The sequence below is a fragment of the Porphyrobacter sp. AAP82 genome, assembly GCF_000331285.1.
In the GTDB taxonomy this organism is placed as follows: Bacteria; Pseudomonadota; Alphaproteobacteria; order Sphingomonadales; family Sphingomonadaceae; genus Erythrobacter.
Genome location: NZ_ANFX01000019.1, coordinates 53968 through 108517 on the forward strand (window position 1 = coordinate 53968; position 54550 = coordinate 108517).

Annotated in this window: 56 protein-coding genes and 1 tRNA gene (2 of these 57 running past the window's edge); 33 read left to right on the forward strand and 24 right to left on the reverse strand. The window is 68.2% G+C overall.

The window, feature by feature from the left end:
* Nucleotides 1-280: the beginning of an SDR family NAD(P)-dependent oxidoreductase gene (locus tag D620_RS0105860; protein WP_017664864.1), read on the reverse strand. It extends 500 nt beyond the left edge of the window; only the first 280 of its 780 coding nucleotides appear in the window; the start codon lies at nt 278-280; its stop codon lies off the left edge, out of view.
* Nucleotides 280-927: a glutathione S-transferase family protein gene (locus D620_RS0105865; RefSeq protein WP_017664865.1), complete on the reverse strand. Its 648-nt coding sequence runs from the start codon at nt 925-927 to the stop codon at nt 280-282. Before D620_RS0105865 ends, D620_RS0105860 begins: the two co-directional genes overlap by 1 nt.
* A gap of 151 nt (nt 928-1078) precedes the next feature.
* Between D620_RS0105865 and D620_RS0105870 the strand changes: the two genes are divergently transcribed.
* Nucleotides 1079-1585, forward strand: a complete 507-nt coding sequence (locus D620_RS0105870) for a PH domain-containing protein (RefSeq protein WP_017664866.1) — start codon at nt 1079-1081, stop codon at nt 1583-1585.
* Nucleotides 1586-1595: 10 nt separating this feature from the next.
* On the forward strand, nt 1596-3152 hold the full coding sequence (locus D620_RS14780; RefSeq protein ID WP_017664867.1) for a PH domain-containing protein: 1557 nt from the start codon (nt 1596-1598) through the stop codon (nt 3150-3152).
* On the opposite strand, the gene D620_RS0105880 is transcribed toward D620_RS14780, so the two are convergent.
* A complete protein-coding gene (locus D620_RS0105880) occupies nt 3098-3469 on the reverse strand; it encodes a GNAT family N-acetyltransferase (protein ID WP_155800044.1) in 372 nt (123 codons plus the stop codon). The two genes, D620_RS14780 and D620_RS0105880, sit on opposite strands and share 55 nt — an antisense overlap.
* Here D620_RS0105880 and D620_RS0105885 point away from each other — a divergent pair.
* Nucleotides 3468-4499: a threonine aldolase family protein gene (locus tag D620_RS0105885; protein WP_017664869.1), complete on the forward strand. Its 1032-nt coding sequence runs from the start codon at nt 3468-3470 to the stop codon at nt 4497-4499. The two genes, D620_RS0105880 and D620_RS0105885, sit on opposite strands and share 2 nt — an antisense overlap.
* Nucleotides 4500-4519: 20 nt before the next feature.
* Nucleotides 4520-5407 carry an EamA family transporter gene (locus tag D620_RS0105890; protein WP_017664870.1) on the forward strand — a complete coding sequence of 296 codons (888 nt, stop codon included), beginning with the start codon at nt 4520-4522 and terminating at the stop codon, nt 5405-5407.
* A gap of 131 nt (nt 5408-5538) precedes the next feature.
* Here D620_RS0105890 and D620_RS0105895 read toward each other — a convergent pair whose 3' ends face one another.
* Complete coding sequence (locus tag D620_RS0105895; protein WP_017664871.1) at nt 5539-6330, reverse strand: epimerase; 792 nt, start codon at nt 6328-6330, stop codon at nt 5539-5541.
* Between the two features lie 52 nt (nt 6331-6382).
* Between D620_RS0105895 and pepN the strand changes: the two genes are divergently transcribed.
* From pepN to D620_RS0105955, 12 genes are all read left to right on the forward strand, one after another.
* Nucleotides 6383-9043: an aminopeptidase N gene (gene pepN / locus D620_RS0105900; protein WP_017664872.1), complete on the forward strand. Its 2661-nt coding sequence runs from the start codon at nt 6383-6385 to the stop codon at nt 9041-9043.
* 3 nt (nt 9044-9046) lie between these two features.
* Nucleotides 9047-9796 carry a peptidoglycan editing factor PgeF gene (gene pgeF / locus D620_RS0105905; RefSeq protein WP_033376294.1) on the forward strand — a complete coding sequence of 250 codons (750 nt, stop codon included), beginning with the start codon at nt 9047-9049 and terminating at the stop codon, nt 9794-9796.
* A gap of 229 nt (nt 9797-10025) precedes the next feature.
* Nucleotides 10026-10595: a ubiquinol-cytochrome c reductase iron-sulfur subunit gene (gene petA / locus D620_RS0105910; protein WP_017664874.1), complete on the forward strand. Its 570-nt coding sequence runs from the start codon at nt 10026-10028 to the stop codon at nt 10593-10595.
* Between the two features lie 65 nt (nt 10596-10660).
* A complete protein-coding gene (locus D620_RS0105915) occupies nt 10661-12022 on the forward strand; it encodes a cytochrome b (RefSeq protein WP_017664875.1) in 1362 nt (453 codons plus the stop codon).
* A 56-nt stretch (nt 12023-12078) separates the two neighbouring features.
* Complete coding sequence (locus D620_RS0105920; protein WP_017664876.1) at nt 12079-12909, forward strand: cytochrome c1; 831 nt, start codon at nt 12079-12081, stop codon at nt 12907-12909.
* A gap of 94 nt (nt 12910-13003) precedes the next feature.
* Complete coding sequence (locus D620_RS0105925) at nt 13004-13555, forward strand: adenine phosphoribosyltransferase (RefSeq protein WP_017664877.1); 552 nt, start codon at nt 13004-13006, stop codon at nt 13553-13555.
* Between the two features lie 135 nt (nt 13556-13690).
* Nucleotides 13691-16507: a monovalent cation/H+ antiporter subunit A gene (locus tag D620_RS0105930; protein ID WP_033376329.1), complete on the forward strand. Its 2817-nt coding sequence runs from the start codon at nt 13691-13693 to the stop codon at nt 16505-16507.
* The gene (locus D620_RS0105935; protein WP_017664879.1) at nt 16504-16908 is read left to right on the forward strand and encodes a Na+/H+ antiporter subunit C; all 405 of its coding nucleotides are present in this window, start codon (nt 16504-16506) and stop codon (nt 16906-16908) included. The genes D620_RS0105930 and D620_RS0105935 overlap by 4 nt, the downstream gene beginning before the upstream one ends.
* Complete coding sequence (locus tag D620_RS0105940) at nt 16905-18425, forward strand: monovalent cation/H+ antiporter subunit D (protein ID WP_017664880.1); 1521 nt, start codon at nt 16905-16907, stop codon at nt 18423-18425. Before D620_RS0105935 ends, D620_RS0105940 begins: the two co-directional genes overlap by 4 nt.
* Entirely contained in the window at nt 18422-18913 is a 492-nt protein-coding gene (locus D620_RS0105945; RefSeq protein ID WP_017664881.1) for a Na+/H+ antiporter subunit E, read from the forward strand. The genes D620_RS0105940 and D620_RS0105945 overlap by 4 nt, the downstream gene beginning before the upstream one ends.
* Nucleotides 18906-19175: a K+/H+ antiporter subunit F gene (locus D620_RS0105950; protein WP_017664882.1), complete on the forward strand. Its 270-nt coding sequence runs from the start codon at nt 18906-18908 to the stop codon at nt 19173-19175. Before D620_RS0105945 ends, D620_RS0105950 begins: the two co-directional genes overlap by 8 nt.
* Nucleotides 19172-19603 carry a Na+/H+ antiporter subunit G gene (locus tag D620_RS0105955; protein WP_017664883.1) on the forward strand — a complete coding sequence of 144 codons (432 nt, stop codon included), beginning with the start codon at nt 19172-19174 and terminating at the stop codon, nt 19601-19603. Before D620_RS0105950 ends, D620_RS0105955 begins: the two co-directional genes overlap by 4 nt.
* A gap of 23 nt (nt 19604-19626) precedes the next feature.
* Here D620_RS0105955 and D620_RS0105960 read toward each other — a convergent pair.
* Together D620_RS0105960 and panC are read right to left on the reverse strand one after the other, a co-directional pair.
* A tRNA-Gly gene (locus tag D620_RS0105960) sits at nt 19627-19700 on the reverse strand.
* 72 nt (nt 19701-19772) lie between these two features.
* Entirely contained in the window at nt 19773-20630 is an 858-nt protein-coding gene (panC, locus tag D620_RS0105965; protein WP_026091993.1) for a pantoate--beta-alanine ligase, read from the reverse strand.
* A 116-nt stretch (nt 20631-20746) separates the two neighbouring features.
* On the opposite strand from panC, the gene D620_RS0105970 reads away from it, so the two are divergent.
* From D620_RS0105970 to D620_RS0106000, 7 genes are all read left to right on the forward strand, one after another.
* Complete coding sequence (locus D620_RS0105970; protein ID WP_081596542.1) at nt 20747-21616, forward strand: division plane positioning ATPase MipZ; 870 nt, start codon at nt 20747-20749, stop codon at nt 21614-21616.
* Nucleotides 21616-21924 (forward strand): J domain-containing protein, encoded by a 309-nt coding sequence (locus D620_RS0105975; protein WP_017664886.1) that lies wholly within the window; start codon nt 21616-21618, stop codon nt 21922-21924. The genes D620_RS0105970 and D620_RS0105975 overlap by 1 nt, the downstream gene beginning before the upstream one ends.
* 192 nt (nt 21925-22116) lie before the next feature.
* Nucleotides 22117-23532 (forward strand): phosphoglucomutase/phosphomannomutase PgmG, encoded by a 1416-nt coding sequence (pgmG, locus tag D620_RS0105980; protein ID WP_026091995.1) that lies wholly within the window; start codon nt 22117-22119, stop codon nt 23530-23532.
* Between the two features lie 61 nt (nt 23533-23593).
* Nucleotides 23594-25297 (forward strand): Hsp70 family protein, encoded by a 1704-nt coding sequence (locus tag D620_RS0105985; RefSeq protein ID WP_017664888.1) that lies wholly within the window; start codon nt 23594-23596, stop codon nt 25295-25297.
* Nucleotides 25298-25307: 10 nt separating this feature from the next.
* Entirely contained in the window at nt 25308-26966 is a 1659-nt protein-coding gene (locus D620_RS0105990; protein ID WP_017664889.1) for a hypothetical protein, read from the forward strand.
* A 75-nt stretch (nt 26967-27041) separates the two neighbouring features.
* Entirely contained in the window at nt 27042-27959 is a 918-nt protein-coding gene (locus D620_RS0105995) for a DUF2059 domain-containing protein (protein ID WP_196795262.1), read from the forward strand.
* Between the two features lie 38 nt (nt 27960-27997).
* Entirely contained in the window at nt 27998-30466 is a 2469-nt protein-coding gene (locus D620_RS0106000) for a ligase-associated DNA damage response DEXH box helicase (protein WP_017664891.1), read from the forward strand.
* Here the strand turns inward: D620_RS0106000 and D620_RS0106005 are convergent.
* The 6 genes from D620_RS0106005 to D620_RS16770 all read right to left on the reverse strand — a co-directional run bounded on the left by D620_RS0106005 (nt 30463) and on the right by D620_RS16770 (nt 34303).
* Entirely contained in the window at nt 30463-31071 is a 609-nt protein-coding gene (locus D620_RS0106005; protein ID WP_017664892.1) for an ExbD/TolR family protein, read from the reverse strand. The two genes, D620_RS0106000 and D620_RS0106005, sit on opposite strands and share 4 nt — an antisense overlap.
* Entirely contained in the window at nt 31071-31505 is a 435-nt protein-coding gene (locus D620_RS0106010; RefSeq protein WP_233991998.1) for an ExbD/TolR family protein, read from the reverse strand. Before D620_RS0106010 ends, D620_RS0106005 begins: the two co-directional genes overlap by 1 nt.
* 199 nt (nt 31506-31704) lie before the next feature.
* Nucleotides 31705-32133, reverse strand: coding sequence for an ExbD/TolR family protein (locus D620_RS0106015; protein ID WP_017664894.1), 429 nt, complete (start codon nt 32131-32133; stop codon nt 31705-31707).
* 30 nt (nt 32134-32163) lie between these two features.
* On the reverse strand, nt 32164-32694 hold the full coding sequence (locus D620_RS0106020; RefSeq protein WP_026091996.1) for an ExbD/TolR family protein: 531 nt from the start codon (nt 32692-32694) through the stop codon (nt 32164-32166).
* A 129-nt stretch (nt 32695-32823) separates the two neighbouring features.
* Nucleotides 32824-33600 carry a MotA/TolQ/ExbB proton channel family protein gene (locus D620_RS0106025; protein ID WP_017664896.1) on the reverse strand — a complete coding sequence of 259 codons (777 nt, stop codon included), beginning with the start codon at nt 33598-33600 and terminating at the stop codon, nt 32824-32826.
* 64 nt (nt 33601-33664) lie between these two features.
* Nucleotides 33665-34303, reverse strand: coding sequence for an energy transducer TonB (locus D620_RS16770; protein WP_017664897.1), 639 nt, complete (start codon nt 34301-34303; stop codon nt 33665-33667).
* Between the two features lie 442 nt (nt 34304-34745).
* On the opposite strand from D620_RS16770, the gene D620_RS0106035 reads away from it, so the two are divergent.
* A complete protein-coding gene (locus D620_RS0106035) occupies nt 34746-35624 on the forward strand; it encodes a hypothetical protein (RefSeq protein ID WP_051020553.1) in 879 nt (292 codons plus the stop codon).
* Nucleotides 35625-35693: 69 nt separating this feature from the next.
* Complete coding sequence (locus D620_RS0106040; protein WP_017664899.1) at nt 35694-37013, forward strand: homoserine dehydrogenase; 1320 nt, start codon at nt 35694-35696, stop codon at nt 37011-37013.
* Here D620_RS0106040 and D620_RS14785 read toward each other — a convergent pair.
* Nucleotides 37010-37699, reverse strand: coding sequence for a hypothetical protein (locus tag D620_RS14785; protein WP_017664900.1), 690 nt, complete (start codon nt 37697-37699; stop codon nt 37010-37012). The genes D620_RS0106040 and D620_RS14785 overlap by 4 nt on opposite strands.
* 12 nt (nt 37700-37711) lie before the next feature.
* Nucleotides 37712-38248, reverse strand: coding sequence for a hypothetical protein (locus D620_RS14790; RefSeq protein WP_033376297.1), 537 nt, complete (start codon nt 38246-38248; stop codon nt 37712-37714).
* Between the two features lie 190 nt (nt 38249-38438).
* On the opposite strand from D620_RS14790, the gene glpX reads away from it, so the two are divergent.
* From glpX to D620_RS0106070, 4 genes are all read left to right on the forward strand, one after another.
* Nucleotides 38439-39458, forward strand: coding sequence for a class II fructose-bisphosphatase (gene glpX, locus D620_RS0106055; protein WP_017664902.1), 1020 nt, complete (start codon nt 38439-38441; stop codon nt 39456-39458).
* A gap of 375 nt (nt 39459-39833) precedes the next feature.
* A complete protein-coding gene (locus D620_RS0106060) occupies nt 39834-40151 on the forward strand; it encodes a metalloregulator ArsR/SmtB family transcription factor (protein WP_017664903.1) in 318 nt (105 codons plus the stop codon).
* On the forward strand, nt 40148-40804 hold the full coding sequence (locus D620_RS0106065; protein ID WP_017664904.1) for an SdpI family protein: 657 nt from the start codon (nt 40148-40150) through the stop codon (nt 40802-40804). Before D620_RS0106060 ends, D620_RS0106065 begins: the two co-directional genes overlap by 4 nt.
* Nucleotides 40801-41781 (forward strand): alpha/beta hydrolase, encoded by a 981-nt coding sequence (locus D620_RS0106070; RefSeq protein WP_026091999.1) that lies wholly within the window; start codon nt 40801-40803, stop codon nt 41779-41781. The genes D620_RS0106065 and D620_RS0106070 overlap by 4 nt, the downstream gene beginning before the upstream one ends.
* Here D620_RS0106070 and D620_RS0106075 read toward each other — a convergent pair.
* Nucleotides 41778-42953 carry a zinc-dependent alcohol dehydrogenase gene (locus D620_RS0106075; protein ID WP_017664906.1) on the reverse strand — a complete coding sequence of 392 codons (1176 nt, stop codon included), beginning with the start codon at nt 42951-42953 and terminating at the stop codon, nt 41778-41780. The two genes, D620_RS0106070 and D620_RS0106075, sit on opposite strands and share 4 nt — an antisense overlap.
* Nucleotides 42953-43561, reverse strand: coding sequence for an SRPBCC family protein (locus tag D620_RS14795; protein WP_233992000.1), 609 nt, complete (start codon nt 43559-43561; stop codon nt 42953-42955). Before D620_RS14795 ends, D620_RS0106075 begins: the two co-directional genes overlap by 1 nt.
* Before the next feature lie 272 nt (nt 43562-43833).
* Between D620_RS14795 and D620_RS0106085 the strand changes: the two genes are divergently transcribed.
* Nucleotides 43834-45066, forward strand: coding sequence for an EAL domain-containing protein (locus D620_RS0106085; RefSeq protein WP_017664908.1), 1233 nt, complete (start codon nt 43834-43836; stop codon nt 45064-45066).
* Nucleotides 45067-45363: 297 nt separating this feature from the next.
* On the opposite strand, the gene groL is transcribed toward D620_RS0106085, so the two are convergent.
* Nucleotides 45364-46995, reverse strand: coding sequence for a chaperonin GroEL (groL, locus tag D620_RS0106090; protein ID WP_017664909.1), 1632 nt, complete (start codon nt 46993-46995; stop codon nt 45364-45366).
* A 52-nt stretch (nt 46996-47047) separates the two neighbouring features.
* On the reverse strand, nt 47048-47335 hold the full coding sequence (gene groES, locus D620_RS0106095) for a co-chaperone GroES (protein WP_017664910.1): 288 nt from the start codon (nt 47333-47335) through the stop codon (nt 47048-47050).
* A gap of 214 nt (nt 47336-47549) precedes the next feature.
* On the opposite strand from groES, the gene D620_RS0106100 reads away from it, so the two are divergent.
* Entirely contained in the window at nt 47550-48443 is an 894-nt protein-coding gene (locus D620_RS0106100; protein ID WP_017664911.1) for a mechanosensitive ion channel family protein, read from the forward strand.
* Here the strand turns inward: D620_RS0106100 and D620_RS0106105 are convergent.
* From D620_RS0106105 to rplJ, 3 genes are all read right to left on the reverse strand, one after another.
* Nucleotides 48440-49834, reverse strand: coding sequence for an MATE family efflux transporter (locus D620_RS0106105; protein WP_017664912.1), 1395 nt, complete (start codon nt 49832-49834; stop codon nt 48440-48442). The two genes, D620_RS0106100 and D620_RS0106105, sit on opposite strands and share 4 nt — an antisense overlap.
* Before the next feature lie 365 nt (nt 49835-50199).
* Nucleotides 50200-50571 (reverse strand): 50S ribosomal protein L7/L12, encoded by a 372-nt coding sequence (gene rplL / locus D620_RS0106110; RefSeq protein ID WP_017664913.1) that lies wholly within the window; start codon nt 50569-50571, stop codon nt 50200-50202.
* 72 nt (nt 50572-50643) lie between these two features.
* Nucleotides 50644-51156 carry a 50S ribosomal protein L10 gene (gene rplJ, locus D620_RS0106115; RefSeq protein ID WP_017664914.1) on the reverse strand — a complete coding sequence of 171 codons (513 nt, stop codon included), beginning with the start codon at nt 51154-51156 and terminating at the stop codon, nt 50644-50646.
* A 410-nt stretch (nt 51157-51566) separates the two neighbouring features.
* On the opposite strand from rplJ, the gene D620_RS0106120 reads away from it, so the two are divergent.
* Nucleotides 51567-51968 (forward strand): phosphate-starvation-inducible PsiE family protein, encoded by a 402-nt coding sequence (locus D620_RS0106120; protein ID WP_017664915.1) that lies wholly within the window; start codon nt 51567-51569, stop codon nt 51966-51968.
* A 47-nt stretch (nt 51969-52015) separates the two neighbouring features.
* Here D620_RS0106120 and D620_RS0106125 read toward each other — a convergent pair whose 3' ends face one another.
* From D620_RS0106125 to D620_RS16330, 3 genes are read right to left on the reverse strand one after another with little or no spacing between them, the layout of a single operon-like run.
* Entirely contained in the window at nt 52016-52252 is a 237-nt protein-coding gene (locus tag D620_RS0106125) for a helix-turn-helix domain-containing protein (protein WP_017664916.1), read from the reverse strand.
* Complete coding sequence (locus tag D620_RS0106130) at nt 52252-52806, reverse strand: DUF2975 domain-containing protein (protein WP_017664917.1); 555 nt, start codon at nt 52804-52806, stop codon at nt 52252-52254. Before D620_RS0106130 ends, D620_RS0106125 begins: the two co-directional genes overlap by 1 nt.
* A 22-nt stretch (nt 52807-52828) precedes the next feature.
* Nucleotides 52829-52966: a hypothetical protein gene (locus D620_RS16330; protein WP_017664918.1), complete on the reverse strand. Its 138-nt coding sequence runs from the start codon at nt 52964-52966 to the stop codon at nt 52829-52831.
* A 397-nt stretch (nt 52967-53363) separates the two neighbouring features.
* Between D620_RS16330 and rpoB the strand changes: the two genes are divergently transcribed.
* Nucleotides 53364-54550, forward strand: partial view of a DNA-directed RNA polymerase subunit beta gene (rpoB, locus tag D620_RS0106140; protein WP_017664919.1) — the beginning only. The gene runs 3004 nt beyond the window's last position; the window shows 1187 of its 4191 coding nt (coding positions 1-1187); the start codon lies at nt 53364-53366; its stop codon lies beyond the right edge, outside the window.

Here is a 54550-nt window from a genome sequence, read left to right on the forward strand (position 1 = left end):
TCCCTGCGCCCGAGACCATCCCGGCATTGTTGACGAGGATATCGAGCCGCCCGAAGGCCTCCACTGCCCCGGCCACGATCGCAGGCCACAGCGCGCGGTCGGACACGTCCTGCACCGCGAAGCGCGCGCCGACCGCGTCGCACAGCGCCTGTCCGCGTGCCGCATCGATATCCGTGCCGAGCACCTCGGCCCCGTCGGCGCGCAGCCGCCGCACCGTCGCCGCGCCGATCCCGGAGGCACAGCCGGTGACGATGGCGACCTTGCCGCTGAGGCCCTGCATTATTCGGCCTGTTGCCAGATCGCGGCACACGGCCGCCGGTTGTGGGCGGCGACGAAGCGCGCGAGGTTGTCGGTCCCCTCGGGCAGTTTCCAGCCCACGGTGAAGCCGAAATTCGCAAAGGCGAAGATCAGCAGGTCGGCGAAAGTGAAGCGGCCCAATGCGATGTGGTCGCTGCTGCCCAGATAGCTGTCGAACAGGCGCCACTTCTCGTCCGACATCGCCGAAAGTTCCGCCCCTGCGCCAGTCGAGACCACGCTCATGCGCGGCTCGAACATCGGGCGGCCGGCGCCTGCGCGGAAGCCCATCGTCATCGGCACCACCACCTCCTGATCGAACAATCGCGCCCACTTCCTGACCGTCGCCCGCTCCACCGGCGTCTCGCCGAACAGGTTGGGGGCGGGGTTGAGCTCCTCGACATATTCGCAGATCGGCCAGCTTTCGGTGAGGCAGGTGCCGTCCTCCAGCTCGAGCGTCGGCGTGGTGCCTTGCGGGTTCCTCGCCATGTAGCCCGCATCCTGCCGGTTCTGGCCGGTGATGATGTCGTAATGCACCCGGGCGAAATCGCGGCCTTCCTCAAGCCCCTTTTCGATCATGAACATCCGCACGAGGCGCGGGTTGGGGCCGAGGCTGGAATGCAGCGTGATCATGGTGTTCTCTCTCCCGAGTGATGCGGTGCGGCGGTTCTAGGGGGGCGCGCTGCCGCCGTCGTCCTCATAAATGCGCTAGGGGGCGGGCGTGCGAGGAAGCCCCGTGCAAAAGCGCTTGCGCGCGCAGACTGTATTGCGCAGATAAGGCACCATGGACCAGACGCCGCTTCCCCTGCCGCCGGACGAGGACGAGGAACTCACCCGCGTTCACCCCAATTACGCCCACGCGCTGCGGGTGCAGACCGTGCTCGCCTCGCTCCCGGTGCTGGTCGCGGCGGCGGTGAGCGAGGTGTCGCTGCGCAAGCTCGATCTGCTGCCGCCCGGCCTTGTCGCGGGCGCGGTGCTGGTGATCGTGGCCCTGCTGGTGATCCGCATTCCCCAGACCCGCTTCAACGCGCGCGGCTACCAGATGGGTGCCGACCGGCTGCGGGTGGTGCGCGGGCTGATGTTCCGTTCGGACACCGTGGTGCCGTTTGGCCGGGTGCAGCATATCGATGTCAACCAGGGCCCGCTCGAACGGTTCTTCGGCATTGCGACGCTGACGCTCCACACCGCCGGCAACCACAATGCCAGCGTCACGCTGCCCGGCCTCGGCGAGGCGCTGGCGCGCGAAATGCGCGAGGAGATCCGCGCGCATATCCGCCGCGAGACGCTGTGAGGCACCAAGCATGAGCGAGACCCGCCGCACCGCCCCGCTCGGCATCGTCATCGGCGCGCTGGGCAGCGTCCAGAACGCGATCTTTCCGGCGGCAGCGGCAGCCTTCAGCGGCGGGATCGGTGGCTGGGGCCTGCTGGTCGGCGTTGGCGTCGGGCTGGCCGTGACCGTGATCGGCTCGGCTTTCAGCTATATCGGCTGGCGGCGCACCACCTACACCATCGGCGAGGCCGACATCCGCGTCGAGAGCGGCGTGCTGAGCCGCGCGGCGCGTTCGGTGCCATACGAGCGCATCCAGGACGTCAGCCTCGAGGCCAAGCCCCTGCCGCGTCTGCTCGGGCTGGTGGCGGTCAGGTTCGAGACCGGCGCGGGCGGGGCGGATGACCTTGCGCTCGAATACCTCACCGCCGCCGAGGGCGAACGCCTGCGCCAGCTGGTGCGCGAACGCCGCGACGAGGAGGCCGCCGCGCCCGGCGCCGACGCTCCCGCCGATCCCGCCGCTGCCGAGACCGGCGAGGTCCTGTTCCGGATGGGTCCGGGGCGGCTGGTCACTTTCGGCCTGTTCGAATTCTCGCTCGCGGTCTTCGCGGTGCTCGGCGGCGCGCTGCAATATGTCGACAACGTCACCGCGATCGACGTGTGGAATGTCGACCTCTGGTATGGCTGGCTGAAGCAGCAGGGGAGCACCGTCGCGACGCTCGGCCCCTATGCGCAGGCGCTGGCCGCGGCGGCGGGGCTGGCCGGGCTGCTGGTGATCGGCTCGGCCACCGGCGTGGTGCGCACGGGTTTGCGCGACTGGGGCTTCAGTCTCACCCGCTCGGCGCGCGGCTTCCGCCGGCAGCGCGGCCTGCTCACCCGCAGCGATGTGGTGATGCCGGTCCACCGCGTGCAGGGGCTGGTGATCGGCACCGGCCCCGTTCGTTGCCGGCTGGGCTGGCATTCGCTGAGCTTCGTCAGCCTCGCCGCTGACGAGAAGGAGCAAAGCCACGTCGTCGCCCCCTTCGCCAAGCTCGCCGAGATTGCGCCGATCGCCCGCGCGGCGGGGTTTCGCCTGCCTGACGCGGCCACGCCCTGGCACCGCGCCAGCACCCGCCACCGCGACGATCTGGCACTGCGCGATGCGGCGATCTTCGTGCTGGCGGCCATCCCCGTCGCTGTCCTCGCGCCTGCCGGCCTGTTCCTCATCCCGCTGGGCCTTGCGGTGCTGGCGGTGGGAGCCAACCTCTATGCCTGGGAATTCCGCCGCCACGCCATCGACGCGGCCCATGTCTATGCCAGCCACGGCTTCCTCTCGCCCCGGCAGGACATCGCCAAGCGGCTCAAGCTCCATTCGGTCGAGATCGCGCGGGGGCCGGTGGCGCGGCTGAGGGGCTATGCGAGCGTGCACCTGGGGCTTGCCGGCGGGAACTTCGCGATGCACGGCGTGCCCCTGGCCGAGGCGCGCGCGCTGCGCGCACAGGTGCTGGAGACGATCACCGCGACCGATTTCTCGCGGCTCGATGCGCCCCCCCCCGCTCAGGCCCGGAGCGAGGCCCACTCGGGGTTTTCGGAAAACTTCCGCGCCACATAGGAGCAATCGGGGCGGATCAGGAAGCCCTGCCGCGCGGCATCCTCGACCAGCCGCAGGGTCAGCGCGCCCGCCACGCCGCGCCCCCCGATCGCGCGGGGCACGATGGTGTGCGCGGCGATGCGGATGTCCTTGCCATCGCGCGATCCGCCCGCTTCCCATTCGAGATAGCCCTGCTGCGCGCTCCCCTCCAGAGCCGCGCAATAGCGTCCGCCGGTCCCCTGAACGTGGTGGGTGATTGTCACCTTTGCGCTTTCCTCGCCCGTCACCCCATGCTCCCGCTTGTCACGCCCGAATGTGCGGCTAGAGGCGTGCTCCATGACCGCGCTGAAACCCTTCCTGTCCGACAACGCCGCCGCAGTCCACCCCAAGCTGTGGGAGGCGATGCGCGCCGCCGACCAGCCGGACCACCCGTACGACGGGGACCGCCTCTCGGCCGAACTCGACGCCCGCTTCACCGCGCTGTTCGGGCGCGAGTGCGCCGCGCTGTGGGTGGCCACCGGGACTGCGGCGAACTGCCTTGCGCTGGGCACGCTGGTCCAGCCCCACGGCGGGGTGGTGTGCCACCGCGAGGCGCATATCGAGGTCGACGAGGGCGGGGCGCCGGGCTTCTTCCTCCACGGCGCGAAGCTGATGCTGTGCGGCCAAGAACATGGGGGCGAGGGCGCGAAGCTGACGCCCGAGGGTATCGCCGCGCTGATCGATCCGGTCCGCAACGACGTCCATCAGGTGCAGCCCCACGCCATCGCGATCACCCAGGCGAGCGAGTATGGCCGCACCTACACCCCCGCCGAACTCGCTGCGCTGGGGGCTTTTGCCAAGGAACGCCGCCTCTGCCTCCACATGGACGGCGCGCGCTTCGCCAATGCAGCGGCCTTTCTGGGCGGCAGCGCGGCCGAGGCGGCGCGGGCGGCGAGCGGCCCGGTCCACAGCCTCGCCTTCGGCTTCATCAAGAACGGCGGCATGGGCGCGGAAGCGGTGGTGCTGTTCGATCCCGAGCGCGCCATGGAAGTGCGCTACCGCCGCAAGCGCGCCGGGCACCTGCAATGCAAGGGCCGCTATCTTGCGGCGCAAATCCTGGCGATGCTCGAGGATGACCTGTGGCTCGCCAATGCCGCCCACGCCAATGCCGCCGCGCGCGAAGTGGCCGCCGGCTGTGCCGACCGGCTGCTCCACCCGGTCGAGGCCAACGAGCTGTTCGTCCGCCTGACGCCAGGGGAGCGCGAGGCGCTGCGCGCGCAGGACTTCGCCTTCTACGACTGGGGCGCGGATTCCGCCCGCTTCGTCACCGCCTGGAACACCCGCCCCGAGGATGCGCAGGCGCTCGGCAGGGCGATTGCCGCGCTGTGAGCGATAGCGCCGCCCCCGCGATGCTCAGCCCCCGCGTGCTTGTCCCCTTCATGCTGACGGGGACGATCTGGGGCTCGACGTGGTTTGTCATCACCGGGCAGATCGCCGGTGTGCCCGCCGCATGGGGCGTGTTCTACCGCTTCATGCTGGCGACCCCGGCGCTGTTCGCGCTGGCGCTGGCGATGGGCCAGCGGCTGAAACTCAACCGCGCGGAGCATCTTCTGGCACTGGGCGTCGGGATCGCGCAGTTCAGCGGCAACTTCCTGTTCGTCTATCACGCCGAGGCGCACATCACCTCGGGCATCGTCGCGGTGATGTTCGCGCTCCTGATGGTGCCCAATGCGGTCTTCGCGCGGGTGTTCATCGGCGAGCGGGCGCAGGGCGGCTTCATCGGCGGGAGCCTTGTCGCCATCGCCGGGGTGGCGCTGCTCTTGGTGCACGAATGGAACGCCGCGCCGCTCGGGGGCAATGTCTTGCTGGGGATCGTGCTCGCCATTGGCGGGATGCTCGCGGCCTCGATCGCCAATGTGGTGCAGGCCAACCCGACCGGGCGCGGCGTGCCGATGGTGAGCTTTCTTGCATGGGCGATGGTCTACGGGGTCGCCTTCGACCTCGTCTACGCGCTGGCCACCGAGGGGCCGCCGCAAGTGCCGAGTGCGTGGCAGTTCTGGGCGGGGACGGCCTATCTTGCCATTGTGGGCTCGGTGGTGACCTTCCCGCTGCACTACAATCTGGTGCGCGAAATCGGCGCGGGGCGCACGGCCTACAACGCGATCGTCACGGTGTGTGTGGCGATGGGGCTCTCGACCCTGTTCGAGGGGTTCGAGTGGGACGCGCTGTCGGCCACCGGCATGGCGCTGGCGCTGGCGGGGATGGGGCTGGCATTGCGGTCGCGGCAGAAGAAGTGATGGGGTCCACACAAAGACACAAAGAGCGCAGCGGCCCGCCGCAGGCGCTTTGCGAGGCTGACCTCGATTTTGCAGGATGCCCTTCGGGCAAGGCAAAGCATCCTTGTGTCTTTGTGTCTTTGTGTGAAACCCTACAGCAGCGCCGCTAGCCCCTCGACATAGGTCGGATAGCGCGGCGACCATCCCAGCACCCGCCTGGCCTTGCCGTTGGCGACGCGGCGGTTCTCCATGTAGAAGCCGCGCGCCATGTCGGAGAGGTTGGCTTGTTCCAGCGACTCCAGCGGCGGCGGCGGCACCCCGAGCAGGCGGCAGGCGTGTTCGGTGACTTCATTGCCGCTGCACGGGAGGTCATCGCCGAGGTTGTACGCCCCGGCGGGCGCACTCTGCGTGAGCGCCGCGACCACGCCGCTCATGATGTCATCGACATGAACCCGGCTGAACACCTGCCCAGGAAGGTCGATCCGCCGCGCCTTGCCTTCGCGCACCCGGTCGAGCGCAGAGCGCCCCGGGCCGTAGATACCCGGCAGACGGAACACCCGCGCGCCCATGTTCAGCCACGCAAGGTCCGCCTCGGCCCGCGCGTTGCGGCGGCCTTCGCCGGATTGCGCGATGGTCGGCGTCGTCTCGTCCACCCACGCGCCCGCGCGGTCGCCGTAGACGCCGGTCGAGGAGAGGTAGAACAGCGCCTTGCCGGCGAGGTCCTCGCCATAGGCATCGAGCACCGGGTCGCCCCCGGCGCGCTCGGGCGGGGCGGAGGAGAGGATGTGCGTGGCCTCGCCCAGCGCCGCGAGCACCGCCGCGCTCTCGGCAAAGGCGATGTCGCCCGCGCTGCCCGTCGCGCGGACCTGCCAGCCCTTAGCTTGCATGGCGATGGCGATGCGCCCGGCGGTGTAGCCGAGGCCGAAGATCAGCAATTGTCCCATGCCGACCAGCTAAAGATTGGACGCCCGCCCGAATCAACCTAAATCGGGCCGCATGGATATCGCAACCACCCCCACCACCCCCGACGGCAACCCCCAGCTTGCCGACGGCGCCCCCACCCCGCACGAGCCGCCGGTGATCCGGCGCGAGGATTACCGGCCTTTCGCGTGGGCAGTGCCGGCGACGCAGCTCGATTTCCGGCTGGGTCTGGACGCGACCCGCGTCACCGCGACCTTGACCGTGGAACGCAACCCCGCCGCCGACGCCTCGCCCGAATTGCGCCTCGACGGCGACAGCCTGACCGCCGAGAGCGTGACGGTGGACGGCGCCCCTGCCGTGTGGCGGATGGACGGGCCCGATCTGATCGTCACCCTGCCGGGCGCGAAGCACGTGGTCGAGGTCGTCACCCAGATCGACCCCAGCGCCAACACCCAGCTGATGGGCCTCTACGCCTCGAACGGGATGCTCTGCACCCAGTGCGAATCGGAAGGCTTCCGGCGCATCACCTTCTTCCCCGACCGGCCCGACGTGCTCTCGACCTATGCCGTCAGGATGGAGGGCGAGCGTGGCGCCTTCCCGATCCTGCTGTGCAACGGCAACCGCGTCGCGGCGGGCGAGAACGCCGACGGCACGCATTGGGCCGAATGGCACGATCCCTGGCCCAAGCCCTCCTACCTGTTCGCGCTGGTCGCGGGCGATCTGGTGGCCAACTCCAGGCCCTTCACCACCCGCTCGGGCCGCGTGGTCGAATGCAATGTCTGGGTGCGGGCGGAAGACTTGGAGCGCACCGATCACGCGCTCGAATCGCTCCACCGTTCGATGACATGGGACGAGGAGGTGTTCGGCCGCGAATACGACCTCGATCTCTACAACATCGTCGCCGTCAGCGATTTCAACATGGGGGCGATGGAGAACAAGGGATTGAACGTCTTCAACACGAAATACGTGCTGGCGGACCCCGACACCGCCACCGATGCCGATTTCGACGCGGTCGAAGGCGTGATCGCGCATGAATATTTCCACAACTGGTCGGGCAACCGCGTGACCTGCCGCGACTGGTTCCAGCTCAGCCTCAAGGAAGGCTTCACCGTGCTGCGCGACCAGCTGTTCTCGCAGGACATGCGCGGTGAGGCGGTCAAGCGGATCGAGGATGTGCGCATCCTGCGCGCGGCGCAGTTCCCGGAGGACGCGGGGCCCTTGGCGCACCCGATCCGCCCGGATTCGTATCGCGAGATCAGCAACTTCTACACCGCGACCGTCTACAACAAGGGCGCCGAGGTGATCCGCATGATGCGCGCGATGGTGGGCGAGGCGCGCTTTCGGGCAGGCTGCGATCTCTATTTCGACCGCCATGACGGGGAAGCGGCGACCTGCGAGGATTTCGTGCGCGCCATCGAGGACGGGGCGGGGATCGACCTCGCGCAATTCCGCCGCTGGTATTCGCAGGCGGGCACCCCGCGCGTCGCCGTGTCGCAGGCGGTGGAGGGCGATACCCTCAAGCTCACCCTCACCCAGACCGTCCCCGTCACCCCCGGCCAGCCCGACAAGCTGCCGATGCCGATACCGCTGAAGATCGCGGTGCATTCGCGCTCCGGCGCGCTCGGGGCGGAGCAACTGGTGGTGCTGGAGGGTGGGGAGCAGACCTTCGATCTGCCGCTCGCCGGCCCCGATCCGGTGGTCTCGATCAACCGCGGCTTCACCGCGCCGATCGTGATCGCGCGCGATCTGGCCCGCGAGGAACTCGTCTTCCTTGCCGCGCACGACGATGATCCCTTTGCCCGCTCGGAGGCCCTTCAGGAGCTCGCCGTCGGGCATCTCGTAGGCACCGCCAGCGGCGCGCTGTCGGCAGAGGAACGGGCAGCGGGCGAGGCGGCGATCATCGGCGCGTTCCGTTCGAGCCTTGCCGACAATGCGCTCGAGGATGCGATGCGCGGCGAATTGCTGGTGCTGCCGTCCGAGACCTATCTGTTCGAAGCCATGGCGACCGGGACGAGGCTGGCCGATCCCGGCGCGATCCACGCCGCGCGCGAGGACCTGAAGGCCGCCATCGGCACGGCGCTGGCGGGCGAATTGCAGGCGCTCCACGCGCGGGCTTCGGGCGTCGCGCTCGACGATCCGGCAGGTCGCGGGGCGCGCAAGGTCAAGACCACCGCGCTCGCCCTGATCGCTGCAGCTGACCCTGCCAAGGCCGCCGGGCTTGCCGCCGCGCAGTTCGATGCGGCGGACAACATGACCGACCGGCAAGGCGCGCTGATGGTGCTGTGCGGGCTCGACACGCCCGCGCGCGCGGCGCGGCTGGCGGCCTTTTACGAGCGCTACAGGGACAACGCGCTGGTGATCGACAAGTGGTTCACCCTGCAAGCGCTCTCGCTCCACCCCGAAGTCATCGCTCATGTCCGTGCGCTGGCCGAACATCCCGACTTCACCATGAAGAACCCCAACCGCGTGCGCTCGCTGCACATGGCCTTTGCCGGAAACCCCAAGGGCTTCCACAAGGCGGACGGAGAGGGCTACCGGATGGTCGCCGACGTGATCCTCGCACTGGATCCGATCAACCCGCAGACCGCCGCGAAGTTCGTCCCCGCCTTGGGCCGCTGGCGGCGGATCGAGCCGGGCCGTGCGGCGCTGATGAAGGCGCAGCTCGAGCGGATCCTCGCGAGCGGCAGCCTTTCGCGCGATACCTTCGAGCAGGTCAGCCGCTCGCTGGGAGGCTGAGGCGTGGGCTTTCAGGTCGAAACCCACCCGTTGCTGGCCGGCGTGCCCCACGGCTTTTTCGGCAGCAACGGCGGCGCGCACCAGTTCGGCTTCGGCGGGCCGGGGGAAGGGGCCGAAGTGCGCGCCCTGCGGCAGGCAGCGGCTGACGCGATCCGCCCGGGCGGCATCCTTGCCGCCCCGCATCAAGTGCATTCGCCCGATGTGGTGAGCGTTGCTGCCGCGTGGGACGATTGCGCCGAGGGCCGCCCCGTCGCCGACGCGGTGGTCACGGCAACGCCCGGCATCGTGCTCGGGATCGTCACCGCCGATTGCGCACCCGTCGTCTTCGCCGACCCCGGGGCAGGCGTCATCGGCGCGGCCCATGCGGGCTGGCGCGGGGCAGTGGACGGGGTGCTCGAGAACACCATCGCCGCCATGGAGGCGTTGGGAGCGGCCCGCGCCAATATCGCCGCAGTGCTCGGCCCGACCATCGCCCAGCCGAGCTACGAGGTCGATCCCGCCTTCCGCGCGCGCTTCCCCGACGATGCCGAGCCCTTCTTCGCCCCGGCTGCGGAGCGCGAGGGTGTGCCGCGCTGGCACTTCGATCTGCCCGCCTTCATCATCGCGCGGCTGGCCGGGGCGGGTCTTAGCAAAATTGCGGATACCGGCCGGGATACATTCTCACAGGTCGCGCGTTACCATTCGTACAGACGCTCCACGCAGGCGGGCGAGGCGAATTATGGCCGGCAGATCAGCATGATCGCGCTGCCCTGACCTTTCCTTGCAAGGCTGCGAACGCGGCTTGACTAAAACACGGTTGGAATCTCGCAGGATTGCCGTTAATTGCGCGGCCCAAGTTTCGGGTAACGTGTGCCGGGTGGGCATATCGCGGCCCGGAACAGGGACCAATCGACGGATCGGCTCAGGGGCGAGAGGCCCCGCAATGCAACACCACGCCGCGCAGGCCCATTCCGGCGCGGCAAAACGAGCAGGGTAAGACGAAATGGCTACTGACACGGCCGCTACCACCGAAGTCTCCGCCGCCGCCGAAGACGGCGTGCGCCGCCGCGACTGGATCCACATCGCCGCGCTCGGCACTGCGGGCGTGGGCGGGGCTTCGGTCCTGATCCCGCTGGTCTCGCAGATGGCGCCCTCGCAGGACGTGCTCGCCGCGAGCACCACCGATGTCGATATCAGCGCGATTGCCGAAGGCCAGGCGATCAAGGCGGTGTTCCGCAAGCAGCCGCTGTTCGTGCGCCGCCTCACCGCTGCCGAGATCGAGGAAGCCAACAAGGTCGATGTGGCCAGCTTGCGCGATCCCCAGACCCTGGCCGAGCGCACCAAGGAAGGCCATCCCGATCTGCTCGTCACGATGGGCGTGTGCACTCACCTCGGCTGCGTGCCGCTGGGCGCCGCCGAAGGCGAGACCCGCGGCGATTTCGGCGGCTATTTCTGCCCCTGCCACGGTTCGCACTATGATAGTGCCGCGCGCATCCGCAAGGGTCCGGCGCCCAAGAACCTGATGGTTCCGGACTACGAGTTCACGTCCGACACCGTCATCCGCGTCGGCTGAGCCTGCGTATCTGATCCGACACAATCATCGCCTGACCTTTCACCCGATCAAGCCGAGAGAACGCCATGAGTTTCGCCTGGGCCAAGCAATACGAACCGCAGTCCGCTTTCACCAAGTGGATTGACGAGAAGCTGCCGCTGCCGCGGCTCGTCTACAACGCGGTGGGCGCCGGTTATCCGGTGCCGCGCAACCTCAACTACATGTGGAATTTCGGAGTGCTCGCCGGCTTCTTCCTGGTGGTTCAGATCGTCACCGGCGTCGTCCTCGCGATGCACTACGCGGCCAACGGCCTCGTCGCCTTCGCCACGGTCGAGCACATCATGCGCGACGTGAACTACGGCTGGATGCTGCGCTACGCCCACGCCAACGGGGCGAGCTTCTTCTTCATCGTCATCTACATGCACATCTTCCGCGGGTTCTTCTATTCGTCCTACAAGGCCCCGCGCGAGATGATCTGGCTGCTGGGCGTGGTGATCTTCCTGCTGATGATGGCGACCGCCTTCATGGGCTACGTGCTGCCGTGGGGCCAGATGAGCTTCTGGGGCGCGCAGGTCATCACCGGCCTGTTCGGCGCGATCCCGCTGGTCGGCGAGCCGATCCAGGTCTGGATCCTGGGCGGTTACGCGCCTGACAACGCCGCGCTGAACCGCTTCTTCTCGCTGCACTTCCTGCTGCCCTTCGTGATCGCGGGCGTCGTGATCCTGCACATCTGGGCGCTGCACATCCCCGGCTCGTCGAACCCGACCGGCGTGGAAGTGAAGCAGGAATCGGACACCGTGCCGTTCCACCCCTACTACACCGCGAAGGACGGCTTCGGGCTCGGCGTGGTGCTGATCCTGTTTGCCGCGATGGTGTTCTTCCTGCCCAACGCGCTGGGTCACCCCGACAACTACATCGAAGCCAACCCGCTCTCGACGCCTGCACACATCGTGCCCGAATGGTACTTCTGGCCGTTCTACGCGATCCTGCGCGCCTTCACCGGCGATCTCACCATCCCCTTCACCGGGATCGTGCTGGTGCCGGCCAAGCTGCTGGGCGTGATCGCGATGTTCGGTTCGATCCTGCTGTGGTTCATCCTGCCCTGGCTCGACAAGAGCCCGGTGCGCTCGGGCCACTACCGCCCGCTGTTCCGCAAGTTCTTCTGGTTCGGCCTGATCCCGACCATGGCGGTGCTGTTCTACTGCGGCGGCGCTCCGGCGGAAGAACCCTACGTGGTGCTCAGCCAGGTCGCGACGGCTTACTACTTCCTGCACTTCCTGGTGGTCCTGCCGATCATCAGCCAGATCGAAGTGCCCAAGCCGCTGCCGTTCTCGATCACCGAAGCCGTGCTCGGCAAGGACAAGACTGCCGAAGCGCCGCGTGCCGGTTCGGTGGACGGTGGCGACACTGGCACCGCGCCCGAAGGCTCGCTGCAACCGGCCGAGTGATCGGCCGCTCGCAGCGCTCAAGCAATCTGAACCGATAACCAGGAAAGAGTTCGGTCATGACTATTCGTCTCGGAGGCATCATCGCAGGCCTCGCCATCACCGCGGTGCTGGTGCTGTGGTCGCTCCTGCCCGGTGCCTACAACTACGCCTTCGGCCCGGCGCCGGAAAAGCAGCCGTCCTATGCCTTCTACGAGCACGGCCACGGCCCCGAAGGCGGCTTCGCCTTTGACGGCGTCTTCGGCAAGTGGGACGTCGCCCAGCTCCAGCGCGGCTATCAGGTCTACAAGGAAGTCTGCAAGTCGTGCCACAGCCTCAAGTATGTCGCCTTCCGTGACTTGCAGCAGCTCGGCTACACCGAAGCCGAAGTGCAGGCCGAAGCGGCGAGCTGGACCATCCCGTTCAAGGACCCGACGACGGGCGAAACGGCCGAGGCGCCCGGCAAGCCGACCGACTACTTCCCGCCGGTCTATTACGCAGGGCAAGGCGTGCCGCCCGATCTTTCGCTGATCACCAAGGCGCGTCATGACGGGCCGAACTACGTCTACGACCTGATGCTCGGCTACGGCGAGCCCGATCCGGCCAAGGCCGCCAAGGTCGGCTTCGAGGTGCCCGACGGCCTCTACTTCAACAAGCACTTCCCCAACGTGAACATCGCCATGCCCGCGCCGCTGAGCGACGGTCAGGTGACCTATGCCGACGGGGCGCCCAACACCACCAAGGACATGGCCAAGGACGTCGCGGCCTTCCTGACCTGGACCGCCGAGCCCAAGCTGGTCGAGCGGCGTCAGACCGGCTGGTTCGTGCTCGGCTTCCTGCTGTTCGCGACCTCCCTCGCGTTCCTCAGCTACAAGCAGATCTGGGCCGGGCTGAAGCCCAAGAAGAAGTAAGCCTTTCGCGAGGCTGACACCGCAAAGCGCCCCGTCATCCCTTGCGGATGGCGGGGCGCTCTGCTCTGAGAAGGCCGAAAGGGGCCACGCCGACATGACTGCACCGCATCTCTCTCCCGAAGAGCTCAAGGCGCTCGTGCGCACCGTGCCGGATTTCCCGCATCCGGGCATCCAGTTCCGCGACATCACCACGCTGATCGGCCACCATCAGGGCATGGCCGCAAGCGTCCATCACCTCGCCGCCGCAGCCGGCGCGGCGGGCGCACACAAGATCGCCGGGATGGAAGCGCGCGGCTTCATCTTCGGCGCGGCCGTGGCAGTGCAACTGGGGCTCGGCTTCGTGCCGGTGAGAAAGCCCGGCAAGCTCCCCATCGCGACCATCGGCATCGACTACGCGCTCGAATACGGCACCGACCGGCTCGAAATGGACCCGGGGGCGATCGAGCCCGGGCAGGACGTCGTGATCGTCGACGATCTGATCGCCACCGGCGGCACCGCGCTTGCCTCGGCCGAGCTGCTGCGCAAGGCCGGCGCGGTGGTGAAACACGCGCTGTTCGTGATCGACCTGCCCGACCTCGGCGGCGCCGCGCGGCTGCGCGAGGCGGGCATCACCGTCAGCGCGCTGATGGAATTCGAGGGCGACTGAACCCTCCTTCCGCCGGGCTGCAAGGGTCCGGTTTCGGTTGTGCTGTCAAAGTCCCCTCGGCTAAGCCGGATGGCAGGCGCTGCCTTCGCGCGCCTGTGACCTGAAGGACCCGAGACGCCGCCGATGGCAATCGCCATGACGCTTCTGACGCTGGCTCTGCTTCCCTTTGTCGCGGCGCTCGCCATCGCGCTGCTCCACGGCGCGCCGCGCATCGTGCATTTGGGCATCGCCGGGGCTGCGAGCGCGGCGGGCCTTGCGCTGCTGGCGAGCCTCGCCGCACCCGCGCTGGGCGGAGACACGCCGTTTGCACGGTGGGACTGGGTGCCGAGCCTTGGCCTCGACCTAACGCTGATGGTCGATCCGCTGGGCTGGATGTTCGGCCTGCTGATCCTCGGCATCGGCCTGCTGGTGGTGATCTTCGGGCACTCGTATCTCCACGAGAACGAGGACACGGGCCGCTTCTTCGCCAGCCTGATGCTGTTCCAGGGCGCAATGCTCGGCATCGTGATCGCCGGCAATGTGCTGCTGCTGCTGGTGTTCTGGGAGTTGACGAGCCTCGCCTCCTTTCTCCTGATCGGCTTCTGTCAGCACAAGGCGGAGGCACGGCAGGGCGCGCGGATGGCGCTGGCGGTGACGGGGGGCGGGGGGCTCGCATTGATCGCGGGGATGGTGCTGCTCGGGCTGATCGCCGGGAGCTTCGACCTCACCACGATCCTCGCGCGCGGCGACATGGTGCGCGCTGCGCCGCTCTATCCGCTGATGCTGGGGCTGATCCTGCTGGGCGCCTTCACCAAGTCGGCGCAGTTCCCGTTCCACTTCTGGCTCCCCCACGCGATGGCCGCACCGACCCCCGTGAGCGCCTACCTGCATTCCGCGACGATGGTGAAGGCGGGGGTGTTCCTGCTCGCGCGGCTGTGGCCGGTGCTGGCGGGGACAGAACTCTATACCGTGACGGTCACCAGCGTCGGCCTCGTCACGATGATCTTCGGGGCGGGCGTGGCGCTGTTCCGGCACGACCTCAAGAGCATCCTTGCCTATTCGACCATCAGCCAATTGGGCATGCTGGTGATGCTGCTCGGCTTCAGCCGCGAGGCGGCGGTGCTGGCGGCGATGCTGCACATCCTCAACCACGCCGCCTTCAAGGCCGCGCTGTTCATGAGCGCAGGCATCGTCGAGCACGAGACCGGCACGCGCGACATCCGCCGCCTGGGCGGGCTGGCCAAGGCGATGCCGGTCACCGCGCTGATCGCCACGCTTGCCGCCGCTTCGATGGCGGGCCTGCCGCCGCTGGGCGGGTTCATTTCGAAGGAGCTGATGCTCTACGAGACGATCGCCTTCTCCTCGCCCAATGCCGTCTGGCTGCTCCCGGCGCTGGCGACGGTGGGCGCGACGTTCTCGGTCGCCTATTCGCTGCGCTTTGCCGCGCATCTTTTCGCCGGACGCCCGCGCGAGGCCGAACCCTTCGCGCGCGCCCATGATCCTTCGCCCGCCATGTGGGCGAGCCCTGCGCTGCTGACCGCGTTCGCGGTGCTGCTGGGCCTTGCTCCGATGTGGTTCGCCGCGCCGCTGGTGAGCGCGGTCACGGCCGCAGTCACGGCCAGCGCGCCCGCGCCAGTGGAGCTGGGCCTGTGGCATGGGGTGAACCTCGCGCTGGTCCTCTCGGCAAGCGCCGTTGCCGTCGGGGCGGCGCTCCTGTTGCAGCACCGGCGCCTGCTGGCCGCATGGGAGGCCGCGCGGCTGCCCGATGCCGGGCGCCTGTTCGAATGCGTGCTCGCCCTCGCCGATCGCCGGGCCCGCAAGGCGATGGTCGCCGTCCATGCCCCGTCGCTCCAGCGCATGCTGCTGGCGAGCTTTGCGGTCACCATCCTGCTGGTGATCGAGGGCGCGCTGACCGGCGGCGGAGTGTTGACCGGCGCAAGGGCGGGCCTGCCCGCGAGCTTGCCCGCCATTGCCGCCTGGGCGCTGCTGATCGCGGCCACGGCGGCGGTGGCTCTGGGCTCCCGGGACCGGTTGCGCGCGCTGATCTATGTCGGCGTCATCGGCCTCGTGGTGAGCCTCGCCTTCGCCGTGCTCTCCGCCCCCGATCTCGCGCTGACCCAGATTGCGGTCGAGGTGGTGACGGTGCTGCTGATGCTGCTCGCCTTGAACCTGCTGCCGAAGCGGCCGCCGGTCCTTTCGAGCGCCCCGCGCAAGGCCCGCGATGCCGCCATAGCCATCGCCGGCGGGGTGCTGTTCGGCGCGATCGCCTGGGCGATGCTGACCCGCGATCCCGGCCCTTCCATCGCCGCCTTCCACCTCGCCAATGCCAAGCCGGGGGGCGGGGGCACCAATGTGGTCAACGTCATCCTCGTCGATTTCCGCGCCTATGATACGCTGGGCGAGATCATCGTCCTCGGGATCGCCGGGCTCGGCATATTCGCCCTGCTCGATACCGCCGGGAAGGGCGCGGCAGGGGCGCGGCTGAGAGCCTGGCGGGCCGACATGCCGCGCTCGCCCGAGCGGCATCCGGTGATGCTCGTCACCGCCAGCCGGATCATCCTGCCGCTGACATTGATGGTGGGGATCTACCTGTTCCTGCGCGGCCACAACCAGCCGGGCGGCGGGTTCATCGCCGCGCTGGTGGTGGCGGTCGCCTTTCTCGTGCAATATCTCGCGGCCGGCTTCGACTGGTCGGACGCGAGGAAGCCCTTCGGCGAACACCAGCTGATCGGCTGGGGCGTGCTGGTGGCGATGGCAACGGGCCTTGGCGCGATGGCGCCGGGATCGCCGTTCCTCACCAGCTGGTTCGACTATTTCAGCCTGCCGCTGATCGGCAAGTTCGAGCTGGCGAGCGCGATGCTGTTCGATACCGGCGTGTTCCTGACGGTGCTCGGCGCGGTGATGCTGGCCTTGCAGGAGCTGAGCCATATCGCGCAAGCCACCGCCCGCCCAGGCGGGGAGGAGGCGCCGTGAGCTACGAGTTCCTCCTCGCCACCGCCATCGGCGTGCTGGTTGCGGGCGGGATCTACCTCGCCCTGCGCGCGCGCACCTTCCAGGTGGTGCTGGGGCTGACGCTGATCTCCTACGCGGTGAACCTGTTCCTGTTCGCCAGCGGCCGGCTGGTGCTGAACCGCCCGCCGATCTGGGACGCTGCCAAGGGTGGGGCGGTGAGCGCATACACCGATCCCCTCCCGCAGGCGCTGGTCCTGACCGCGATCGTCATCACCTTCGGCATGACCGCCTTCATGGTGATCCTGAGCTTGCGCAGCTTTCTCGAGACCGGCAGCGACCATGTCGACGGCGAGGCGGTGCCGTGCGACGCGCAGGACGGTCTGGCGGACGGGTTGGCGGACGGGGAGGGCGCGGCGCCGTGAACCTCGCCGATCACCTCCCGATCCTGCCGGTCGCGATCCCCGCGCTTGCCGCGCCCGCCGCGCTGCTGGTGATGCGCCGCCGCCGCGAGCTGGCGGTGGGTATCGGCTTTGCCGCGACACTCGCGCAGCTCGCCGTCGCCGCGCTGTTGATGGCGCGGGCGAGCGGGGGGACGATTCTTGCCTATGCGTTTGGAGCGTGGCCCGCGCCCTTCGGGATCGTGCTGGTCGCCGACCGGCTCGCAGGCCTGATGCTGGTGCTGACCGCGTGCCTCGCGCTGATCGCGCTGCTGCATGCGGTGGTGACCCGCGCCGACCGCAAGGGCTGGCACTTCCACCCGCTGTTCCAGTTCCAGCTGATGGGTTTGAACGGGGCCTTCCTGACCGGCGACCTGTTCAATCTCTTCGTGTTCTTCGAGGTGCTGTTGATCGCTTCCTACGGCCTCATGCTACACGGGCAGGGGCCCGCGCGATTGAAGGCGGGGGTGCAATATGTGGCGGTGAACCTCGTCGGCTCGGCGCTGTTCCTGATTGCGCTCGGGATGCTTTATGCGCTGACCGGCACGCTCAACATGGCGGACATGGGGCTGAAGGTGCGCGCGCTCGCGCCTGCCGATCAGGGCCTGCTGCGGATCGCGGCCCTGCTGCTGGGATCGGTCTTTGCGCTGAAGGCCGCAGCGGTGCCGCTCCACCTGTGGCTGGTGCGCACCTATGCTGCCGCCACCCCTGCCGTCGCGGCGCTGTTCGCGATCATGACCAAGGTCGGCGTCTATGCGCTGATCCGCGTCGTCCCGCAGGTGTTCGGCGAGGGCGCGGGGGCCGCCGCATGGGCGCCGGCACCCTGGCTGTGGCCCGCTGCCCTTGCGAGCGTGGTGATCGGCTTTGCCGGTGTCTTCACCGCGCGGAGCCTTGCCGAACAGGCCGCCTATGCCGTGATCGGATCGACCGGCACGCTGCTGATTGCGGTAGCCGGGTGGAGCGCGGCGAGCCTTGGTGCGGCGCTCTCCTACTTGCCGCACTCCACCTTCACGACCGCCGCGCTGTTTCTGGTTGCCGATGTCGCCGCGCGGCGGCGCGGGAGCTTTGCCGACGCGGCCAGCCCGGGTCCCGAATTTGCGGGGCGCGGGCTTGCCGGGCTGATGTTCATGGCTGCCGCCATCGCCGCCACCGGCCTGCCGCCGCTTTCCGGCTTCATCGGCAAGCTCCTGATCCTCAAATCCGCCGCCGCTCTGCCCCAATGGGGCTGGAGCTGGGGCGTGATCCTGGGCACCACCCTGATCGGCGTGATCGGCTTTGCCCGCACCGGCAGCGCGGTGTTCTGGAAGACGAACGCGGCCTCGGACACCCCGCACCCGCCCGAAACCCGCCGCGATCTGCTCGCCCCGGCGCTGGCGCTCGCCTGCCTTGCCGCGCTGGCGGCGGGAGCAGGCCGGGCGAGCGCCTATGCCGATGCCGCCGCCGCGCAGGTGCTCGGTCCCGCCCGGAGCGCGGCAGCCGTGCTGGCGGAGGGCCCGCGATGACCCGCCGCCTGCTGCCGCACCCCGGCCTCAGCGCCCTCTTGGCGGGGATGTGGATGGTGATGGTGAACGACCTCACTGTCGGCACGCTGTTCTTCGGCCTGGTGGTCGGAGTGGCGGTGCCGATCTTCACCGCGCCGTGGTGGCCGGGCCGGCCCAGGGTCCGGTTCCTCCCGGCGCTGGCCTATGCCGCGCTGGTGGTGCGCGACATCGTGGTGGCCAACGTTGAGGTCGCCGCAATCATCCTGTTCAAGCGCAATCGCGACCTGCGTCCGGTATGGCTCACGATCCCGCTCGAACTGTCCTCGCCCGAGGCCATCACGGTCTTCGCCGGCACCATCAGCCTGACGCCCGGCACGGTCTCCGCAGATCTCTCGGCCTGCGGCAAGTTCCTGTTGGTCCACGCGCTCCATGCCTCCGATCCGGCGGGCGAGATCGCCAAGGTCAAGGCGCGTTACGAGGTACGGCTGAAGGAGATCTTCCATGCTTGAAGGAGCGCTCGCCTTCGGCTTTGCAGGCCTCGGCCTTGCGCTGGCGATGAACCTGTGGCGGCTGGTCCGGGGGCCGGGGACGGCCGACCGCATTCTTGCGCTCGATACGATGGTAATCAACGTCATCGGCGTCATCGTGCTGGCGGGGATCGCCGGGGGTAGCCCTGCGGCGTTCGAGGCGGCGCTGCTGCTGGCGATGGTGGGCTTCGTCGGCACGGTCGCTTACGCCAAGTTCCTGCTGCGCGGAGATATCATCGAATGAGCGGGGCCGTGCCTTTTGCCGAGCTTCTGGCCGCCGCGCTGATTGTGCTGGGCGCGGGCTTTGCGCTGGTCGGCAGCTGGGGGCTGGTGCGGCTGCCCTCGCTCATGGAGCGGCTCCACGCGCCGACCAAGGCGACCACGCTGGGACTGGGGGCGATGCTGGCGGGTTCGGTGGTGTGGTTCCAGCTCGTCAAGGGCGAATGGACCACCCACGAACTGCTGGTCCCGGTGTTCCTGTTCGTCACCGCGCCGATCGCCGCCAACATGATCGCCAAGGTCCACCTCCACGCCTTGCGCAGCGGCGACGCCAGCGCGCCCGCAGGCCCGGCAGGCGCCCCCCCACCTCCGCCGGGCCGCGCCGACTGGGCCACCCACGAGGCGCCCCATCAAGGCACACCATGCGACTTCGAGGGCGATGAGCGGCGTTGAGCAACCGGGAATGATCGGGAAAATGGAGCGGGTAGCGGGAATCGAACCCGCATAGCCAGCTTGGAAGGCTGGAGCTTTACCACTAAGCTATACCCGCTCAGGTCTCGGCAGGGCCCATGCCATTGATCGCGCGGCGGCGTCAATATCGGCGGTGGGGCTTGCGGGCGTTTCAGGCGCCGACCGGCAGATTGTCGATCAGCCGCGTGGTGCCGATCCGTGCCGCGACCAGCAGGCGCGCCGGTGCGGGGCCGAGGGCCTCCAGCGGTGCGAGCGAGGCGGCATCGGCGAGCGCGGCATAATCGACGCTGGCAAAACCTGCCGCGATCAGCGCCGCCTCGAGCGCGGCGAGCGCGGTCGCTGCCGCCGCGCCGCCCTCGATCGCCGCCACCGCCGCCTGCATCGCCTGCGGCAGGGCCGCAGCGGCCGCGCGCTGTCCGGGCGAGAGGTAGCGGTTGCGGCTCGACATCGCCAGCCCGTCCGCCTCGCGCACGGTCGGCACGCCGATGATCGCGTCCGCATGCGGGGCGATGAGATCGCAATCGCGCGCCATGGTGCGGATCACGGCAAGCTGCTGGAAGTCCTTCTCGCCAAAGAAGGCCATGTCGGGGGCGACCTGGTTGAAGAGCTTCAGCACCACTGTCGCCACGCCGTCGAAGTGCCCGGGGCGGGCCGCACCGCACAGGCCGTCGCTGACCCCGGCGACGCTGACATTGGTGGCAAAGCCCGGCGGATACATCGCCGCCGCGTCCGGTGCCCACAGCAGGGCCACGCCCTCCGCCTCCAGCATCGCGGCATCGGCGGCGAGCTGGCGGGGATAGGCATCGAGGTCCTCGTTCGGACCGAACTGCCTGGGATTGACGAAGATCGAGGCGACCACATGGTCCGCCGCTTCCTTCGCGCGGCGGACCAGCGTGAGGTGGCCTTCGTGGAGCGCGCCCATCGTCGGCACCAGCGCAATCGTCGCATTTTCGACCCGCAACTGTGCCAAAGCGGTTCTCAACACATGCAGCGACTTGACCGTTTGCACCCCAGGCCCTCCAAGGATAAACCAAAATCGTGCCCTAGCGGCCCTACCTGTCCCATTTCAAGCCGCCGGGGACACCGGCAGGCCCAGCGCCAAACGATTGCAATCGAGAGACCCCCATGCCGCCCGCGACGCGCGCCGACACTCCAGCAACATCTGCGACTGGCACCCGGCTCTTGCGCAAGGGCCAGGCGCACAGGATTATCTTTGCCAACGAGAAGGGCGGGACCGGCAAGTCGACCACCGCGGTCCATGTCGCCGTGGCGCTGTCCTATCTCGGCGCGCGGGTCGCCTCGATCGATCTCGATCCGCGCCAGCGCACCATGCACCGCTATATCGAGAACCGCCTCGGCACGCTCGAAAAGCGCGAGGTGACCCTGCCCACGCCCGCCTGCGAGGTGTTCCGCGAAACCGGCACGGGCGCGCTCCTCGGGATGATCCGCCGGCTCGAGGCCAATTGCGACTTCCTGATCATCGACAATCCGGGCCGCGATGATGCCTATACGCGCATCGCGGTCGAACATGCCGATACGCTGGTCACGCCGATGAACGACAGCTTCGTCGATTTCGACCTCATCGGCCAGGTCGATGCCGAGACCTTCAAGGTCAGGAAGCTGTCCTTCTTCGCCGAACAGATCTGGGACGCGCGGATGAAGCGCAGCCGGATGACGATCGAACACCAGCGGCCCGAGATGGACTGGGTGGTGGTCCGGAACCGCACCGGCTATGTCGAGGCGAAGAACCAGGCGCGTCTGCACAAGGCACTGGGCGAGATGGCCAAGCGGGTCGGCTTCCGGGTGACACAGGGCCTGTCCGAACGGGTGATCTACCGCGAGCTGTTTCCTTCGGGGCTGACCCTGCTCGACAAGGGCCAGCTCGGCGAGCTTGGCACCAGCCATCTGGTCGCCCGGCAGGAACTGCGCGCGCTGGTCAAGGCGCTGCGCCTGCCCGAGTTCAGCCGCGAACAGGATAAGCTGGAGCTCGTCTGATGCTCAAGCTGGTCATGGCCGCGCTGGTGCTGAGCGTGTTCTGCCGCTGGGCGATCGGCAAGTGGCCGTGGGAACTGTTGCGCTCCGCACCCACCCGCTCGCAGGCGATCTTCCGGGCGCGCAAGCTGCTCGGGGTCGAGGCTGGGGCGCGGCGCGAGGAGATCATCGCCGCGCATCGCCGGCTGACCACGCTGGTCCATCCGGACAAGGGCGGCACCAACGCCGCGATGCAGGAGGCCAATGCCGCGCGCGACCTGCTGCTCGACGAGCTGCCCCATCCGCACGGCGGCCCGCCGGGAGAGCCGTGAGGTCCCAACATCGCGGGATTGACACAATCGCGCGGCAGGGGTTTCACACAAGGCCAGATAAACCGCGGCGCAGGCGGGGCAGGCGAGCCGCAATGCGGGCCAGGCAAGGGTGCCGCCCAAGCGGTCTTGCGACTGCTCCTGCCTGTGCCCGGCAAGCCGCAAATGCATCGCCCCGCAAAGGACCTCTCGATCATGCAACACCACTTCCACCCCACCGTGCTGCGCGAATACGACATTCGCGGGATCATCGGCGAGACGCTGGGCGCGGATGACGCGCGGGCGATCGGCCGGGCTTTCGGCACGCTGCTGCGCGAGGCAGGGGGCAAGACCGTGGCGGTGGGCTATGACGGGCGGGTCAGCTCGCCGATGCTGGAGCACGCGCTGGTCGAAGGGTTGACCGCGAGCGGCTGCGATGTCGTGCGGATCGGGATGGGGGCGACCCCGATGCTCTATTACGCCGAAGCCTCAGATGAACAGGTGGATGGCGGCATTCAGATAACTGGCAGCCACAATCCCCCCAATTACAATGGCTTCAAGATGGTATTTCTGGGGCGCCCGTTCTTCGGCGCCGATATCCAGAAGCTCGGGAAACTGGCAGCAGACGGGGCGTTCGCCAGCGGCACCGGTGCGGTAACCGCGCGCGACATCCTTGGCGAGTATGTCGAGCGCCTGCTCCAGGGCCTCACCGGTATCGAGCCCGGCACGCTCGAGACCCTGCGCGTCGGCTGGGATGCCGGCAATGGCGCCGCCGGCCCCGCGCTGGAAGCCCTGGCTGCCCGGCTGCCGGGGGAACACCACTTGCTCTTTACCGAAGTTGACGGACATTTTCCCAACCACCATCCTGACCCGACTGTCGAGGCCAACCTGACCGATCTTCGCGCGCTCGTCGCGGCAAAGAACCTCGATTTCGGAGTGGCTTTTGACGGTGACGGCGACCGGATCGGCGCGATCGACGGCACGGGCCGGGTGATCTGGGGCGATCAGCTGCTGATGATCTATGCCGAAGATGTCCTCAAAACCCGCCCCGGTGCGACGGTTATCGCCGATGTGAAGGCGAGCCGCGCGCTGTTCGACCATGTCGCCAGGCTCGGCGGGAAGCCGCTGATGTGGAAGACCGGCCACTCGCTCATCAAGTCCAAAATGAAGGAGACTGGCGCGCCGCTGGCCGGCGAGATGAGCGGCCATGTGTTCTTTGCCGACGAATATTACGGCTTCGACGACGCGCTCTACGCAGGGGTCCGGCTGCTCGCGGCGGCGGCGCGACTCGGCCGGTCGGTAACCGATCTGCGCGGCAGCATCCCGCCGATGCTCAACACCCCCGAAATGCGCTTCCAGGTCGACGAGACCCGCAAGTTTGCCGCGATGGAGGAAATCGCCGCACGGCTCACCACCAGTCCGGGGCCCGAGGTCGAGAGCGTCAACGCCACCGATGGCGTGCGCGTCAACACTGCCGACGGCTGGTGGCTGCTGCGCGCCTCGAACACGCAGGACGTGCTGGTCGCGCGCGCGGAAAGCGACAGCGAGGCGGGGCTCGAACGCCTCCTCGCGCAGATCGACGCGCAGCTTGCGGCATCGGGGCTGGAGCGCGGCGAGAGCGTGGGGCACTAGGCCTGCCAAACCCACTGCAATTCCAATTGCCCGAGGCGCTGCCCGCGCTATGAGGGCAGGCATGCTCGTCGGTATCGATCTTGGCACCACCAACAGTGCCGTGGCGCTGTGGCGCGATGGCGCGCCGCAGCTTGTGCCCAATGCCCTGGGGCGGGAGCTGACCCCTTCGGCGGTCAGCCTCGCCAAGGGCGGGGAGACCTGGGTGGGGCAGGCCGCGCTCGACCGGATGGCGACCCATCCTTCCGATACCGTCACCAGTTTCAAGCGGATGATGGGCACGGCCTCCACCGTGACGCTCGCGGGCACCACGCTGACCCCTGAGGACCTCTCGGCGATGGTGTTGCGCAGCCTTGCCGACGATGTCGAGGCCGCGACGGGTGAACGCCCGAGCGAGGCGGTCATCACCGTCCCGGCCTATTTCAACGAACGCCAGCGCCGCGCCACGCGCCGTGCGGGCGAGATCGCCGGGCTCGAGGTCCGCCGCCTCATCAACGAGCCGACCGCCGCCGCGCTCGCCTTCGGCCTTGCCGACAAGGGTGACCGCGAGCCGTTCCTCGTCTTCGACCTTGGCGGGGGCACCTTCGACGTCTCGATCGTCGAGATGTTCGAAGGGATCGTCGAGGTGCGCGCCTCGGCGGGCGACAACCGGCTGGGGGGCGACGATTTCGACGAGGTGCTGGTCAGGCTGGTCGAACCGCTGCTGCCCGCAGGAGCGCTCGACCGGCTCCCGGCAGACCGCCGCCGCGCACTGATGACGCTCGCCGCCGAGCGCACCCGCCGCGCGCTCACCACCTCCGAAGAAGCCGATTTCACCGTGGTTGCGGACGATACCCCGCTCACCGCGCGCGTCACCGCCGATGGCTTCGAGGAGGCGGCGAGCGGCCTTCTCAAGCGGCTGCGCGATCCGGTCATCCGCGCGCTGCGCGACAGCCATATCGACGTGAAGGGCCTCTCGGACATCGTGCTGGTCGGCGGCGCCACGCGCATGCCGGTGGTGAGGAAGGCGCTGACCCGCATGTTCGGGCGCTTCCCCAATTCCACCGTCCACCCCGATCACGCCGTTGCCCTTGGCGCGGCGATCCAGGCGGGACTCTTGTCGGGCGGGGACGGGCTCGAGGAAATCCGCATCACCGATGTCGCGCCCTTCACCTTGGGCGTCAACACCTCGACCCGCGATGCGCACGGCCGCTTTCACGACGATATCTTCGCGCCGATCATCGAGCGCAACACCCCCGTGCCGGTGAGCCGGATGGAGCGGTTCTGCACGCTTGGCGACAACCAGCGGCAGGTGACCTTCGCGATCTACCAGGGCGAGGCGCGCGACGTGAAGAAGAACGTCAAGCTCGGCGAGCTGACCGTTCCCGTGCCGCCCAAGCCGGCGGGAGAGGTGGGGGTGGAGGTGCGCTTCACCTATGACACCAGCGGGCTGCTCGATGTCGATGTGAACGTGCCGCTCACCGGCCTCACCCGCAATCTGGTGGTCGTCGACGAGGAAGACCGGCGCTCCAAGAAGGACATCGCGGAAAGCCGCAAGCGGCTGGAAAAGCTCAAGGTCCACCCGCGTGACGAGGCCGAGAACGTCGCCCTGCTGGCGCGCGCGGAGCGGGCCTATGAAGGCTTCACCGGGCCGCTGCGCGACGTGATCGGGCAGGGGCTGACCGATTTCCAGGGCGCGCTCGACAAGCAGGACCCGCGCATCATCGCCGACGCACGCGACGGCCTGACCCGCCTGCTTGACGAGATCGACATGCAATCGCCGCTGTGATGGCTCGGCTATGACCCGCAGGTCCTTTCCGTGGAACCGCCTCGGGATCGACCCGACCGGCGACAAGGCAGCGATCCGCAAGGCCTATGCCGATGTCCTGCGCGCGATCAACCCGGACGAGGACATCGCCGGTTTCGCCGACCTGCGCCGCGCGCGCGACCAGGCCCTGTGGCTGGCCGAGCGGCAGGTCGAGGATGATGACGCCGCCGCCGGGGACGCCTTCGAGGATGAGGGCGAAATCTACGGCCTCGGCGACATCGGCGATGCGGCCGGCCCCGACCTTGCGTGGGACGACGACGACGGTGACGATGACGATGACGGCGGGTGGGACATCGCCCCCGCCTTCACGCCGGGCACCGGCGCCGGATCGCCGCCCGAGCCCGAACTGAGCGAAGCCCAGCAGCGCGCGCAGGATGCCTGGAACGGCCTGCTCAATGTGCTCTACCCCGGCGGCGATTTCAGCGAGGATGCAGTCACCCACGAACAGCTCGACGAGGGCCTTGCCGCTCTCGCGGTGCTGATCGCCCGTGCCGAGGAAGCCGATATCGCCGAGCATGACGCGCTCGACGGAGCGCTCGCCGATCTGTTTGCGCGCACCTGGCCGCGATCGGCGCCTTTCGTGGAACCGGCCAATGGCGCGTTCGGCTGGCTGGACGAATCCGGCGCGCTTGAGGAACGCGCCGCGCTGCGCTTTCTCAACCAGCGCATCAAGGGGATGCGCTTTCACGACAAGGTGCAGCAGCCCGGCCACCCGCTGCACAAGGCCTGGGTCGAACTCCAGCGCCCGGGCCGGGCGGGCACGCTCGACCGGCTGCGGGTCAACCGGCTCGATGTGCACAAGCTGCTGGTGGGCCTGCGCGAACGCTATCCCGAGCTTGAAAGCTATCTCGATCCCCAACGCGTCGCATCGTGGGAAGGCGCGGGCGCGGCGAGCGCCGAGGGCTTTTCCAACGCGGGCCGGGGCTTCGGGGGATCGGTGCTCTTCGTGGTGCTGTTCTTCGCCCTGATCCGCGCCGTGGTGGCGCTGGGCGGGGCGGGGGATGACAAGCCGGGCGATCTGCCGCCGCCGATCGCGGTCTTCGGGCCGAGCGCCGAGGAGATCGACGCCGCGGTCGCGGGGGTGTTCGGCGAGGGCACCGACATGGCCAAGGTGCGTGCGGCCGATCCGGTCTTCGCCGACCAGCTCGTGCTCGCGATCAGGAATGCCGATGATAATGGCGGGGCCAATGCCTTCGCGCGCAACAAGGCGTTGCAGGTCGCCGGGATCGCCAAGTTCGATGAACTGGTGGCCCTCGGCCAGATGAAGCGGATCTGGCTGGCGGCGGCAATCAAGACCCCCGACCATTGCAAGAACGTGATGGCCGGCGATTTCCGCTCGCTGCCGCTGGTGCTGGGCAAGGCCGATGCCGCGCGCGAGCAGGAGCTGATGCGGCGGCTGCTCGATGCCAAGCTCCTCAGCCACCGCAGCAGCGAGCGCGGGGGGAGCTTCAGCGTGCCGGGCTGGGCGATCGACAAGATGCTGGCAAAGAGCGGGCTCGGGATCGACGAGCTGACCGCCGCGCTCAAGGACCCCGATCACCCCAAGCGCTGCCTTGTCGACTTGACGCTCGCCGAGGTGGTCCTCGCGGAACCGGGCCGGGTTTCGCCGGACGTGCTGCGCGCGCTGTAATCCGCGGCGCGGGGGGCAGGCTTTCGCGCGGGCTCCCGGTGCGGCATTATGGCGCACTGTCCGGGGAGCATCACCGTGATTCGCAAGAACATCCTTGCCGCTGCCGCCACCCTTGCCGCGCTCGCATCCGCCGCGCCGCCGCTCGCCGCGCAGGACCACGAGGCGGCCGGAAAGACCGCCGGGGCGCTCAACCGGAAGGAGGAGGAATTCGTCTTCCTCACCGAGGAAGAGGAAGCGCAGGCCCAGCTCGAACAGGAACTGGCCGAAGCCTTCTCGGTGTTCGGCGCGATGTTCAAGGCTGCCCCGCTCACCGCCGCGGAGGAAGCCCGCCTGCCGCTCGCCAATGAGATCGCGGGCCACGTCATGCCCGAAGGCAGCTTCGGCACCGCGATGGATGAGATCATGAACCCGATGGTCGACATGATGCTCGGCGATCCCGAAAACAGCCCGCGCCTGCGCCTTGCCGAGATCAGCGGGGTCGCCGCCGAAGATCTCGAAGTCCTCACCGAGGCGGACGCGCAGGAAGCCCTCGACATCTTCGATCCGCAATTCGCCGCCCGCACCAAGCGCACTTCGGAGGCGTTCACCGGGCTGGTCGGCAAGCTGATGGTGGCGATCGAGCCCTCCTATCGCGAAGGCCTCGCACGCGCCTTCGCGCGCCGCTTCGAGGAGGCGGAGATGCGCGAGCTGCTGACCTTCTTCGCCACGCCGCTCGGCGCCAAGTTCGCGGCGCAGAGCTTTCTCGTCCAGTATGACCCGCAGATCATGGGTTTCATGGAGGCGCTGGGGCCGGCAGCGGCCAAGCTTGTTCCCGAGATGACGGACGAGATCGCCGCGATCGAGACCGAGCTCGGCGGCGCGCGCGATTTCTCGCAGCTGAGCGCGGCCGAGCGCCGGCGCGCGGCGCGGCTGATCGGCAAGTCCGAGCGCGAGCTCGACGCGCTGGTGCCCGACGTCGCGACCGAGGACGAGGGCGAAGACCCCGTGATCTGAGCCCTCGCGGCCTTGCACAGGGCCACGGCGCGGGCCACATGGCGAGGGTGACCCTCGCGCAGCCGACCCTTCCTACAGCCATCGCTGCATGGTTCGCCGCGCGCGGCTGGCGGGTGCGGCGGCACCAGTGGGAGATGCTCGAAAAGGCCCGCGAGGGCCGCCATGCGCTGCTGGTCGCCGATACCGGGGCGGGCAAGACGCTCGCCGGATTCCTGCCGACGCTGTGCGACTTTGCAGGGGACGCGGTGCCGGGTGATGGCCTCCACACCCTCTACGTCTCGCCCCTGAAGGCGCTGGCGCAGGATGTGAAGCGCAACCTCCTCACCCCGATCGACGAGATCGGCCTGCCCATCCGTGTCGAGACCCGCAGCGGGGATACACCCGCCGATCGCAAGAAGCGCCAGCGCGTGACGCCGCCGCATATCCTGCTGACCACGCCCGAAAGCCTCTCGCTGCTGCTTTCCTATCCCGAGAGCGCGGACCTGTTCGCAGGGCTGAAGCGCATCGTGATCGACGAGGTCCACGCCTTAGCCACCGACAAGCGCGGCGACCTGCTGGCCTTGAGCCTCGCGCGGCTCCACACGCTCGCGCCGGGCGCGCAGCGGGTGGCTCTTTCGGCAACGCTGGCGAACCCGCGCGACTTTCAGGAATGGCTCGCGCCCCAGTCCGGCGCGGATGGCGAGATCGCGGCGGCGGCACTGGTGCTTGGCGAGGAAGGCGCGGCCCCGCAAGTCGAAATCCTGCTGCCTCAGGAAGAACGCGTCCCGTGGGGCGGCCACGCCGGGCGCTGGGCCGTGCCGCAGCTCTACGCGGCGATCAAGGCCAACCGCACCACGCTGGTCTTCACCAACACGCGCTTCCTCGCCGAGTTCATCTTCCAGTGCCTGTGGGAGGCGAACGAGGATCACCTCCCCATCGGCATCCACCACGGCTCGCTCAGCACCGAGGCGCGGCGCAAGGTCGAAGAGGCGATGGCGCGGGGAGCCTTGCGCGCGCTGGTGTGCACCGCCAGCCTCGATCTCGGCATCGACTGGGGCGACATCGACCTGGTGGTGCAGATGGGCGCGCCCAAGGGTTCCTCGCGGCTGCTCCAGCGGATCGGGCGCGCGGGCCACCGGCTCGATGTGCCGAGCCGCGCGGTGCTGGTGCCGGGCAACCGCTTCGAGTTTCTGGAAGCGATGGCGGCGAAGGAAGCGGTCGATGAAGGCCAGCGCGATGGCGAGGCGTTCCGCCCGGGCAGCCTCGACGTGCTCGCCCAGCATGTCATGGCCTGTGCCTGTGCAGGGCCGTTCCACGAGGACGCGCTGCTCGCCGAGGTGAGGAGCAGCCTTGCCTATAGCTGGGTCGATCAGGCGACCTTCGCCCGCGTGCTGGGGTTCGTCTCCAACGGCGGCTATGCGCTGCGGGCTTACGACCGGTTCCAGCGGATCGTGCGCGGGCGTGACGGGGTGTGGCGGCTCGCCCATCCCAACCAGGCCCAGCGCCACCGGATGAACGCCGGGATCATCGTCGATTCCGAGATGCTCACCGTCCGTTTCAGGAACGGCCGCAGCTTGGGCAAGGTCGAGGAGCGTTTCGCCGCGCAACTCTCCCCCGGCGACACCTTCTTCTTCGCCGGCATGAGCCTGGAGGTCGAGGGGGTGAAGGACATGGACGTCACCGTCCGCGCCGCCAAGACGTCCGCGACGATCCCGAGCTATGGCGGCTTGCGCCTGCCGCTCACCACGCACCTCTCGACCCGCGTGCAGGAAATGCTGTCCGACCGCGCGGGCTGGGCGCGCTTTCCCGATGATGTGCGCGAATGGCTGGAGATGCAGGACTACCGCTCGCGCCTGCCCGCGCCGGGCGAGTTGCTGGTCGAGAGCTTCCCCCACGGCGGCAAGCACTACACCGCCTACTACACCTTCGAGGGCTGGAACGCGAACCAGTCGCTGGGCATGCTCATCACCCGCCGTATGGAGGATCGCGGGTTGCTCCCCGGTGGTTTCGTGGCGAACGACTATTGCCTCGCGGTGTGGGGGCTGAAGCCTGTCACCGATCCCGCACCTTTGCTGTCACCCGATATCCTGACCGGTGAATTCGTCGAGTGGGTGACCGAAAGCCACCTGCTGCGCCGCGCCTTCCGCGAAGTGGCGGTGATCAGCGGCCTCGTCGAGCGCCAGCACCCCGGGCAGAAGAAGACCGGCAAGCAGGTGACCTTCTCGACCGACCTGATCTACGACGTTCTGAAGAAATACGAGCCCGACCACGTGCTGATCGAAGCCGCCTGGGCCGATGCGCGGGCGCGGATGACCGATGTGGGGCGGCTCGCGGACCTGCTGGAGCGCTCCGAGCGCGAGCTGGTGAATGTGACCCTCGACCGCGTCTCGCCGCTCGCCGTGCCGGTGATGACGATGATCGGCCGCGAGGCGGTGCCGCAGGGGGCGGTGGACGACGAGCTGCTGCTCGAAGCCGAGGGGTTGATCGCGGCTGCGATGCGGCCGGATGCGCCGATGGAGGGGGATTAGCGGCCGGGTGGTGCCGGATGCGCGGGCGCGCAGGTGTCAACGTCCGGCAGCTCGGGCATGGGGGGATTTCGCGGCGGGACAATTTCTTCCTGCGGCACAAGCGTCGTAAGCAGCGGCAACGGGTGGCCGCTGGCCTTGCCGAAATCCCCATGCTTCTCCATGCCGTTGATGCAGAACGCCCCCAACCGCCCGTCGATCAATCCTGCTTTCCAGACCAGCCCGAGGGCCTGAAGCGCGGCATCGTAAGGCGCGTTGGCATCGGGTTCGAACACAATGTCTGGTAACGGATTCAGCTCATTAGCCTGTTCCAGCCAGAAGGTCAGTTGCTTCGCGGTTACGGGCACTCCGTTGAGAAGCGTGTCGCCCTCATTCGTGACTCGGATTTTGAGCACGAAGTTAAAATCTCTAATCTCTCCGGTCTCTTCGTAAGGGCTTGGCAACTCCACCAGCAGCGCATGCTGGCGCGTCTGGCTCGCCGCGAGCAGGAACACCACTGCGATGAACAGCGCCACGAACAGCATCGGCCGGGTGTCGATCGCGCGGATTGGCTCGCCGTGGTCGAAGCGCCGCGGCGCGGGGCTGCGGCGCAAGGAGGGGTGGGGCATCAGGGGAAGTCCCGGTATTTTTCGTTACCGGCGAAGATGAAGCTGTCGGCGCCCACTTCGCGGATCAGGGCGAGGGTGCGGGCGGACTTGTCGTAGCTCGCCTGCGCTTCGGGCTCGAACCGCAGCACGGGCTGGAGGGGCAAGTCACCCGCCGCCGCGAGCTGCGCGCGCAGTTCGCACGCGGTGACGACATGACCGTTCCACAAGGTGCGATCAGCGGCGTCGATGGTGAGGACGTTCGATTCCAGCACAGGATGCTTGGGGGTGCCATCGCTCGGCAGATCGACCGGGGTGACATTGGCCGCCATCGGGATCGCGAGGATCAGCATGATCAGCAGCGCCAGCAGCACGTCGATGAAGGGGGTGACGTTCATCGCCGAGAGCGGCTGGGGACGAGGGGCGGCGAGACTGGGGCGCTTTACGGCTTGCGGCATGGCTCTCTCCTCTTCGGCAGGGCGGCCCTGTTCGGGACAGGCCGCGCTGACCGCGCAAGAATATCGCAAAAAGAAGAGGTTGCCTAACGCGTACCGGTATTGCCCCTGCAACCGACCGGCGAGCGGGCATAAAAAAAGATCGCCGCGATTGCTCGCGGCGCTCTTTTTTCGGTTGCCAGTGCGCCCGCAGGCGCACGGATCACTTCGAGAAGTCGCGGTACTTGTCGTTGCCGACGAAGCCGAACTTGGTGACGCCCGACGTCTTGATCGTTTGCAGCACCTTGGCCGACAGGTCGTAGCTGGCCTGCGCCTCGGGCTCGAACTGGAGCTCGGGCTCGGGGTTCATCTGCGTCGACTGCTGAAGCGCCGTGACGAGCTGGCCCTGATCGATCGGCGTCCCGTTCCACAGGATCTGGTCATCGGGCGTGAGCACCAGCTTGTTCTTGGTCGGCTCGACCAGCGGCGGCGGTGCATCGTTGGGCTGCGGCAGGTCGATATCGACCGAGTGCGTGGCCACCGGGATGGTGATGATGAACATGATCAGCAGAACGAGCAGAACGTCGATCAGCGGAGTCATGTTCATTTCCATCATCGGCTCGCCGTCAAGCTTGCCTCCAGACATGCCCATGGTGTGTTCTCCTTAGATTGGCTTGAGCGGTCAGGCGTTCGGATCGACGGGGTTCGAGATGAACCCGACGATCGGATAGCCTGCGAGCTGGACGCGGAAGATGGCCCCCGCCACGCAGCGCCACGGGGCGTTGACGTCACCGCGGATGTGGACCTGGGGGATCTTTTCAGGGTCTTCGAGCAGCGCCTCGACCCCGCCCGCGCGCTGCACGATCGCGTCAAGACGCTGGAACGCCTGTTCCTGGAGCTCGGCCGAATCCACCAGCGTGATGTTGTTGAAATAGATCCGGCACTGCCCGCTGCGCGATGCGCCCTCGTAGCCCGGTTCGCCGGCGCTGCGACCGGCATCGTCGGTCGCGCTGACGGTGAGTAGCAGGTTTTCGACCTTGTCCTTGGATTCGAGCGACTCGAAGACCGGAATCTTGAGCTTCTCGATCGTCTGGATCGCCACCGGAACCGCGATGAGGAAGATGATCAGGAGCACCAGCATCACGTCCACCAGCGGCGTGGTGTTGATGTCGGACATCGGGGTATCGGCCCCACCTCCCGTTGAAATCGCCATTGTGAATTCCTAGCCTGTCAATACTTTGGCTTCAACTGCTTGCCCCGATGCGCTGGCCAGTGACCGGTGCGCCGGGCACCGGCAGGAGCAATCCCGAAGGCCGCTCCTGCCGGTTGGCAGCTCTGACGATCAGGACTTGTTGAGCGTCGGGTTGGCGGGGGCGGCGGGCTTGGCAGCGGGCTTGGCCGCCGGAGCCGCCTGGATCGCAGGCTTCACCGCACCGTTCGAGTTCATGTACGCCAGCAGGTCGGTCGAGAAGGTGCTGAGCAGCGCGGCGATCTTGCGGTTGCGGCCCTGGAGGTAGTTGAACGCGAACACCGCAGGCACCGCGACGAGCAGACCGATCGCGGTCATGATCAGCGCTTCACCGACCGGGCCGGCGACCTTGTCGATCGAGGCGTTACCGGCGATGCCGATGTTGATCAGCGCGCGGTAGATCCCGATCACGGTGCCGAGCAGACCGACGAACGGCGCGGTCGCACCGACGGTGGCGAGGAACGCGAGGCCGCCGTTGAGCACGGCGTTGATCGAATCTTCCGAACGCTGGAGCGAACCGTGCATGTAGTCATGCGATTCGAGCGCATCGGTCATCTTGCCGTGGTCTTCCTGGGCCTTGACCGCGTCATCGGCGAGCTGGCGCCACGGGCCGTCCTTCTCGAGCTTGGCGGCGCCTTCCTTGAGGCTGGCAGCGCGCCAGAAGGTGTTCTGCACGGTCTTGTACTGCTTGAGCACCTTGCTCTGTTCGAACAGCTTGGTGAACAGGATGTAGAACGAACCGACCGACATGACGATCATGATGGCGAGGATCGACCAGGCGACGGGGCCGCCCTGTTCCATGGCCTGGAGGAAGCCGAACTCGCTTTCGGGAGCGGCACCGGCGGCGGGAGCAAGCAGGTAAAGGGTCATTGCGAAAGTCCTCTTGAAAAGTTTGGTTCTTTGGGAAGCGGCGCGGCAGCACCGGCCCGATTGATCAGTTCAGCTTGTAGGTGATGCGGGTCGACCAACTGGCGCTGATCGGCGTGCCTTCATCGTTGAGCGCGGGGTCGAAGCGCGCATAGCGTTCCACCGCCTTGGTCGCAGCGCCATCGAGGATGTCGGAACCGCTCGACGAGGTCACCGCACAACCGGTGGCACGGCCATCGGGCGTCACGGTGCAGCGCACGCTGACCGTTCCTTCGATCTCTTCCTGGGCCGCACGACGCGGATAGTCTTCCTGAATGCGGGCCGACCACGAACGCTGGTTCTTGGGCTGCACGCCGCGGGCCTTGGACGGGCCCTTGGCCGCCGGCGGCGGTCCCGGAGGAGCCTGCTGGACGGTGGGCCGGGTGTCCGTGCGGGTCGGCGGCGGAATCTCGCGCTGCGTTTCAACCGGCGGCGGATTCAGCGCCAGGTTGAGCTGCTGCGGCGGGGTCACCGGCGGCGGCGGGGACGTGTTCTCCGGCTGTTCGGGCGGCGGCGGTTCATCCGGCGGCGGCGGCGGTGGCGGCGGTTCCTCGACGTTGACGGTGGTCACCCGTTCGACGGCCTCCTTCACGGCGTCGACAGCAAGATAGACGATCAGACCCGCGAAGACGGCACCGACGATCGACAAGGCGATGATCAGCGACATCAGCTTAGGGCCGGTCAACCCTTGTTGTTGGCTAGCGTAGGACATCCAGCGCTTTCTCTCCAAATACTCGCCGATCCCAAGGATCGGCACACTCCCCACCCCCCGGCCGTTATGGTCGGCGAGCGGATCCCGGTCATTTCGGTCCTCCCACGCCGGAACAAAAATTACGGGCCCGTGCAGCGCACGTGCCCCAATCTTTCTCCGGCTGGCACGCGCGGGATAACAAACGATTCCCGTACGCAACCTCACACTGTCTGCGCGGCAATGTCCCCAGTCCCGCGCTTCAGCGATACGGGCTTTAACGGGCAACCCCTAGCCGATCAAACGCTTTTGCGGTTCAGCACGGATTCACTGCGCGCCGTGTGCAACAGACCCTGCTATTACGCAAAGGCACGAGGGTGTCTCGGGGTCCGCCTCGGGGCCACAGGTAAAGGGAAGATTAATGTCTTTTTTCAGGACTCTGGCGATTGCGGGCGCAGTGGCCGGCGGGCTTGTGGCGGGGACCTGCGGCGCGCTTGCGCAAGACCCGGCGGGCGGCGCCCCCGCACCGGTTGCAACCGCCCCGGCGGGCCCCACCTATGCCGATCTGGCGGCCCTTTCGGACGCTGCGGAACTGGTCTTGCGCGTGCAGATTCGCAAAGCGACGGCGCTCAAGCCCGAACGCGCTCAGAGGGTCGCGCCGGGATTCGCGCGGCTCTATGTCGAGGCGAACACGCTCGCGCTGATCGCCGGGCGCAGCGGGGTGGGGGCGGGCGTCACCTATCTTGTTGATGTGCCGCTGGATGCCAGGGGCAAGGTGCCCAAGCTCAAGAAGCGCGAATTCCTGCTGTTCGCGCGCGGCGTGCCCGGCCGGCCGGGCGAATTGCAGCTGATCGCGCCCGGCGCGCAGATCGATTACGCCCCGGCGCTCGAGGCACGGGTGCGCCCGATCCTCACCGAACTCTACGCCAAGGACGCCGCGCCCCGCATCACCGGGATCAGCGACGCGCTGGCGGTGCCGGGGACCTTGACGGGCGAATCGGAGACCCAGATCTTTCTGGCAACCGAAAACCGCTCTCCGGTCTCGATCACCGTGCTGCGCCGCCCGGGCCAGCGCCCGCAATGGGGCGTGTCGTGGGGCGAGATCATCGACTCGGCCGCGCAACCCCCCGCGCCCGAAACCCTGCGCTGGTACCGCCTTGCCTGTGCGCTGCCGGCGCAGTTGCCGAGCAACGCCAACCTCTCGCGCGAGGCGGCCGAGCGGCGGCTGGCGGCGGGCGACTATGCCTTCGTGCGGCAGGCGCTCGGCCCCTGCGAGCGGCGGATCACGCAGGGGGGATAAGGCGCATGCCCGCTTGACCGCGCAGGCTGCACGGTTAAGCGCGGCCTGCTGTTTCCATCGGAGGGCCGCTTGACCACCACCGCCGCGCAACCGCTGCGCATCGCCATCGCCGGGCTCGGCACCGTGGGTGCGGGCGTGATCCGCCTGCTCGACACCAATGCCGCGCTGATCGCCGCGCGCGCGGGTCGCCGGCTCGAGGTCGTCGCCGTCTCCGCGCGCGACCGCGGCAAGGACCGCGGCGTCGACATCGCCCGCTTCGCCTGGGAAGACGACATGACCGCGCTGGCCCGGCGCGAGGATGTCGATGTGGTGGTCGAACTGGTCGGCGGCTCGGACGGCCCCGCGCTCGCTCTGTCGCGCGCGGCGCTGGGCGCGGGCAAGGGGCTTGTCACCGCCAACAAGGCGATGATTGCCCATCACGGGCTGGAACTCGCCCAGCTTGCCGAAAGCGCCAATGCGGCCCTCAAGTTCGAGGCGGCGGTGGCAGGCGGCATCCCGGTCATCAAGGGGCTGAGGGAGGGCACCAGCGCCAACGCGCTCACCAAGGTCTACGGCATCCTCAACGGGACCTGCAATTACATCCTCTCCGAGATGGAGGCGACCGGCGCCGACTTTGCCGATGTGCTCGCCGAAGCGCAGCGGCTGGGTTTTGCCGAGGCCGATCCCGCGTTCGACATCGAGGGCGTGGACGCCGCGCACAAGCTCGCGATCCTTGCCGCGATCGGGTTCGGCACGCGGGTGGACTTTGCAGGCGTGCGCGTCTCGGGGATCACCCGGGTGCGGGCTGCCGACATCGCGCAGGCCGATGCGCTGGGCTTCGTGATCCGTCTGATCGGCGAGGCCGATGTCGAGGAGACCCCCGCCGGCCCCCGATTGCTCCAGCGCGTGCGGCCGTGCCTCGTCGCCAAGGGGCATCCGCTTTCCGCGGTCGATGGCCCGACCAACGCGGTGGTGGCCGAGGGCAACTTCTCCGGCCGCCTGCTGTTCCAGGGCGCGGGCGCAGGGGACGGGCCGACCGCCAGCGCGGTCGCCGCCGACCTCATCGACATCGCCCGTGACGAGGTGGGCGCGCCCTTCTCGATTCCCAGCGCGCAGCTCGCCGCGCTGCCGCCCGCCGAGCCCGGTGACCGCACCGAGCGCACCTACCTCAGGTTCATGGTCAAGGACCGCCCCGGCGTGCTCGCCGAGATCACCGCGGCGATGCGCGATGGCGACGTCTCGATCGAGAGCCTGATCCAGCAGGGCCGCAGCGATGCCGGGGGCGAGGTGATGGTGGCGCTGGTCACCCACGAGGGCCCCGAGCGCTGCGTCGCCCGCGCGCTGGCGCTGCTCGAGGGCTCGGACAGCCTTTCGGGCGAGCCGCTGGTGCTGCCGATCCTGCCGCTCTAGCCCCCCGGCTCGGCCTTCGGCGTCTCGGGCAGGCCGAGTTCCGCCTCGACCCGGCGGCGGGCCTCCTCGTCGAGCGGCGCATCGTCGCCTTCCACCGGCGCGAGGCCCTTGGCGACCCGCTCGGCATCCGAGCCTTCCGGCGGGGGCGGGATCGCGGTCACGTCGATGATGAGCGGGGCGTCCTTGGGGCAGGGCGGGATGAAGCACAGCCCGCTGATGGTCGCAGGCCCGCGGAAGATGCCCGGCCCCGCGACATCGGGCGGGGGCAGGGTGCCGGCATTCATGGTCCGCTCCGCATAGGCCTTCAGCCACGCCTCGCGGCTGCCGCTGTAGAGCTGCGAGGTGTCCGCCGGGAGCTGGCGGCACACGACGATCTCGCCCGAGACCACGGCGCGCTCGGTGTCCTCGGCGCATTCCTTGAGCTCCACCGCATCGGCGGCTTCGGACTGTTGGGGGGGCACGAGGATGTCGATCTGCTGCGGCGGCTCGGCGGTGGTCGGCGCGTCGGGGCCGAGGTCGATGGGGATGCGCGGGCGCTCGGGCTCGGCAGGCTTGGCGGGCCGGTCAGGCGCGGGGAGGGTCGGCAGCTGGAGGGTCGGCCGAGGCGGGACCTGCGGGCCGATCCGCACCTGCGGCTCGGTCGCGACCTGCGCGGCGAGCGCGGCGGCGAGGAGGGCGAGAGGCACCGGGCCGCTCCCCTATCCGCCCTTCCTCTTCTTCGGGCGCGGGGGCACGGTGGTCCTGATCCCTTCCGCCTCGCGCCGCGCGCGTTCCTGTTCCTCGCTCAGCTCCTCGGCCTGGCCGAGCGGGGGGAGCCCCTGCGCGATCCGGTCCGCATCCGAGCCGGCGGGCGCCTTGGGCAGCGCCGCGAAGTCGACCGTGATCGCCACCGGCGGGGGCTTGCCGAAGCCGATGCCCTTGCCGTTGTCGGGGATGCCGAACAGGTCGGGCGCGGCGGGCTTGCCCTTGTTCATCGTCTCCTGGGCATAGCGCCTCTGGCTCTCGGCGCGGGTGCCGGTGAGCGCGGCGCTGTCCCGGCCGCGCACCCGGCAGACCACGATCTCGCCGTTGATCGCGGCGGCTTCCTCGTCCTCGCGGCATTCGCGCAGGTCCGCCGCACTCGCCTCGTCGCGCGGGACGGTGACGAGCAGATTGATGCGCGGCCCGGCCGGCGGTGCGGCCGCAGCGGCCGGCACGCTCTGGGGGGCAGCACCGGCAGGCGGCGGCGCTGCCATGCGGCTGTCATCCTGTGCGGCCAAAGGTGCTGGCAGCGAGGTACACAGTGCGGCGCAAGCGGCCAGAGAGAGGCGAAAACGGGGCAGGACTAGCGTTCCATTGCTCGACAAACCCGTCTCCATCCGGTTAAGCGCCGCAGGGCATCCCATGGCTGGGTCGCATCCAGAGCGAAGAAGGGCTGAATTGCACATGAACTCCGCGTCCGATACCCAGCTTGCCGCTGACCCGCAAGCCGCCACCACCGAAGGCGCGATCCAGCGCGTGCTGGTGCTCGAGATGGTGCGCGTCACCGAGAAGGCGGCGATCGCGGCGGCGCAGCTGGTCGGCCGCGGCGACGAGAAGGCGGCGGACGCGGCGGCGGTCGAGGCGATGCGCCGCGCCTTCGACAACCTTTACATGGATGGCACCGTGGTGATCGGCGAGGGCGAGCGTGACGAGGCCCCGATGCTGTTCATCGGCGAGAAGGTCGGCATGGGCAAGGGCCCCAAGATCGACATCGCCCTCGATCCGCTCGAAGGCACCACCATCACCGCCAAGGCCGGCCCCAACGCGCTCGCGGTGCTGGCCGCGGCGGAGGAGGGCTGCCTCCTCAACGCGCCCGATGTCTACATGGACAAGCTCGCGGTCGGCCCGGGCTATCCCGAAGGCATCATCGACCTCGCCAAGTCGGCGACCGAGAACGTCTGCGCGGTCGCCAATGCCAAGGGCGTCAAGCCCTCGGACATCAACGTCTGCGTGCTCGACCGCCCGCGTCATGCCGAGCTCATCGCCGAGCTGCGGGGCCTGGGCTGCGGAGTCGTGCTGATCGGTGACGGCGATGTCGCCGGCGTGATCGCGGTGACCGACGAGGACACCACCATCGACATGTACATGGGCCAGGGCGGCGCGCCCGAAGGCGTGCTCGCCGCCGCGGCGCTGCGCTGCGTGGGCGGCCAGTTCAACGGCCGCCTCGTGTTCCGCAACGACGACGAGCGGGCCCGCGCGCGCAAGTGGGGGATCGAGGACCTCAATCGCATCTACAAGCTCGAGGACCTCGCCAAGGGCGACTGCATCTTCGCCGCGACCGGCGTGACCGACGGCTCGCTGCTCGCGGGCGTCAAGCGCCGCCGCAAGGTGACGGGCGAGACCATTCTCACCACCGAGAGCGTGGTGATGCGGGCCAGTTCCGGGACCGTGCGGTGGATCAGGGGCGAGCACCGCATCGCCTGACCGGCTGACGGGCGCGGCCGGTGCCGCAAGCGCGACGGTCCTGCGCACCTCCACAAGGACTCGCAGTGGATCCGGGGCGAGCACCGCATCGGGTGATCCGCCGACCGTTCCTGCCCGCGCCGCCCGCGCGGCGCGCGCGTGTAGGAGACACATGAGACACTGTCCTGGGACGGAAATTCCCCCGCCCCGCCCCGCCGCTGAAGCGCGGTCCCGTGCGGGTGAGAAGGGCGGTTCAAGCGGTGCATGAGGCGGCAAGCTGACAGCTTGTGCCCGCGTAGGAAAGCACCCCCTTTCGCCCCCGTAGTCGCCCCCTTTTTCCTACACGCCGCCGCGCGGCGCTTGACACAGATCATTTAGGAATTTAGCGAAATACCTATGTCCGAGGTCTTCGACGCCCTTGCCCATCCGATCCGCCGCGCGGTGCTCGAGCTTTTGAAGCGCGGCGGGATGAGCGCGGGCGAACTGGCCGACCGGTTTGCGGTCTCCAAGCCGACCATGTCGGGCCATTTCGCCAAGCTCAAGGCCGCAGGCCTCATTCGCGGCGAGAACCGCGGCGGGTCGATCATCTACACCCTGAACCTCTCGACATTGGAAGAGGCGCTGCTGGGGTTCATGGCCAGAATGGGAATGGGCGTCGACATCGGGAGCGGCGCGGACGAGCGGCCGCCGCCCGAAACGGGAGAAACGACATGAAGGTGCGCGGGCTCTTGATCGCCAATCTGCTGCTGGCAGCCGCGATGGCCGGGTTCGGCGCGTGGGTCGCCGCGCGCCTCGCGCCGGGCACGCAGCTTCCCGTCCACTGGAACGCTGCGGGCGCGGCCGACGGCTTCCAGCCAGCCTTGCCGGCGCTGCTGTGGCCTGCGGGGCTGTCGCTGGCGGCCGGCCTCGTCATGGCCGCGATCCCCCGGCTCGAACCCTTGCAGGAGCGGCTCGAGGCCTCGGCCCCGGTGCTGCGCGCGTCATGGATCGGGGTGATGGGGCTGATGGCCTATGTGCAGGCGATGATCGCCGCACCGGCGCTGGGCTGGAACATCGGCATCGATCTGCTGCTGGCGGGAATGGGGATCATGTTCCTGATGATCGGCAATGCCCTGCCCAAGTCGCGTCCGAGCTTCTTCGTCGGCATCCGCACGCCGTGGACCCTGACCGATACCGACAACTGGATCGCCACCCACCGGCTCGGCGGCAAGCTGATGATGGCGGCAGGCGCGGCGATGCTGCTCGCCGCCTTCGTCCCGCTCGCGCCCGGATGGCGGCTGCCCACGATGATCGCGCCGGTCATCGCGGCGAGCCTCGTGCCGGTGGTCTACAGCTGGTGGCTGTGGCGCAGCCGGATGGCGCGATGATCCGTCCCGCCCTGCTGGCCGCTGCCATCGCCCTGCTCGCCGCCCCGCACGCGTCCCCGCTCAGGGCCGAGGCGCCGACGGGCGAGCCGATCGCGGCCGCCGGGCCGCTCGCGCCGCTCTCGGGCACGCTGCTCAGGGCGGGAGAGGGCGGCGACGGTCCGGTCGCGCTGATCATCCCCGGATCGGGCCCGACCGACCGCGAGGGCAACAATCCGCTGGGCGTCACCGCCGCGCCCTATCGCCTGCTGGCCGAGGCGCTGGCGGAGCGCGGGATCGCGACGGTGCGGTTCGACAAGCGCGGGATGTTCGCGAGCAAGGCAGCCTTCGCCGACGCCAATGCCGCCACCATCGCCGATTACGCCGCCGATACCGCCGCCTGGATCGCCGCGGCGAGGCAGGCGACGGGGGCAGGCTGCGTCTGGCTGATCGGGCATTCCGAGGGCGGGCTGGTCGCGCTGGTCGCCGCGCAGGAGCTTGAAGGGCTGTGCGGGGTGGTGCTGGTCGCCGCACCGGGGCGTCCGGTGGGCGATGTGATCAAGGCCCAGCTGCGCATCAACCCGGCGAATTTCGTGATCGTGCCCGCCGCCGATGCCGCGATCGACAAGCTTGCCGCCGGAGAGCGTGTCGACACCGCGACCTTGCCCGCAGCGCTGCACGGGCTGTTCGCACCGGCCTTGCAGGGCTTCCTCATCAGCCTGTTCTCCTACGATCCCGCCGCGCTCGCCGCTGAGGTGCAGCTGCCGCTGCTGATCGTGCAGGGGGGCAGGGACATCCAGGTCGCGCTCGCCGATGCCGAGCGGCTGGCGGCGGCGAACCCGGCGGCACGGCTGGTGGTCCTGCCGGATGTGAACCACGTCCTGAAGGACGTGGCCGAGGGCACCCCGGCCAACCTCGCCGCCTACCGCGACCCCGCCCTGCCGCTGGGCAAGGGCGTGGCCGGGGCGGTGGCGGACTTCATCCTCGCGCCGGGCGGCTAACCCCCCGGTTTCAGCACCACCTTGGTCCAGCTGTCCTGCGCGTTGCGGAACTGCCGGTAGCCTTCGGCCGCCTGTTCCAATGGCAGGCGGTGGCTGATGAGGAAGGTGGTATCGAGCTTGCCCTCCTCGATCATCCCCAGAAGGTCCTTCATGTAGCGCTGCACATGGGTCTGGCCGGTGCGCAGCTGGAGGCCCTTCTCCATCAGCGCGCCGAGCGGGAACTTGTCGGTCATGCCGCCATAGACCCCGGGCACCGACACCCGCCCCCCGGGGCGCACCGCGAGGATCGCCTGCTTCAGGGCGCTCGCCCGGTCGGCGCCGATGCCGATGGTCTGCTTGGCGATGTCGAGCATGTTGTCGATGGCAAAGCCGTGCGCTTCCATGCCGACCGCGTCGATCACCGCATCGACCCCGATCCCGCCCGACATCTCCATCAGCGCCTCGCGCACGTCGCTGGTGTGGAAGTTGACCGTTTCGGCGCCGAGCTGGCGGGCGAGTTCGAGGCGGTGGGGGTAGTGGTCGATGGCGATGACCTGCGCCGCCCCCATCGCCAGCGCCGATTGCACGGCGAACAGCCCCACAGGGCCGCAGCCCCACACCGCGACGGTATCGTCGGGCCCGATCCCGGCATTGTCGGCGGCCATCCAGCCGGTCGGCAGGATGTCGGACAGGAACAGCACCTGCTCGTCATCCAGATGGTCGGGCACCGCGATCGGGCCGACATCCGAGAAGGGCACGCGCACATATTCCGCCTGCCCCCCGGCAAAGCCGCCGGTCATGTGCGAATAGCCGAAGATCCCGGCCATCGGGTGGCCGTAGAGCTGTTCCGACATGTCCTGCTTTTCGGACGGGTTGGAATTCTCGCAGGCGCTGAATTGGGTGATGCGGCAATGGAAGCACCCGCCGCAGGAGATGGTGAAGGGCACCACCACGCGCTGGCCCTTCGTGAGAGTGCTGTCGCTGCCGGTCTCCACCACCTCGCCCATGAATTCGTGGCCGAGGATGTCGCCGGCCTGCATCGAGGGGATCACCCCGTCATAAAGGTGCAGGTCGCTGCCGCAGATCGCGGTCGCGGTGACGCGGATGATCGCATCGCGCGGGTTGACGATTTCGGGATCGGCGACGGTCTCGACGCTGACCTTTTTCGTGCCTTGCCATGTCAGTGCGCGCATCAGCGGGCCTCCTCGGTTTCGCGTTGGTGTTCGGCGCGGGTGCGCGCAGCGGTGGCGATTTCGCCGGTTTCCATCAGCATCTTGAAGCGTTTGAGGTCGTGCCGCGCCTGCAATTCGGGGCTTTGCCGTGCGAGGTTGGCGAGGGCATCGCCGACTGCGCCGGCCGCCGGCTTGTAGGCGATGATCAGGCTGACGCGGGTGCCGCGCTCTCCCGGCGCGTCCGCGAAGGTGACGCGGCCCTCGGTGTCGACCTCGCTGTCCCCGGTGGAGCGCCACGCGATCAGCTCGCCATCGACCTCGCGGGCGATGCGGGTGTCGACGGCACGGACCTGTCCGGCGATGGTGCGGATGTGCCAGGTGTGGTGGCCCGGCTCGCTGCCGGCCGGCTCGACCTTCTCGAGGTTCGCCATGAACTGCGACAGGTTGGGAAACTCGCGCCAGAAGGCGTAAAGCTCGGCGCGCGGGCGGGCGATGGTGACGCTGCGGCCGACCACGCGGTATTCGCCCGAAGAGCGCCGCGCCGTGTGGCCCGGCGCGCTGTCGGGATCGGCCTCTCGGCCCCGGCGCTTTGCGGCGGCGGCGGCGAGCGGGAGGGCGGCAAGCCCCACGCCTGCAAGCGCAAGCCAGGGCCACCGGGCGGGATGATCGTGTCGCATGCTTGTCCCTTTCGCTTGAGTGAGCCGGCAGGATGGCATGCGCGGGCACGGCGCCCGGTAACCTGCATTAGCGGGCCTCGGCGCGCTGGCCTTGCGGGGGCGCGGCTGGTCGTGCGAGGGCGCCTCGGGGTCATGCTTAACCCGCCGCTTGCGGCACCCCCGTGGTTTGCCCGCAGCCATCCCTTACCGCCGCCTTGGGACGGGCCGTGGCAAGGGCTTGGCCCATGAACAGCATCACCAGCCTTCTCTTTCCGCCGATCCGCTCCGGCAGCGCCGCCGCGCCCTCGGGAGCAGACGTGCGCCAGGAAATCGGCGATATGATCGAGGCGCTGCGCGCGCATCTCGACATGGATGTCGCCTTCGTCTCGCGCCAGGTCGGGGGCGCCCACCGCATCTTCACCCATGTCGCCGCGCGCGGGGTCGCGCCGCGCGCCTCGGGCGATCTGAACCCCAACGAGAACTCGCTGTGCTGGCTGGTGATCCAGGGCAAGCTGCCCGAGCGCGTCACCGACACCAGCCACTACGAGGCCGCCGCCTGCCTCCCGATCACCGACGCGATCAACGTGCGCGCCCATTTCAGCGTGCCGCTGCGCCGCCGGAACGGCGAGGTCCACGGCAGCCTGTGCTGCTTCAGCTACCGCCCCCGCCCCGACATCGCCGAGCGCGACATGCAGATGATCCGCTCGGTCGCGGCGATCGTCAGCGACCAGATCGAAAGCCGCATCGAACTCGAGGAGCGCGGCGAGAATGCTGCGGAGCAGATCGCCCGCCTGATCGTCGACGATGCGCTGACCATCATCCACCAGCCGATCTACGATCTCACCGACTGGCACCTGATCGGCCATGAATGCCTGATGCGCCACAAGGCGAGCCCGGACATCTCGCCGCGCGAGCTGCTCGACCAGGCGCGCGCCGCCGGCCGGACGCTCGAGCTGGAGCTGCACATCGCCAGGAAGGCGCTTGCCACGCTCGATCCCGCGCACCCCGAACGCTTCATCGCCATCAACGTCTCGCCCGAAACCCTCGCCAGCCCCGCGCTCGGCCAGGTGATCCCCGAAGGCCTCGCCTCGCGGCTGGTGATCGAACTGAACGAACAGGATACCGCGCGCGATCATGATGCGGTCAAGGCGGCGATAGAGGTGCTCAAGGAACGCGCCTGGGTGGCGGTGAGTTCGGAAGGGGTGGGGCTGTCCGGGCTTCAGGCGCTGGTCGATCTCGGCCCGGACATCGTCAAGATCGACCGCGAATTCCTCGCCGGGGTGGCCGCCGATGCCGCGCGCCGCACGCTGGTCAAGGCGCTGGTGCAGTTCGCGGCGGAAACCGGGGTGACGCTGATCGCGCTGGGGGTGGAGACGCGCGAGGACTTGCAGGCGCTGCGCGAGCTTGGCGTGCGCTTCGCGCAGGGCGATGTGCTGGGCAAGCCCGTGGCGCCCGGACGCGGCGCGCGGGTGTGGTGAGGGGGCGCTCTGTCGCGCTGGTGTCACAGTGCAGGTGCGGCGGTCAGCGTCACGGCAGGCAACGCAAAGGCGAGCCTGCGTTGGCACGGTCGGGCGCGCCAATGAGGTCGCGATCAAAGGTCAAGAAAATAGATAGTTAACGAGAAAGACCCCGGGGGATCGCTCCGCCGGGGTTTTCTTGTGTTTTGCCTTGGGCCGACTCCGGCAAAGCCGGAGTCGTCAAACGGGGCGCGGGCGCCCCGCTGGCCGGCCTGCGGCGTGGACGGGTCAGCTTGCGCTGGCCCGCCCGCCTTAGGCTTAGAACCCCATGCCGCCCATGTCGGGCATGGCGGGCGCGGCCGGCTTGTCGTCCGGACGCTCGACGATTGCCGCTTCGGTGGTGATCAGCAGGCCGGCGACCGAGGCCGCATCCTGAAGCGCGGTGCGCACGACCTTGGTCGGGTCGATCACGCCGGCCTTCACCAGGTTCTCGTAGGTGTCGGTGGCGGCGTTGAAGCCTTGCGTCTCGTCATCTTCGCGCAGCAGGTTGCCCGCGACGACCGCGCCATCGTGGCCGGCGTTCTGGGCGATCTGCTTGATCGGGGCGGTGATCGCCTTGCGGATGATGTCGATGCCGCGGGTCTGGTCTTCGTTCGCGCCCTTGAGGCCGTCGAGGGCCTTGGTGGCGTAGAGCAGCGCCGTGCCGCCGCCCGGGACGATGCCTTCTTCCACCGCAGCGCGGGTCGCGTGGAGGGCGTCGTCGACGCGGTCCTTGCGCTCCTTCACTTCGACTTCGGTCGCACCGCCGACCTTGATCACGGCCACGCCGCCCGCCAGCTTGGCGAGACGTTCCTGCAGCTTCTCGCGGTCGTAATCGGACGAGGTGTTGTCGATCTGGGTGCGGATCTCGGCGACGCGCGCCTTGATCTCGTCAGCCGACCCTGCGCCATCGACGATGGTGGTGTTGTCCTTGTCGATCGAGACCTTCTTGGCCTGGCCGAGCATGCCGACGGTGACGTTTTCCAGCTTGATGCCGAGGTCTTCGCTGATCATCTCGCCCTTGGTGAGGATCGCGATGTCCTGGAGCATCGCCTTGCGGCGATCGCCGAAGCCCGGGGCCTTGACCGCCGCGACCTTGAGGCCGCCGCGCAGCTTGTTGACCACGAGGGTCGCCAGCGCTTCGCCTTCGATGTCCTCGGCGATGATCAGCAGCGGACGGCCCGACTGCACCACGGCTTCGAGGATCGGCAGCATCGACTGGAGGTTCGACAGCTTCTTCTCGTGGATCAGGATGTAGGGGTTATCCAGTTCCACGGTCATCTTGTCGGGGTTGGTGATGAAGTAGGGGCTGAGGTAGCCGCGGTCGAACTGCATGCCTTCGACGACATCGAGTTCGAACTCGAGGCCCTTGGCTTCTTCAACCGTGATCACGCCTTCCTTGCCGACCTTTTCCATGGCCTGGGCGATCTTCTCGCCCACTTCCACGTCGCCGTTTGCGGAAATGATGCCGACCTGCGCGATTTCCGAGCTGTCTGACACGTCCTTCGAACGGGCCTTGAGGTTTTCGACCACGGCGAGCACGGCCTGATCGATGCCGCGCTTCAGATCCATCGGGTTCATGCCGGCCGCGACCGACTTCATCCCTTCGGTGACGATCGCCTGGGCGAGCACGGTGGCGGTGGTGGTGCCATCGCCGGCAGCATCATTCGCCTTCGAGGCCACCTCGCGCAGCATCTGCGCGCCCATGTTCTCGTACTTGTCCTTGAGTTCGATTTCCTTGGCGACGCTCACACCGTCCTTGGTGATGCGCGGCGCGCCGAAGCTCTTGTCGATGACGACATTGCGGCCCTTGGGGCCGAGGGTCACCTTGACGGCGTTGGCGAGGATATCGACACCGCGCAAGATACCTTCGCGGGCTTCGCGGCCGAACTTCACGTCCTTGGCAGCCATTTCGTTTCTCCTGAGATTTGTTTGTGTTTAGAAAGTGATAAAAGGGAAGGGCTTAGCCCACGATCCCCATGATGTCGCTTTCCTTCATGATCAGCAGGTCTTCGCCGCCGATCTTGACCTCGGTGCCCGACCACTTGCCGAACAGCACGCGGTCGCCGGCCTTGACGTCGAGCGCGATGCGGTTGCCGCTATCGTCGCGGTTGCCTTCGCCGACGGCGATGACTTCGCCTTCGCTGGGCTTTTCCTGGGCGCTGTCGGGGATGATGATGCCGCCGGCAGTCTTGGTGTCGGCTTCGATGCGACGGACCACCACGCGGTCGTGCAGCGGACGAAATGCCATGAGTATGACCTTTCCTGAATAGGTTGGGGTTGCTTGGCACTCCCCTCTCGAGAGTGCCAACGCCGCCGCATTTGGTCGCGGGGGGCGGATGAATCAACCCCTCGGGCCGCAAAAAATTTCGCCTCCCCGCAATCCCGCGCGCGGCAGGGTGGTCAGCGGGCGAAGGCTCGGCTACCCCAAATGACATACCCGCTCCACGGAACCCCGCCGCGCAATGCCCACCCCCAAGCTCACCCCGCTGATCATCAACCGCACCGACGACATCAATGTCGCCCACGAGGCGTGGGTCTGGCTGAAGGTCAACCTCGCCTTCCTGACCGGGGCGATCGCGGTGACGGTGATCGGAGTGCTGCTCGCCCGCCTGCTGTCGCGCTGGGCGGACCGTGCGCTTGCCCGTGCGACGCATATCGAGCCGACCGTCGCCAAGTTCCTCGGCAATGTGATCCGCTATGCCCTGTGGGTGGTGGTGGCGGTGACAGTGCTGACCCAGTTCGGGGTGCGCACGACCAGCATCATCGCGGCATTGGGCGGCCTCGCGCTTGCGGTCGGCCTCGCGCTCCAGGGCACGCTGTCGAACGTCGCGGCAGGGGTGATGATCCTCATCCAGCGCCCGTTCCGCGTCGGCGAATACATCACCGCAGGCACGGTAGCCGGCACGGTGCAGGGGATCGGCCTGTTCACCACCGAGCTGCTCCAGTTGGACGGGCTCTATGTCATGGTCCCCAACAACGAGCTGTGGAACAAGGCGGTCGTGAACCATTCGCGCATGCCGACCCGGCGCTTCGAGCTGGTGGTGACGATCGGCTACGAGGATGATCTGAAGGCCGCGCGCGATGCCATGCTGGCGCTCGCCACGGACGATCCGCGCACGCTCGATACCCCCGCACCGGTCGCCTTCATCGCGGCGCTTGCCGATGCGGGCGTGCGCGTGGGGGTGCGGGCGTGGTGCCAGGCGGGCGATCACCTCGCGCTGACCTGGGCGATGAACGAGGCCGTGAAGCTCAAGCTGGACGCGCTCGGCATCAGCCTCCACGCCGCCGCGGCGGCTACCCCGGCCCCGGCCCCGGCCCCGGCCCCGGCCCCTGCTCCCGCGCCCGCCGCGCGCTAGGCCGGCGCGTAGTCCGTCAGCCCCAGCCGGTCGCGCCGCGACCAGCGCCACAGCAAGAGCGTCGCGGCGAAGAACAGCCCGGCGGCAAGCCCGGTCCACACACCCGTGCCCTCGAGCGGGGTAAAGAAGCCGAGGCCGATCGCCAGCCCGAAGCCCGGCACCCAGTAGCTGAAGATCGCGATCCACATCGGCACGCGGGTGTCCTGAAGCCCGCGCAATGCCCCCGCGCCGACCGCCTGCACCCCGTCGGCCAGCTGGAAGATCGCCGCGAGCGTCAGGTATTGGACCGCAAAGCCGACCAGCGCGGCGTTGGCGGGGGCGTCAGGATCGACATAGACGCGCAGCAGCAGCGTCGGCTCCAGCATCATCGCCAGCGCGGTGGTGCACATGAAGCCGGTGCCGATGACGATCGCCACCCAGCCTGCCCGCCCGGCCGCGAGGCGGTCGCCCGCGCCGTGGTAGAAGCCGACCCGGATCGTCGCCGCCTGCGCCGTGCCGAAAGGGATCTGGAAGGCGAGCGCGGCAAGGTTCAATGCCAGCGTGTGCGCGGCCAGCTCGGTCTCGCCGAAGCGGCCCATCAAGAGCGCCGCGCCGCTGAACAGCCCCGCCTCGGCGAGCACGGTCAGCGCGATCGGCGTGCCGATCACCATGATCTCTTTAAGGCGCGTCCATTCGGGCCGCCACCAGCGCCCGAAGATGCGGTAGCGGCGCAAGCTGCGGTCGCGCCCGATCACGAACACATAGGCGCCGAGCATCGCGAGCGCGGTGATGACGCTCGACAGCGCCGATCCCATGAGGCCCAAGGCGGGCAGCCCGAGATGCCCGAACACCAGCGCCCAGTTGCCGAGGATGTTGGTGCCCAGCGCCAGCAGGGTGATCGCGGTCGCATAGCCGGGCTTGCCCAGCGCGGCGACGAAGATGCGGAACACGCCGGCCAGGATCATCGGGATCATCGCAAAGGCGATCACGAACAGGAAATCGCCCGCGATCGCGGCGATGGCGGGCTCCTGGCCGCTCAGCACAAGCAGCGGCTCTCCGGCAAAGGCCACCCCCATGCCGACGAGGCCGAACAACACCGACACCCACATCCCCATGCGCACCGTGCGGCGGATATCGCGCACCGAATGCAGGCGGCGTCCGCGCTCGGCGGCGATCAGCGGGGCGCAGGCGCCGACAAGGCCGGTCATCGCCCACAAGGTGAGGCCGAAGATCGCGATCCCGAGGCTCGACGCGGCAAGCGGCGTGTCGCCGAGCCGGGCGATGAAGATCACGTCGACCGCGTGGATCAGCATCTGCAACAGGTTCGTCGCGGCAAGCGGCACCGCCAGCGCCAGCGTCGCGCGCAGTTCCTGCCCCCAGCCGGGCACCTCGAGAGAGTTCGCCTGTGTCATGTCTTCGGTCGAATGGGCCCGCGGTCAGGCGAGCCGGCCGCGATAGGCGCGCGGGCGATTCGGGGAAAGGCAAAAGCGGCGGCGGGGGGGCATTCATACTGTCCGGCTTCGGGGCGGTTGCGCGCGATGCAATTCGCGGGAGGGCGGCGATCCGGTGTGCCAGCGCCTGCAAGGCGCCCCCGTCAAGCCTGCTGGCCAGTGGCGCCTTGCCCGGGGATGCGGGCTCTGCCGTGCCGCGAAGGACAGCCTTTTGCCGGAGCCCTAGGCGGCAGGGAAAAGCGCCGCATGGGCCCAGCAAAAAGGGCGACGCCATCGCTGGCGCCGCCCCTTTTTTGCGGCGATCCGAAGGTCGCAGGCAAAAGAGCTTACTTGAGCTCGACGGTGCCGCCGGCTTCTTCGATCTTCTTCTTGATTTCTTCGGCTTCGGCCTTGTTGATGCCTTCCTTGACGGCCTTCGGCGCGCCTTCGACGAGCGCCTTGGCTTCGGTCAGGCCGAGGCCGGTGATGGCGCGGACTTCCTTGATGACCTGGATCTTCTTCCCGCCGTCGCCGGTCAGGATGACGTCGAATTCGGTCTGCTCTTCGACGGCTTCGGCAGCCGCAACCGGACCAGCGGCAACCGCGACAGCAGCAGCGGCGCTCACGCCCCATGCTTCTTCGAGGGCCTTGGCGAGTTCGGCAGCTTCGAGCACGGTCAGCTGCGAGAGTTCTTCAACAAGCTTGGCAATATCGGCCATGATGGTTCTCTTTCAAATTGTGGCGGGGCAAATTCGCCCCAGCAGATTGTTTCGTCTGGCGAAAAACGTCTCTTAGGCTGCCTTGTCCGCGTAAGCGGCGAAAACACGGGCGACCTTGGCGGCGGGTGCGGTAACGACCTGGGCGATCTTCGTCGCAGGCGCGTTGACCAGACCGATGAGCTTGGCGCGCAGCTCGTCGAGGCTGGGCATCGAGGCAAGCGCCCGGATCCCGGCTTCATCGAGCACCACCGAACCCATCGACCCGCCGACGATTTCGAGCTTGTCGTTCGACTTGGCGAAATCGACAGCGGCCTTGGCAGCCGCGACCGGGTCCTTCGACCAGGCCAGCCCGACCGGGCCAGTGAGCATGTCACTGATCCCGACATAGTCGGTGTTTTCGAGGGCGAGATTGGCGAGACGGTTCTTCGCAACCTTGTAGGTGGCGCCAGCATCGCGCATCTTCCCGCGCAGGTCGGTGGACTGGGCCACCGTCATGCCGAGGTTGCGGGTGACGACCACCACGCTGACCTCGGAGAAGACCGCATTGAGCTGGGCAACCGCGTCGGCTTTCTGCGAACGATCCATGCCATACTCCTTCACATTTGGCCGTCAGGGATGGTTCCCGGACGACCGGCTACGTTGTGTCCATGCGCAGGGCCGCGAAGGCTCCGTGCACGGGCGAGTCCGTCGAAAGGGAAGGAGGGTGTGCCCCATGCCGAGTATCGGCAGGCACGCTGCGCGGCGTCTGCGTTGTCGCAGGCCCCTCGCGAAAATCTCGTTTCCCCGTCTAGGCTGGAAATTAAGACCGGCATATTCCGGTCACCAACTGTCTCGGACGGATGATCCTCGGAAGGATCGGGCGCGGCCAATAGCCTGCCATGCGGTCAAGTCAAGCGGATTGTCCCGCAGGGCGCCGGCCCCGAGGCCTGTGTCGAACCCTTAGGTGCGGCCTCAAGCCTTTGGTTGGTCGCGGCCTTGCTGTATAGGCCGCGCCCATGACCAGCCCCGAACCCGCCGAATCCCCCGCCGCTGCCGAGGCCAACCCGGCAGGCCGCGCGCTGCGCTTCATCGAACAGGGTCTGCTGATGGTCGCCGCGCTGATGACGCTGGGCGCGGCCGGGGCGGAGATGGCGGCGGTCTACCAGCGCGGCAGTATCGTGCTGGCCGATATCCTGCTGATGTTCCTCTACACCGAAGTGATCGCGATGATCGCGGTGTTCTACACCGGCAAGGGGAGCTCCTTCGTCTTCCCGATCTTCATTGCCATCACCGCGATCGCGCGGCTGATCGTGCTCCAGGGCAAGGACATGCAGGCCGAGAACGTGGTGTTCGAGGCCGGCGCGATCCTGCTGCTGGCTTTTGCCGCGCTGGTGATGGGGCGGGTGCGCTCGGACTAGCGACAAGGGCCGAGGCATTGCTGCCCCGGCCCCACTGTCGAAGAAGATCAGTCCGCCCGGTAGCCGAGCAGATCGCCCGGCTGGCATTCCAGCTCGCGGCAGATCGCAGCGAGGGTGGAGAAGCGGATTGCCTTGGCCTTGCCGGTCTTGAGGATCGAGAGGTTGGCGAGGGTGAGGCCGACGCGGTCGGCCAGTTCGGTCAGCGTCATGCGGCGGGCGTAGAGCAGGTCGTCGAGCTTCACCATGATGCGGGCTCCTTCGAGATCGTCGTTGCTGGGGGGCATCACACGGTCCCTTCGAGGTCTTCGCGCATCATCGCGCCGTGGCGGAACACGCGGGCAAGGATGAAGAGCAGGATCACCATCAGGATGCCGCTGAGGTCGAAGCCGCTGCTGATCTCGATATGGGTGTCTTCGCCCAGATCGTCGGCCAGCTCGACCAGATCGAGCGCCAGCGGGATCGCGGCCAGCACCAACAGCTGCACGCCGAGCATCAGCCATGCCATGAGGCTCAGCCTGTCGGCGTTGACCGGCACGAAAGGATCGCCTTCGCCCACGGTGTTGATGATCGCGCGCAGCCGCCCGAAGAACACGAACAGCGCGGCGATCATCGCAAACCCGATCAGCAGGATGCCGAGTACCGACAGCGTCGGAAAGACGACATCGCGATAGTCCGGGTCGGCCAGCATCTCGGCCTGGATCGAACCGTGGAAGATCGCGATGGCACCGAAGGCGATGACGACGGCAGCAGCGCCGAGCGCCATGGCGGCCTGCATCAGGATGGTGATGACCTTGCCGGCAAGCAGCAGGAGGTCGGAGGATCGGTCGGGCTTGGGCATGGGGCTGCTCCTCGTGCGGGGGTCAGGCGACTGCGGGCAGCGAGAGCGCCGCCGGAGTTTCGGCCTGCGCCGGGGGCACGGTGACGATCGCGCCGATCGAGCCGAGAGTGAGGACCATGGCGGCGCAGGCGGCAAGGGTGGTGTTGGCAAGGCGGGTCATATCGTCTTCCTTTAGAGGGCACATCGTCAATCAATAATATTGAAAAACAATATTGAGCTTGCCGTTTCCCGGTAAGGCCTCCGCAATGACGGCAATCCGGAACGCATCCCGCCGCACCTCCATTGACACAGGCCGGGGCCGCTCCTACATCGCGCGCTCTTGCCCGCTTCGAGCAAGGCCGGTTCATGCGCGGGAATCGGCCTCAGGATGGAAGCGGCGCAAGGCCGGTCTCGCGACGCTTGAGTGAAAGGCTGCTGCCGACACCGCTGGAAGGGCGGAGTTTGGCAAGCGGCTTTTGCGCGTTCCGATCGGCCGCCTTCTCGCGTGGAACGACAGCGATTTTTCCCGTCCGCGCGAACATTCCCGCGCGGCCCAATTGAAGAGGCAAGACCCCTCCATGGCCACCAAGGCGAAGCCGCCCGTCACCCGCAGCCGCAAGGCGCAAGGGACCGCCAAGAAGCGCATCCGCAAGATCTTCGGTGACATTCACGAAGTCGTGCAGATGCCCAACCTCATCGAGGTCCAGCGCGAAAGCTACGAGCAGTTCCTGCGTTCGGACAAGGCGACGGGCTATGTCTCGGGCCTCGAGAAGACCCTGCGCTCTGTCTTCCCGATCCGCGATTTCGCCGGCACCGCCGAATTGGATTTCGTCCATTACGAGCTCGAAGAGCCCAAGTACGACACCACCGAGTGCCGCCAGCGCGGCATCACCTATGCCGCCCCGATGAAGGTGACCTTGCGCCTGATCGTCTTCGAGGTGAACTCGGAAACCGAAACCCGCTCCGTCCTCGATATCAAGGAGCAGGACGTCTACATGGGCGACATGCCGCTCATGACCGAGAACGGCACCTTCATCATCAACGGCACCGAGCGCGTGATCGTCAGCCAGATGCACCGTTCGCCGGGCGTCCTGTTCGACCATGACCGCGGCAAGACGCATAGCTCGGGCAAGCTGCTGTTCGCCGCGCGCGTGATCCCCTACCGCGGCTCGTGGCTCGATTTCGAGTTCGACGCCAAGGACATCGTCAACGTCCGCATCGACCGCAAGCGCAAGCTGCCGGTCACGGCGCTGCTCTATTCGCTCGGCCTCGATGCCGAGGACATCCTCGGCTATTTCTACAGCACGGTGACCTGGGAACGGGCGAAAGACGGGTGGAAGATCCCGTTCCACGCCGAAGCCTGGCGCAACGCCAAGCCGACCTTCGCGCTGGTCGACGCCAAGACCGGCGAGGAAGTCTTCCCTGCCGGCCAGAAGATCAGCCCCCGCGCTGCCAACAAGGCGGCCAAGGACGGCCTCGCCGAACTGCTGCTGCCCACCGAGGAAGTCGTCAGCCGCTATGCCGCCGCCGACATGATCGACGAGAGCACGGGCCGCATCTATATCGAGGCGGGCGATGAAGTGACGCTCGAGCATGTCGAAACCCTCGACAAGGCGGGGATCGACCAGCTGCCGCTGCTCGACATCGACGAGGTCAACACCGGCCCGTGGATCCGCAACACCCTGAAGGCCGACAAGGCCGAGAACCGCGACGAGGGTCTCGAAGCGATCTACAAGGTCATGCGTCCGGGCGAACCGCCGACGAA

What these genes read in the sequence shown, in the direction of transcription:
- D620_RS0105865 (WP_017664865.1), bottom strand. Translation starts at nt 927, where the DNA reads ATGATCACGCTGCATTCCAGCCTCGGCCCCAACCCGCGCCTCGTGCGG.
- D620_RS0105870 (WP_017664866.1), top strand. Translation starts at nt 1,079, where the DNA reads ATGGACCAGACGCCGCTTCCCCTGCCGCCGGACGAGGACGAGGAACTC.
- D620_RS14780 (WP_017664867.1), top strand. Translation starts at nt 1,596, where the DNA reads ATGAGCGAGACCCGCCGCACCGCCCCGCTCGGCATCGTCATCGGCGCG.
- D620_RS0105885 (WP_017664869.1), top strand. Translation starts at nt 3,468, where the DNA reads ATGACCGCGCTGAAACCCTTCCTGTCCGACAACGCCGCCGCAGTCCAC.
- D620_RS0105880 (WP_155800044.1), bottom strand. Translation starts at nt 3,469, where the DNA reads ATGGAGCACGCCTCTAGCCGCACATTCGGGCGTGACAAGCGGGAGCAT.
- D620_RS0105890 (WP_017664870.1), top strand. Translation starts at nt 4,520, where the DNA reads ATGCTCAGCCCCCGCGTGCTTGTCCCCTTCATGCTGACGGGGACGATC.
- D620_RS0105895 (WP_017664871.1), bottom strand. Translation starts at nt 6,330, where the DNA reads ATGGGACAATTGCTGATCTTCGGCCTCGGCTACACCGCCGGGCGCATC.
- pepN (WP_017664872.1), top strand. Translation starts at nt 6,383, where the DNA reads ATGGATATCGCAACCACCCCCACCACCCCCGACGGCAACCCCCAGCTT.
- petA (WP_017664874.1), top strand. Translation starts at nt 10,026, where the DNA reads ATGGCTACTGACACGGCCGCTACCACCGAAGTCTCCGCCGCCGCCGAA.
- D620_RS0105915 (WP_017664875.1), top strand. Translation starts at nt 10,661, where the DNA reads ATGAGTTTCGCCTGGGCCAAGCAATACGAACCGCAGTCCGCTTTCACC.
- D620_RS0105920 (WP_017664876.1), top strand. Translation starts at nt 12,079, where the DNA reads ATGACTATTCGTCTCGGAGGCATCATCGCAGGCCTCGCCATCACCGCG.
- D620_RS0105925 (WP_017664877.1), top strand. Translation starts at nt 13,004, where the DNA reads ATGACTGCACCGCATCTCTCTCCCGAAGAGCTCAAGGCGCTCGTGCGC.
- D620_RS0105930 (WP_033376329.1), top strand. Translation starts at nt 13,691, where the DNA reads ATGACGCTTCTGACGCTGGCTCTGCTTCCCTTTGTCGCGGCGCTCGCC.
- D620_RS0105945 (WP_017664881.1), top strand. Translation starts at nt 18,422, where the DNA reads ATGACCCGCCGCCTGCTGCCGCACCCCGGCCTCAGCGCCCTCTTGGCG.
- D620_RS0105950 (WP_017664882.1), top strand. Translation starts at nt 18,906, where the DNA reads ATGCTTGAAGGAGCGCTCGCCTTCGGCTTTGCAGGCCTCGGCCTTGCG.
- D620_RS0105955 (WP_017664883.1), top strand. Translation starts at nt 19,172, where the DNA reads ATGAGCGGGGCCGTGCCTTTTGCCGAGCTTCTGGCCGCCGCGCTGATT.
- D620_RS0105970 (WP_081596542.1), top strand. Translation starts at nt 20,747, where the DNA reads ATGCCGCCCGCGACGCGCGCCGACACTCCAGCAACATCTGCGACTGGC.
- D620_RS0105975 (WP_017664886.1), top strand. Translation starts at nt 21,616, where the DNA reads ATGCTCAAGCTGGTCATGGCCGCGCTGGTGCTGAGCGTGTTCTGCCGC.
- pgmG (WP_026091995.1), top strand. Translation starts at nt 22,117, where the DNA reads ATGCAACACCACTTCCACCCCACCGTGCTGCGCGAATACGACATTCGC.
- D620_RS0105985 (WP_017664888.1), top strand. Translation starts at nt 23,594, where the DNA reads ATGCTCGTCGGTATCGATCTTGGCACCACCAACAGTGCCGTGGCGCTG.
- D620_RS0105990 (WP_017664889.1), top strand. Translation starts at nt 25,308, where the DNA reads ATGACCCGCAGGTCCTTTCCGTGGAACCGCCTCGGGATCGACCCGACC.
- D620_RS0106000 (WP_017664891.1), top strand. Translation starts at nt 27,998, where the DNA reads ATGGCGAGGGTGACCCTCGCGCAGCCGACCCTTCCTACAGCCATCGCT.
- D620_RS0106005 (WP_017664892.1), bottom strand. Translation starts at nt 31,071, where the DNA reads ATGCCCCACCCCTCCTTGCGCCGCAGCCCCGCGCCGCGGCGCTTCGAC.
- D620_RS0106010 (WP_233991998.1), bottom strand. Translation starts at nt 31,505, where the DNA reads ATGCCGCAAGCCGTAAAGCGCCCCAGTCTCGCCGCCCCTCGTCCCCAG.
- D620_RS0106015 (WP_017664894.1), bottom strand. Translation starts at nt 32,133, where the DNA reads ATGGGCATGTCTGGAGGCAAGCTTGACGGCGAGCCGATGATGGAAATG.
- D620_RS0106020 (WP_026091996.1), bottom strand. Translation starts at nt 32,694, where the DNA reads ATGGCGATTTCAACGGGAGGTGGGGCCGATACCCCGATGTCCGACATC.
- D620_RS0106025 (WP_017664896.1), bottom strand. Translation starts at nt 33,600, where the DNA reads ATGACCCTTTACCTGCTTGCTCCCGCCGCCGGTGCCGCTCCCGAAAGC.
- D620_RS16770 (WP_017664897.1), bottom strand. Translation starts at nt 34,303, where the DNA reads ATGTCGCTGATCATCGCCTTGTCGATCGTCGGTGCCGTCTTCGCGGGT.
- D620_RS0106035 (WP_051020553.1), top strand. Translation starts at nt 34,746, where the DNA reads ATGTCTTTTTTCAGGACTCTGGCGATTGCGGGCGCAGTGGCCGGCGGG.
- D620_RS14790 (WP_033376297.1), bottom strand. Translation starts at nt 38,248, where the DNA reads ATGGCAGCGCCGCCGCCTGCCGGTGCTGCCCCCCAGAGCGTGCCGGCC.
- glpX (WP_017664902.1), top strand. Translation starts at nt 38,439, where the DNA reads ATGAACTCCGCGTCCGATACCCAGCTTGCCGCTGACCCGCAAGCCGCC.
- D620_RS0106060 (WP_017664903.1), top strand. Translation starts at nt 39,834, where the DNA reads ATGTCCGAGGTCTTCGACGCCCTTGCCCATCCGATCCGCCGCGCGGTG.
- D620_RS0106065 (WP_017664904.1), top strand. Translation starts at nt 40,148, where the DNA reads ATGAAGGTGCGCGGGCTCTTGATCGCCAATCTGCTGCTGGCAGCCGCG.
- D620_RS0106070 (WP_026091999.1), top strand. Translation starts at nt 40,801, where the DNA reads ATGATCCGTCCCGCCCTGCTGGCCGCTGCCATCGCCCTGCTCGCCGCC.
- D620_RS0106075 (WP_017664906.1), bottom strand. Translation starts at nt 42,953, where the DNA reads ATGCGCGCACTGACATGGCAAGGCACGAAAAAGGTCAGCGTCGAGACC.
- D620_RS0106085 (WP_017664908.1), top strand. Translation starts at nt 43,834, where the DNA reads ATGAACAGCATCACCAGCCTTCTCTTTCCGCCGATCCGCTCCGGCAGC.
- groL (WP_017664909.1), bottom strand. Translation starts at nt 46,995, where the DNA reads ATGGCTGCCAAGGACGTGAAGTTCGGCCGCGAAGCCCGCGAAGGTATC.
- groES (WP_017664910.1), bottom strand. Translation starts at nt 47,335, where the DNA reads ATGGCATTTCGTCCGCTGCACGACCGCGTGGTGGTCCGTCGCATCGAA.
- D620_RS0106100 (WP_017664911.1), top strand. Translation starts at nt 47,550, where the DNA reads ATGCCCACCCCCAAGCTCACCCCGCTGATCATCAACCGCACCGACGAC.
- D620_RS0106105 (WP_017664912.1), bottom strand. Translation starts at nt 49,834, where the DNA reads ATGACACAGGCGAACTCTCTCGAGGTGCCCGGCTGGGGGCAGGAACTG.
- rplL (WP_017664913.1), bottom strand. Translation starts at nt 50,571, where the DNA reads ATGGCCGATATTGCCAAGCTTGTTGAAGAACTCTCGCAGCTGACCGTG.
- rplJ (WP_017664914.1), bottom strand. Translation starts at nt 51,156, where the DNA reads ATGGATCGTTCGCAGAAAGCCGACGCGGTTGCCCAGCTCAATGCGGTC.
- D620_RS0106120 (WP_017664915.1), top strand. Translation starts at nt 51,567, where the DNA reads ATGACCAGCCCCGAACCCGCCGAATCCCCCGCCGCTGCCGAGGCCAAC.
- D620_RS0106125 (WP_017664916.1), bottom strand. Translation starts at nt 52,252, where the DNA reads ATGCCCCCCAGCAACGACGATCTCGAAGGAGCCCGCATCATGGTGAAG.
- D620_RS0106130 (WP_017664917.1), bottom strand. Translation starts at nt 52,806, where the DNA reads ATGCCCAAGCCCGACCGATCCTCCGACCTCCTGCTGCTTGCCGGCAAG.
- D620_RS16330 (WP_017664918.1), bottom strand. Translation starts at nt 52,966, where the DNA reads ATGACCCGCCTTGCCAACACCACCCTTGCCGCCTGCGCCGCCATGGTC.